The organism is Nocardioides sp. Kera G14, assembly GCF_020715565.1.
Classification (GTDB): Bacteria; Actinomycetota; Actinomycetes; order Propionibacteriales; family Nocardioidaceae; genus Nocardioides.
The window spans coordinates 1,865,984-1,921,687 of record NZ_CP085839.1 but is presented as its reverse complement, the minus strand read 5'-3'; the positions used below and the strand labels follow the sequence as shown (position 1 = coordinate 1,921,687).

Below are 55,704 nucleotides of genomic sequence, written 5' to 3'. Positions count from 1 at the left end.
CGCGGGTGAAGCGCAGCCCCACCTGGATGCCGATGAACGCGTAGGCCAGCCACTGCAGCACCGCCGGCACGGAGACCGCGTCGAACCAGTCGGTCGAGACGAGGATCGCGCCGACGACGATCGGTCCGAGCAGGATCGAGGTCGTGATCGGCACGAGCCGGGCGATCAGGAGTCCGAGGGCCAGCGTGAGGACGACGTACGCCAATGACTGGCCGAGATCGCTGGGATTGCTGGTGTCGAGGGAGCCGATGCCGTGATCGGGGTGGAAGACCAGCGCGGTGACGACGGGCATCGTGATGAGCACGATGAGGACACGGAGGTACTGGACGACCGTGACGACCCGGTCGTCCGCGCCGAGCTCCCGCGCGATCGCCACGACACCGGAGGCGCCGCCGGCGATCAGGGCGAAGGCGCCGGTGACCGGGGTGACGTCGGGCCGGAGGGCGAGGATGCGCCCCGCTCCCAGCGAGATGAGGACCGTGCCGAGGGTCACCGCGATGATCGCGACCGCGTCATTGCCCATCGCGCTGAGCGAACTCAGTGAGATCCCCGCCCCGATGATCACGCCGACCATGGCCTGGCTCAGTCGGAAGACGCGTGGCGGGAGGGTCAGCGGTACAGGCGACGTCAGCGCATGGACGATGCCCCCGACGAGCCCGCCGAAGAGGACCGGCGACGGCACATGGACCGCCGCCAGCGCCACGCTCGTCACGACCGTCACGGCCAGGATCAGCGCATAGCCGCGCACGTTCGCCGAGAGGGTCATCGTCCGCCAGTCTGGCATCACCAAAGGGTCACGGTGACCTTTGGGGCTGTGCGTGACCGTCTGAACGGTCACCGACGCCGCAAAGGATCACGGTGACCCTTTGGTGGCCGGATCAGCGGCGGTGCGCCGGGGCGTGGAAGTGCTTGTCCTGCTTGTGCCAGGTGCCCTTGAACGGCGCGCGCTTGTGCTGCGGCTTCGTCCGGTGCTGAGTCTTCGTGTCACCGACCGTGACGACCTCGGCTCGCTCTCCCGGCGCACCCTGCAGGTGCAGCACGAGTGCCTGCGCGCTGGTGGTGCCCGAGGCGAGGGTGAAGCCGATCGCAGAACCGCCGGCGTCGAGGTACAGCGGTGCATCGACGGCGAGTGACGGGTCGGCCACGTCGTAGTCGGCCGGGTCGGTGAGGTCCATCAGGGCGCCGTCGTACAGCGAGAAGGTGCCGGCCTGGTAGGTGATCGGCAGCGACTCGGTGTCGGCCGGAACGCCCAGTGCCGACAGGGATACGGGCAGCAGGAGGGTGTCGGAGTCGAAGACGTTCGTGTCGACCGAGCCGTCGTTGAGGTTGACCGGCATCAGCCCGACCAGGTCCCCGGTGTTGAGGTCGACGGTCCACGCGTAGAGCAGGTCGGTCGAGGGCATCGACTGTGCGTACACCTCGTAGTCGGGGGCGCCGTCACCGTCCACGTCGAAGTCCACGAACGGCACGATCGTCGAGTCGAGGGTCGGCCACTGGCCCCAGGAGTTGAGGCCGAACCACAGCAGCCCGTCGGCGTACCCGTCGTCGCCCTTCACCGAGCCGGCGCCGACGTAGCGCAGGTCACCGCCGCGCTCGGAGTCCATGATCCAGCAGCCGCCGAGCTGGTCCGCGGAGCACTGCGACAGCTTGCCGCTCGTGGCGCCGAGCTGCAGCACGCTGACCAGCGAGGTGTACGCCGACGTCCCCTCGCCCTGCAGGACGCCGGTGCCCTTGAGGAGCAGCGAGGAGCCCTTCTTGGACACGGTGGTGCTGGTGGCGGCCGTCGGCTTGGCGGCGGCGTAGACGGGGACGCGCAGCTCGGCACCCGTCGAGGTCGAGATCATCACGCGGCCGGACGCGTCGGCCACGAACTGGCGGGCCTCGTCGGTGCCGAAGTACGGGTTGGTCTGCGTCTCGGCCATGGTCGGGTCGATCGTGCGCCGCAGCGCGCCGGGAGTGACGGTGACCTTGATCGTCACGGTCGTGGTGCGACCTGCCTTGACGGTCACCTTGCCGGGACCGGAGAAGGTCACCCCTGGCTGGGTGGTGGCCGGTGCGTAACCGACGCTGGCCGTCACGTCATGGGTCCCCTTGTTGGCCAGAGTGAGCTCGCGGGTCGCGGTGTACTTCTTGGTCGTGATCGGGACGGCGAGGACACCGAAGGAGAGCGACACCGCGCCGGTGTCGTCGGCGGAGTAGGCGAGGAGGCTGTTGCCCACCGCCGCGGCAGCGTCGACGCGCCCGGAGCCGACGCGGGCGGGCCCGTAGACGGCACCGCTCTGGCCGGTGCCGGTGTAGAGGTCGTGGTCGGCGGTGTTCATCAGGTCGGCCTTGAGCTCCTCGGGTGACCAGCCCGGGTGGGCGGCCTGCACGAGCGCGGCGATGCCGGCGACATGGGGGGCGGCCTGCGAGGTGCCGGACAACGTGGTGGCGCCCGAGCCGGAGCCGACACCGGCCGAGACGATCGTGTCGCCGGGCGCGGTGAGGTCCGGCTTCACGACACCGACGGAGCCGTGACCACCGCGTGAGGAGAAGGTGCTGAGCGTGTCGACGAGCCCGGGCGTCGTCGAGGGCACGGTGCCGGCCAGGGCCGGGTCGAAAGTGACGGCGAGGGTGCCGGCCTCGAGGGCGGGACGCAGGCGCGCGGTCGCCGTCGCGGTGATCTGCACGATCGGCATCTCGGTCGAGCCCGCGATGCCGTAGTCGAAGGAGTCGACGCCGGAGGTGAAGATCGCGCCGACGGCGCCGGCGTCGTGGACCGCGTCACGCTCGGTGGACCCGCAGCGACGGGTCGCGTCGTCCTCGTCCCACTCCAGCCACACGATCTTGCCGGCGACCCGGGAGGCGTCGGCGGCCGAGAGCGGGTCGCAGCCGTCGGTGTTGCCGGCCGACAGGGCGACGACGGGCGCGCTGACAGGCGAGGCGGAGGCCCAGTCGTAGTTGACCGAGAACTGGCCGACGACCGTGCCGGCGACCGAGGCGGGCGCGTCGACGCGGAGACCGTCGGCGAGCGAGAAGGCGTCGACCGAGCTGGCGACCGCAAGCGCGCTGGGGGCGTTGGCGGGCGAGCCGCTGATGTCGGTGAGGTCGCCCGCGTTGCCGTTGGCGACGACCGGGAGGACGCCGTGGGCGGCGAGTGCCTCGATCACGGCGTTGTCGGGGTCGTCGGCGGGCACCTCGTCGGAGCCGGAGGAGAGGTTGACGATGTCGAGGTGGTCGGAGAAGTCACCGTCGCCGTTCGGGTCCAGCGCCCAGTCGAGCGCGGGGATCGTCATCGTCGTCGGGCCGGTGCAGCCGAAGATCTTGAGCGCGACGAGACTGGCTCCCGGCGCCATGCCGGGTCCGACCTTCATCGCGGCGAGCTTGTCCGCGTCGAGGTTCTTGTAGGAGCCGGTGAAGGTCGAGCCGTCGGCGTTGACGCCGTAGCCGGCCGCCGTACCGGCGACGTGAGTGCCGTGGCCGCTGCAGTCGAGCGGGTCCTCGTCGGGCTCCGGAACGGGCTGGAAGCCGTCGAGACTCGGATCCGGCTGGTAGTCGTCGCCCACGAAGTCGTGGCCGCCGACCACCTTTGCCGTCGGCGTGAACGACTGGTCCGAGGCGGCATGCGCGCGGTCGTACGCCGACGTGGTGCCCGCTCCACCGAAGTCGGCGTGGGTGTAGTCGATGCCCGAGTCGATGACGCCGATCGTGACGCCGGTGCCGGTGTTCCCCAGCGACTGCCAGGTGGCGAGTGCGTTGGTCAGCGTCGCCGAGCTGGCGTTGCTGAGCGTCTTCGGCACGATCGGGGTGACCTTGACGACCTGGGCCTGGGCGGCGAGGGCGGCGATGGCTGCCGGGTCTGCCGAGACGGCGACGCCCGGGACGGCGTTGCTGACCGTGTAGAGCGTGGTGAGCTTCGAGTCCTCGGCCTTGGCGGCCTTGACGACCGACGCAGCGTCGGTGCTGACCGCCTTGCGTCGCGCGGTCGCAGCGGCCTTCGAGCCCGCGTCGACCGCGCCGTCGCCGGCGAGCTGGACGAAGACGGTCTGGCGGCCGGTCCGGGACAGCGCGGCGGAGAGCTTGGTGGAGGGGATCGCCGGGCTGGCGGCGACGTACGGCGCGACCTGGGCCGGCGTGCCCTCACCGTCGCCGTCCGCCGAGGCGGCCGAGGCTGCTCCGATCGTCGAGCAGGCGAGTGCGGCGGCGGTCAGCGTGGTCAACGCGACCGCCGGCAGCGGTCGACCGAACAGGTGCGTCATGGCGAGGTGTCCTTCGGGATGGCCGCGCCGGGTGCACGACCACGGGTCCCTCCGTGGTCGGCCGGCGCGAGCTCAGACTATGGGTGCGTCCGGCACAGTGGAACCGGTCTGGACCATGAATGGGACCTAAGTCCTGACTGGAACAGGTGCTAGGTTCTGTCGCCATGCGCATCGCTCTGCTGTCCTATCGGAGCAAGCCGCATGTGGGGGGTCAGGGCATCTACGTCCGCCGTCTGAGTCGCGAACTGGTCGCTCTGGGCCACACCGTGGAGGTCTTCTCGGGGCAGCCCTACCCCGAGCTCGACCCGGGCGTCACGCTGACCAAGGTGCCGAGTCTCGACCTCTACGCGCCTGGTGACGAGTTCCGCAATCCGCACCCGCGCGAGTTCCGGGACCTGATCGATGTCCAGGAGTGGGCGCTGATGCGCTCGGGCGCGTTCCCGGAGCCGCTGACCTTCAGCAAGCGTGTCGTGAAGCTGCTCGCCGAGCGGGTCGAGGACTTCGACGTCGTCCTCGACAACCAGACCCTGACACCGCCGCTCCTGGAGATCGAGGCGCTGGGCCTGCCGCTGGCCGAGATCATCCACCACCCGATCACGATGGACCGCGCGATCGAGCTCCGGACGGCGCCGTGGATCCGCCGGAAGCCGCGCACGCGCTTCCACGTCGAGTTCCCCAAGCCGGGCGTGTGGCGCTGGTACAGCTTCCTGCGCTGGCAGCGCGAGGCCGCCCCGCAGGTGCGCCACATCCTCGTTCCGTCGGAGTCCTCGGCACGCGACGTCGTCCGTGAGTTCGGTGTCGACCCCGCCCGGGTCACCACGGTGCTGCTCGGCGTCGACGACCGCTTCCGGCCACCGACCCAGCCACGCGTCCCGGGCCGGATCCTCGCGATGGCCAGCGCCGACGCGCCGCTCAAGGGCATCTCGGTGCTGCTGGAGGCGTTCGCCAAGCTGTTGACCGAGCGCGAGCTCGAGCTGGTGCTCGTGACCAAGCCCAAGGAGGGCGGCGTCACGGAGAAGCTCATCGACCGCCTCGGCATCGCCGACCACGTCACCTTCGCCAGCGGTCTCACCGACGACGAGCTCGTCGACCTGATGGGTTCGGCGGAGCTGGCCTGCGTGCCGTCGCTGTATGAGGGCTTCTCCCTCCCGACGGCGGAGCTGATGGCGTGTGAGACCCCGCTGGTCGTCTCCCGCGCCGGCGCCATCCCGGAGGTCGTGGGCCCCGACGGCCTGGCCGCCGACGTGGTGGAGCCCGGCGACGTCGGCGCCCTCACCGAGGCCGTCGCCGCGCTGCTCGACGACCCCGAGCGCCGCGCACGGATGGGTGCCGCAGGGCGCCTCCGCGTCCAGGAGCTCTTCAGCTGGGCCGCCGCGGCCGAGAAGACCGCCGACGTACTGGAGAAGGTAATCGCCGACTATCGGGTTTCGAGGCTCGCTGCCGCTCGCACCTCAACCACCGAGGAGAACAAATGCTGACCGTTGACTTCGACCGACTCGGCCTGCGGCCGGGAGAGCGGATCCTCGACATGGGGGCCGGCGCCGGCCGGCACGCCTTCGAGGCCTATCGCCGCGGGGGAGACGTCGTCGCGTTCGACATGGACGCCGACGAGATGGCGAAGGTGCGCGAGTGGTTCGCCGCGATGAAGGAGGCCGGCGAGGTGCCCGAGGGCGCCGAGGCCGACGCCAAGGAGGGCGACGCCCTCGCACTGCCCTTCGCCGACGGTGAGTTCGACCGGATCATCTGCGCCGAGGTGCTCGAGCACATCCACCGTGACGTCGACGCGATCAAGGAGCTCATCCGGGTGCTGCGCCCCGGCGGCACGATGGCGATCTCCGTGCCGCGCTGGCTGCCCGAGGTGATCAACTGGCGGCTCTCCGACGACTATCACAACGCGCCCGGCGGCCACATCCGGATCTACACCGACCACGAGCTGATCGACAAGGTCACCAAGGGTGGCAGGTTCAACGACGGCGAGGCCGGCGACGCCATGGTCTTCACCGGCAAGGAGTACACCCACGGTCTGCACGCCCCGTACTGGTGGATCAAGTGCGCGGTCGGGGTCAACAACGACGAGCATCCGCTCGCCAAGGCGTATCACAAGCTGCTGGTCTGGGAGATCATGAAGCAGCCCAAGGTCCTGCAGGCGGCGGGCAAGGTGCTCGACCCGATCATCGGCAAGTCGATGGTCCTCTACTTCCGCAAGCCCGAATGACGCGGTCGGGCATTCCGTACGTCGACGGCATCCTCAGTTCGGACCAGGTACGGGAGACCGCAGCGTCGATCGCAGCGGTCCAGGACCCGCACGGTTTCCTCTCCGTCGGCGACGAGCACGCCGACATGTGGAACCACATCGAGGCCGCGATGGCCTGCCTGGTCGGCGGTGAGGTCGAGGCGGCCGAGCGGGCCTATCTCTTCATGCCGGCCTTCCAGCGTGCCGACGGCTCTTGGCCGAAGGAGATCCGCGACGGCGTCGTCGTCGACGACCGCGGCGAGGTCAACATGAGCGCCTACCTCGCCGTGGGTCTGTGGCACCACTGGCTCGTGCGCCGCGACCTCGACTTCGTCCGGACGCTGTGGCCGCACGTCCGGGCTGCGCTCGACTTCGTGGTCGACCTGCAGCAGCCCTTCGGGGGCATCCAGTGGACACCCGTCAACGACTTCTGCCTGATGACCGGCAACTCGTCGATCCACCACTCGCTCCGTGCGGGCGTGGCGCTCGCCGACCTGATGGACGAGCCGCAGCCCGACTGGGAGCTCGCAGGCGGCCGTCTGGGCCACGCCCTGCGCGAGCACCGTGACCTCTTCGCCGACAAGTCGACCTTCTCGATGGACTGGTACTACCCGATCCTCGGCGGGGCGGTCCGCGGCGAGCCTGCCTCGACGCTGCTCGCCTCACGCTGGAACGACTTCGTGGTCCCGGGCCTCGGGGTGCGGTGCGTCGACACCAACCCGTGGGTGACCGGTGCGGAGACGTGTGAGCTGGTGATGGCGCTCGACGGGCTCGGTGATCACGACCGCGCGCTGGTGCTGTTCGCCGACATGCAGCTGCTGCGGCACACGGACGGCTCCTACTGGACCGGCTGGGTCTACAACGACCGCGCCGACGGCACCGTCATTGGTGATGAGCCGCGCGACGTCTTCTGGCCCGTGGAGCGGCCGACGTACACCGCAGCCGCGGTCATCCTGGCCGCCGACGCGCTCGGTGAGCGCTTCGGCGGCTCGACGCCCGGCAGCGGTATCTACCGCGGCACCTCCCTGGCGCCCGACTTTCCCGAGCTGGCCCTGGAATGCGGCTGTCCCTCAGCCCGGGTCTAGCCCGCGTCTGAGGGCCAGATGGCGTGCTTGCGGCGACGCAGGGCACGCATCGAGCCGACAGCCTCGACCTCGTCGAAGTCGCCCGAGGCGAGTGCCGGCAGGTAGATCTGCTCGTACGGCGGACGGCCGCCGTCGGCCGGGTCGGGGAAGACGTCGTGAATGACGAGCAGGCCGCCGGGCATGACGAGTGGGACCCAGTTCTCGAAGTCCTCGCGGGCCGGCTCCTCGCCGTGGCCGCCGTCGATGAAGAGCAGTGACAGCGGAGTCCGCCAGAAGCGGGCGACGGTCGCCGAGCGCCCGACGATCGCGATGACCTCCTCCTCGAGACCGGCGTCGCGGATCGCCCGGCGGAAGAAGGGCAGTGTGTCCATCCGGCCGCTGTCGTCGATGAGCTCGGTGTCGTGGTGCTCCCAGCCGGACTGGTTCTCCTCCGAGCCGCGGTGGTGGTCCACCGTGAAGACGACCGCGTCCCCGCCGCCGGCCTCGCGGACCGAGCGCGCAGCCGCGCCGAGATAGATCGCCGACTTGCCGCCGTACGTGCCGATCTCTAGTGCGGGGCCGTGCGGAAGCTGCTCGAGGGCGAGGCGGTGGAGGAGGGCGCCCTCGTCGGCGGGCATGAAGCCCTTGGCCGCGTGCGCATGGTCGAGCATCAATGGGTCCACGTGACCGAAGACTACGCGGCTCGTTACTCCTGTGACTTGTGACACAAGGGTAGAACGTGTTCTACTTTTGTCAGTCTCAACGAGGTGAAGGTGACGATGGCGATGCGTGGAGGGGCCCTGGTCGAGGGGCTCGGTGGCATCGGCCTGATGACCGCCGAGGTCGCCAAGGCGAGCGTGACGACGCGCTTCCAGTTCCGGGAGTTCGTCGAGCAGGCATGGTTCATCATCAGCGTCACGCTGATGCCGTCGATCCTCGTCTCGATCCCGTTCGGCGCCGTGATCTCGCTGCAGGTCGGCAGCCTGACGGGGCAGCTCGGCGCACAGTCGTTCGCCGGTGCGACGGCCGTGCTGGCCGTCGTCCGCGAGGCCGCGCCGATCGCCGCGGCCCTGATCATCGCCGGCGCGGCGGGCTCGGCGATCTGCTCCGACCTGGGCTCGCGCAAGATCCGCGAGGAGATCGACGCGATGGAGGTGCTGGGCATCAATCCCGTCGTGCGTCTCGTGACGCCCCGGGTCCTGGCCTGCTTCTTCGTGGCGATCATGATCAACGGCATCGTGGTGGCTGCCGGTATCGGGGGCGGCTACTTCTTCACGGTGATCGTGCAGGGCGGCTCGGCCGGCTCCTTCCTCTCCAGCTTCACCGCGCTGGCCTCGCTCAACGACCTCTGGATCGGGATGGCGAAGGCCGGCATCTTCGGCTTCCTCGCCGCCGTCGTCGGCTCCTACAAGGGTCTCTCCGCCGGTGGCGGTCCGAGCGGTGTGGGTCGCGCGGTCAACGAGGCCGTGATCATCGCGTTCATGCTCCTCTTCGTCCTCAACTCCCTGATGACGGCGATCTACTTCCAGCTGGTTCCGCAGGACGGTCTCTGATGCCCATTCCCGGTACCGCCCGCCTCGAGGAGTACGGCGACCAGCTGGTCTTCTACACGAAGGCGCTGGCCTGGACTCCTCGAGCCATCCGGCACCACCGCCGCGAGATCTTCAACACCCTGGCCGAGGTCGCCTTCGGCGCCGGCGGCCTGACGATGATCGCCGGTACGGCCGGTGTGATCGCGTTCATGGCCTTCTTCGCCGGCACCGAGGTCGGCATCCAGGGCTACGCGTCGCTCTCGCAGATCGGCGTCGCGAAGTTCACCGCCTTCGTGTCGGCCTTCTTCAACACCCGCGAGGTCGCGCCCCTGATCTCCTCGATCGCACTGGCGGCGACGGTGGGATGCGGTTACACGGCACGGCTCGGCGCGATGCGGATCAGCGAGGAGATCGACGCCCTCGAGTCGATGGGCATCCCGTCCCTGCCCTTCCTCGTGACGACGCGGATGCTCGCGGGGTTCCTCGCGGTCATCCCGCTCTACGTGGTGGCGTTGACGGCGTCGTACCTCTCGCCCCGCCTGATCACGACGCTGATCTACCACCAGTCCGCGGGCACGTATGACCACTACTTCATCGCGTTCCTGCCACCGGCGGACATCCTGTGGTCGTTCTTCAAGCTCATCTTCCTCGCGGTCGCGATCATCCTGATCCACTGCTACTACGGCTACACCGCCTCGGGCGGTCCGGCGGGCGTCGGCGTCGCGGTGGGCAAGGCGATCCGCACCTCGATCGTGACCGTGGTGGTCGCCGACTTCTTCCTCAGCTTCGCGATCTGGGGTTCGACGACCACCGTCCGGATCACGGGATGACGGAGCGCAGGTAATCCCATGCTGATGGCAGTCAGCCGCGACACCCGCGCCGAGCACCGCAGGCTCCTGGTCGCGGGCATCGTGTACGTCGCCGCCCTGGCGCTGCTGATCGGGCTCGCGATCGCGGCCTATCAGAAGGCCTTCACCCCCGTGACGTGGGTGACGGTCAAGGCCGAGCGTGCCGGGCTGCAGCTGCCGAAGTTCGGCGACGTTCGGATGCACGGCGTGGTCGTCGGCCAGATCCGCGGTGTCAGCCAGGACGGCACGCAGGCGGTGATCAAGCTCGGCCTCACCCCGAAGATGGCCAAGGCCATCCCCGCCGACGCCACGGTGGCGATCAAGCCGACCACCCTCTTCGGCCAGAAGTACGTCGAGTTCGAGGATCCCGCCCAGGCAGGCGGTCCGGTGGGACTCGCCGACGGCACCGTGATCCCGGCCTCGCGGGTGCAGACGAGCGTGGAGCTCGAGTCGATCCTCGGCCGCCTCGACACCCTCCTGACCGCGTTGCGGCCGCAGGACCTCAATGCCACCCTGCATGCGCTGGCGACGGCGCTGTCGGGCAACGGCGAGAAGCTCGGGATGACGATCAAGGAGCTCGACGACTACCTGCAGGTCATGAACGTCCACCTGCCGACCCTCACCGATGACCTGACCCGCTTCGCCGACGTCGCCCACACCTACGCGCTCGCCGCCCCGGACCTCGTCGACATCCTCACCAACGCGACGACGACGGCGACGACGGTCTCGACGCAGAAGGACCAGATCAAGGGGCTCTTCGCCAGTGTCACCGGTGTGTCCGGCTCGGCGACGAAGCTGCTGGCCACGAACGCGCAGGGCATCGACGTCGAGGGCAAGCTCGCGGTCCCGCTGCTCAAGCTGCTCGAGACCTACTCGCCCGAGTACCCCTGCCTCCTCAAGGGGCTGGTGAACAACATCCCCGGACTCAACCAGACCTTCCGTGACGGCCGCGTGCGCCAGACGATGGACCTCGGCGCACAGCAGCGACCCGCCTACACGCCGCAGGACCGCCCGGAGTACGGCGAGATGGGCCACGGCCCCTGGTGCCTCGGCCTTCCATCGACACCGGTGATCGGCCGGCCGGCGCTCAAGGACGGCACCGAGGACGATTCGGCCCAGCACCTCAACCAGGGCCTGGTGCCGTGATGACCCAGACCGCCACCGCGCCCCGTTCCCCGGTCGTGCTGCCGTCCCCGAAGGGGCCACGGTTCAACAAGCGTGACCTCCGCACGATCTCGGCAGGGATCAAGCTCGGCATCTTCATCCTCGTCTCGGTCATCGTCACCGGCACGCTCGCCCTGATCATGGGGCACATCGGGGTCGGGGACCAGACCGAGTACAAGGCCGTCTTCAGCAACGCCAGCCAGCTCAAGGGCGGTGACGACGTCCGGGTCGCGGGCGTCTCCGTCGGCGAGGTGAAGGATGTCCGGATCTTCGGTGCCGACAAGGCGATCGTGACGTTCAAGGTCGAGTCCTCGGTGCCGATGACGACCGCCTCGGGTGCGCAGATCCGCTACCTCAATCTCGTGGGCGACCGCTATCTGGCGCTCACGCAGGGCACGCCCGGAGCGATGCGCCTGAAGGCCGGTCAGGAGATCCCGGAATCGCAGACGCAGCCGGCGATCAACCTGACCGAGCTCTTCAACGGCTTCCAGCCGCTCTTCCAGGCGCTCTCGCCCGACGACGTCAACAAACTCTCGAACAACCTGATCAAGGTCCTCCAGGGTGAGGGCGGCACGATCGAGAGCCTGCTCTCGCAGACCGCGTCTCTGACAAGCTCACTGGCCGACCGTGACCAACTGATCTCCAGTGTGATCAGCAACCTGACGACGACCCTGAAGACGGTCGACGCCCATCGCACCCAGTTGGCCGACCTCATCACCCAGCTCAGCAACTGGATGGGCGACCTCTCCGGTGACCGCGCGGCGATCGGCGACTCGATCAAGCAGATCGGCTCGCTCACCGATTCGCTCGCCGGGCTGCTGACCGACGCACGCCCGTGGACGAAGGCCGACATCGTCCAGCTCAAGCGCATCATGACGATCCTCAACAAGCCCGCGAACCAGGCAGTGATGGACGAGACCCTCAAGCGCCTGCCCAAGACCCTCAAGGCGCAGACCCGCATCGGCACCCACGGCAGTTGGTACAACTACTACCTCTGCGACTTCACGATGAAGCTCACGCTGCCGTCACTCGGCAAGGCGATCGACGACTCGCCGGTGATGAAGCAGCTCCAGACGCAGCTCGACAATCTCGCGATCTACAGCACGGCGACGAGGTGCAACCCCTGATGGCCGCCCACACCCCCCGCCAACTGCGCCGCGTCGGCGTGATCACGGCGCTCGTGCTCGCCGTGCTCCTCATCGCGGCCTTCAACCTCCAGCACCTGCCGGGCATGCGCGGGACGACGTACCACGCGGAGTTCTCCGACAGCTCGGGACTCCACGTCGGCGCACGGGTCGAGGTGGCGGGCATCCGGGTCGGCCGGGTGGACCACATCGCGATCGACGGAGCCCACGTGCGGGTGGACTTCGACGTCGACGGGCACCCGCTGGGCAAGGACACGACGGCGTCGATCGAGGTGCTCAACCTGCTCGGCGAGAAGTTCCTCAACCTCACCCCCAAGGGGAGCGGGCAGATCGAGGCCGGCGGCACCATCCCGCTCAAGCACACCTCCGCGAGCTACGACATCGTCTCCACCCTCAGCCAGCTCACCGACACGACCCAGAAGATCGACACCACCCAGCTCGCCGACTCACTCAACGTCCTCGGCGACACGCTCCAGCAGGCCACGCCCGAGATCCGCAGCAGCTTCGACGGGATCGCCCGGCTGTCGACGACCATCGCGAGCAAGAACGACGACCTCGCCAGCCTGCTCACGAACGCGAACGACGTCGTGAAGCTCATCAACGATCACAGTGAGGAACTGGTCAACCTCATGGGGCAGGGCAACCAGATCTTCACGACGCTCATCCAGCGCCGCGACGACATCCACAAGCTCCTCGTCACCGCGACGTCCCTGGCCACGCAGCTCAAGGGCTTGGTGAAGGACAACGAGAAGACGATCGGGCCCGCGCTCAAGGAGCTCGACACCGCGATCAGCTTCCTCAACGCGCGCAAGCAGGAGCTCTCCGACACCGTGAAGTACTACGGACCGTACGCCTCGATCCTGATCAACATCATCGGGTCGGGTCCGTGGTTCGACGCCTACGTGCCGAACCTCGGTGGCATGGCCACCGGCGAGTTCGTGCCCGGCCGCCGTCCCGGGATGGCGCCATGAGGCTCACGCGCTCCAAGCTCATCGCGGCCCTGGCGATCCCGATCGTCCTCATCGCCCTGCTCCTGCTGCCGATGGGCGGCGGTCACCGCACGGTCACCGCCCACTTCACCAACGCGATCAGCATCTATCCCGGCACCGACGTGACGATCATGGGTGTGGCCGTCGGGAAGGTGACGTCGGTCAAGCCGGAGGGCTCCACCGTCAAGGTGACGATGGAGTACGACGACCAGTACAAGCTCCCGAGCGACGTGAAGGCCGCACTCGTGACCCCGACGCTCGTCGCCGACCGCTTCGTCCAGCTCGTGCCGGCGTACGACGGCGGGCCGACGTTGAAGGACGACGGCGACATCCCGCTCGCCCGCTCGGTGACCCCCGTCGAGATGGACCAGATCTACTCCAGCCTGGGCGAGCTCACCGACGCGTTGGGACCCAACGGCGCCAACAAGGACGGCGCCCTCGGCGCGGTCCTCGCCGACAGCGCGAAGGCACTCAAGGGCAACGGCCAGGCGGGCCACGACATGATCGAGAACCTCTCGAAGGCGGCCCAGACCCTCGGCGACAACTCGGACAACCTCTTCCAGACCGTCGACGGCCTCGCGGCGCTGAGCGAGAAGCTCAAGCAGAACGACACGACCGTCTCGCAGTTCCTCACCAAGCTCTCGGGCGTCTCGACCCAGCTGGCCACGGAGAGCCCCGACCTCGCGAAGGCGCTCGACGCCATCGCCGATGCGGTCTCCGTCACCCGGAGCTTCGTCAAGGACAACAAGGGCGCCCTGATCACCGACGTCAAGAAGCTGAGCGACACGATCGAGATCCTGGCCAAGCAGAAGGACTCCCTCGGCACGACCGTCCAGCTCGCTCCGCTCGGCCTGGCGAACCTCGGTGACGGCTTCGACACCGGCACAGGCACGGAGGGGGCCCGCTTCCAGTTCGGGCCGCTCGCCTCCGACCTGCCGGGCGTGCTCTGCAACGTGGTCACGGCCGACAAGATCCCGAACGCCTCCGCGCTCTGCTCTCTGATCAAGGCGCTCGTCCCGGCGACGGTGACCAACGACATCGGCGCCGGCGTGATCGACGGCTTCGGGCTCCACGGCATCTCGGGCGTCACGCCGGGCAGCGGCAGCGGCGGAATCGGCGCCCTCACCGACCAGCTCTCCCAGCTCAGCTCGAAGGCGGCCAAGAAGTGAGGCGCCTCCTCGCGGCCGTCGTCGCCGTCGTCGCCCTCGCGCTCGTCGTGAGCGGATGCCAGAGCCTGCAGGCCTATGACCTGCCGCTTCCCGGCAAGCCGGTGAAGAAGTCCGACGGGTACCGCGTGACCGCCGAGTTCGCCGACGTCGTCGACGTCGTTCCCCGGACCCTCGTGATGGCGAACGACGTCGCGGTCGGACAGGTCGAGAGCGTCGAGCGGGACGGCTGGAACGCGAAGGTCGTGATGACCATCCGCAAGGACATCGTGCTGCCGGCCGATGCGCATGCCGACGTACGCCAGACCAGCCTGCTGGGGGAGAAGTACATCTCCCTCACGCCGCCGGCCGGGTCGACGGTCGACACGGCCGGGCGGCTCAAGGACGGTGCTGACATCCCGATCGACCGCTCCGGGCGCAACCCGGAGGTCGAGGAGGTGCTCGGCGCCCTCTCGTTCCTGCTCTCGCGCGGCGGTGTCGGCCAGCTCAAGACCATCAGCACCGAGCTCAACGCCATGATGGAGCAGCGCCAGGGCAACATGCGCGACGTGCTCGGCCAGCTCAACACGCTCGTCACCTCGCTCAACCAGCACCGCAGCTCCATCATCGACGCGATGACCCAGGTCGACCGGCTGACGAAGACGCTCAACGCCGAGACGCCCAAGATCGAGAAGGCGATCGACTCCTTCGGGCCTGCGCTCAAGGTGCTGCACGAGCAGCACCGTGATCTGATGACCATGCTCACCTCGCTCGACCAGCTCGGCACCGTGGCCACGCACGTGATCGACGCCAGCGGCGCCAACATCGTCTCCGCACTCAAGAGCCTCCAGCCCACGCTGAGCAAGCTCGCGGAGGCCGGAGACGCGTTGCCACGCGGCCTGATGATGGCGGCGAGCTATCCGTGGCCGAAGCAGGCCGAGGACCTCGCCCGCGGCGAGTACTCCAACGCGCTCTTCCACATGAACATCGACCTCGACCAGCTGCTCACGGGGCTGACGACCGGCAGCAACACCGGCCTGCCCCAGCTGCTGCAGCTGTGCTCGACGTACGCCCAGGGCTGCTCGCAGCTGCAGCCGCTCATCGGCCCCCTGTGCACCCTGCTGCAGCAGGACTTCGTCTGCTCCATGGTCGGCAAGGCCGACGCGTCGTCCGCCGCCGGTACCAAGTCGTCGAAGGGCACCGCGAAGTCCAAGAGCGGAACCAGCGCCGGGCTCCCGAATCTGCTCAACCAGATCCTCGGAGGCAGTAGGTCGACGGGCGGGTCGAGCGGCTCCTCCGGTGGGTTGCTCGGCGGGCTCCTCGGCGGCTTGGGAGGGACGAAGAAGTGACCCGCAGCGTCAAGATCCGTCTCCTGCTCTTCCTCACCCTCGCGGTGGTCGGGATCCTCTATGTCGGCGGAACCTACCTCGGCGTCGTCGACAAGGCGCTCGGCCGCGGGGTCGCGGTCTCCATGGACCTGCCGGCCTCGGGTGGCCTCTACGTGGGCAGCGAGGTGGACTACCGCGGGCTCAAGATCGGCAAGGTCTCCGCGATGGACCTGACGCCCGCCGGCGTAAGGGTGACGCTGGCCCTCCACTCCGACGCCCGCGTCCCGCGCGACGCGGAGGTGCAGGTGGCGGACCTGTCGGCAGTGGGGGAGCAGTATGTCAACTTCCTCCCCACGCACGACGCGGGGCCCTACCTCGCCGACGGCGACCGGATCGACCCCACCAACGCCACGCTCCCGCCGTCGACCGACAAGCTCCTCGAGTCGCTCGACAGCTTCACCACCTCGGTCAATCCCGACGACCTGCGGACCGTGGTCAGCGAGCTCGGCACGATGTTCCAGGGCAACGCCGAGAACCTGCGCCAGCTGGTCGACTCCGGTGACACCTTGATCGGTGCGGCGCTGGATCACGAGGACAGCACCCTCGACCTGCTCCAGTCCGGACAGCAGGTGCTGAAGACCCAGCAGGCGCACAGCGACGACATCCAGTCGTTCGCCCGCGGGCTCAAGCAGGTGACGGCGACGCTCAAGTCCTCCGACCCACAGTTGCGCGACATCATCCAGGGCGGGCCTGAGACGCTCAAGCAGGTCCAGTCGCTCGTCGACGGCCTGAACCCGGTGCTGCCCCAGTTCATCTCGAACCTCGTGACGGTCAACCAGGTGCTCACAGCCCGACTGCCGGCGCTGGAGCAGGTCCTCGTGACCTTCCCCCTCAGCGTCAAGAACGCGCTGATCGGCACCCCGGGCGACAACTACGCCCACATCAACCTGCAGTTCACCTACACCTCGCCGCCCTGCACCAAGGGCTACATGCCGGCGTCGCAGTGGGCGGATCCGACCGACCTCCGCCAGGACGTCGAGTCCTATCCGGCCAAGTGCACCGACCCGCGCGCGCAGCCGGGTTACACCGGCAGCGACCCGATCGTGCAGCGCGGCGTCAACCTCGCCCCGGCGGTGGACGACAGCGACCCGATCTACCACGTGAATCCCTACGCCTCGCTCAGCCGGAAGGCCACCGACGCCGATGGATCCGACGTGACCATCGCCCCCACCTCCGGCTCGGGCTCCGGGTCCAGCACCACGGGACCGCTCTCGATCCTCGGCAGCGATGCCTGGCAGTCGATGCTGATCGGCCCGGTGTCGCGTGGCCAGTGACACTCGCTGGGGCCGGATCGAGACCGTCCTCGCCGGCCTGATCGCGCTCGTGCTCGTCGGGGTCGTCGTCGTACTCGTGCTCGGGGCGCGCGCGCTCCCGTGGGACACGAAGGCCGAGGCGCACGTCGCCTCCGTCACCGCCGCCGAGAAGGCGGCGAAGGCCGGCGTGCTGGCCTTCCTCGACGTCGACTACAAGGACATGGACAGCAGGATCGCGAAGATGAAGGCGCTCTCGACCGGCACGTTCCTGGAGCAGTACGACGCCACCTCGGTCGACCTCAAGGCCGCCGCGCAGCAGGCCCAGTCGGTCTCCAAGGGCACCGTCGACCATGTCGCCGTCAACCGGATCACGGCGACCACCGCCGTCCTGCTCGTGACGGCACGCAACACCGTCTCCAACATCGACACCACGTCCGTCCAGGCGACGACGGAGTGCCCCACCGCGGGTGCGCGCTGCGACTCCTACCGGCTCGTCGTCACGTTGACCCGGACAGGCTCAGGGTGGCGGATCTCCGACCTGGCAGGTGTCTCATGACGCGTCCCCTACGGCTCTCGCTCCTGGTCGTCGTCCTGCTCCTCGCCCTCGCCGCCCTCGGGTACGTCGGCTGGCGGGCCGACCGCAGCGACGTGGCGCCAGGCGGTGAACTCACGGCGTCCGGCCAGCGGGCCTCGATCATGTCCGAGGCCGCCCGCCTGACGACGCGTGCGATGTCGTGGCGCGCCGCCTCCTCCGACGCGGACATCAAGGCCGCGAAGGCCGTGATGACCTCGCGCATGCAGCGCGCGTACGACGCGACCCTGCCCGCCGCCTCGACCCGCCCCGCCCAGGCGGCGCAGAAGGTCACGGTGACCGCAGTGATCGCACCGCTGACCGCCACCACGACACAGCCCACGACATGCACGCCCCAGGTCTGCTCCGTCGCCCTGGTCTCGGCCACCGCCGATCGCGCGAAGGCGCTGCTCTACGTCAACCAGACGGCCAGCGCCTCGGCGCAGAAGAAGTCGGTCGTCAGCCCGACGTGGGAGCTGGTGACGCTCGTCCGCCGCGACGGGCACTGGCTGCTGGACGAGATGGTGGCGCCGTAGCGCCGGCTGTGGCTAGACTTCCGCTCAAGTAGAACGTGTTCTAGTTCGTTGTTGCGTGATGGAGGAGATCCGGTGTCCAAGGTGAGGGTCGACTGGGACCTCTGTGAATCCAACGGAGTCTGTGAGGCGTTGGCGCCCGAGATGTTCGAGCTCGACGACGACGACATGCTCCAGGTGAGCGACCCGACCGTCACGGACGCGAACCGCTCGTCGGTCGAGCGCGCCGTCGCCTCCTGCCCGAAGTCGGCCCTGCGGATCGTGGAGTCGTGATGCCCGGTCTCGACGGCAAGGTCGCGATCGTCACGGGGTCGGGCCAGGGGCTCGGTCGCGCGGAGGCGGTGGCACTGGCGCGCGCAGGCGCGCGGGTGGTGCTCAATGACCTCACCGCGGAGGCCGCCGCAGACGCCCTGGCCGAGATCCAGGGTTTCGGTGGGTCTGCGGTCGTCGCGCCCGGTGACGTCTCCTCGGCCGAGACGGCGGACCTGATGCTGTCCACTGCTCTCGACTCCTTCGGCGGCCTCGACATCGTGGTCAACAACGCCGGCATCACCCGCGACAAGATGCTCTTCAACATGACCGACGAGGAGTTCGACCAGGTCGTCGACATCCACCTGCGTGGCCACTGGCTCCTCACCCGCCGCGCTGCGGGCTACTGGCGCGACCGGGCTAAGTCCACCGGTGCACCGGTCGACGCCGCCGTCGTCAACACGGCGTCGGAGGCGTTCCTCTTCGGTCCGCCGGGCCAGCCGAACTACGCCGCGGCGAAGGCCGGCATCGTCGCGCTGACCCTGTCGACCGCCCGCTCCCTCGGTCGGTCCGGCGTGCGGGCCAACGCGATCTGCCCCCGCGCCCGCACCGCGATGACCGCCGACGTCTTCGGCTCCGACGACTCCGGCCTCGAGGTCGACCCCTACTCGCCGGAGCATGTCGCACCGCTCGTCACCTACCTCGCCTCACCCTCGGCCAGTGCCGTCTCGGGCCAGGTCTTCGTCGTGTACGGCGGCATGGTCGCCCTCCTCGCCGCGCCGACCGTGGCCGCGCGCTGGGACGTGGACGGACCCGGGGTCTGGGATCCCGCCGACCTCGCTGATCAGGTGGGCGGCTTCTTCGCCGACCGCGACCCGTCGATCACGTTCGCCGCCGACGAGATCGGCCGACTCACCGCCCGCAGCGTTGCCACTGAAGGAGCCTCCGCATGACCTCGACCGGCCGACTCGCAGGGAAGGTCGCCATCGTCACCGGCGGCGCGCAGGGCCAGGGTGAGGCGATCAGCCGCGCCTTCGTGGCCGAGGGTGCCCGCGTGGTGATCGCCGACGTGGCCGACGAGCCGGGCACGCTGCTGGCCAAGGAGCTCGGGGACAACGCACGCTTCGTGCACCACGACGTCTCCTCGGAGTCCTCGTGGGCCGACGTCGTCGCGGCCACCGCCGAGGCGTTCGGGCCCGTGACCGTGCTCGCCAACAACGCCGGCATCCTGCGTTTCAACGAGATCGCGACCACCCCCGTCGAGGAGTACGAGCTGCTCTGGCGGGTCAACACGCTCGGCTGCTTCCTCGGCATCAAGTCGGTCATCTCGGCCATGACCGAGGCTGGTGGCGGCTCGATCATCAACGCCTCCTCGATCGAGGGCCTCGCCGGCATGCCGCTCGTCGCGGGCTACACCTCCACGAAGTTCGCGATCCGCGGCCTCTCGAAGGCCGCCGCGCTCGAGCTCGGCCCCAAGGGCATCCGCGTGAACTCCGTCCACCCCGGCATGATCGACACCGGCATGACCCGCGCCATGGGTGCCGACGACAGCGCCATGGAGTGGGGTGGCTCGAAGGTCGCCCTCAAGCGCGTCGGCGTCCCCGCCGACATCGCCCCGCTCTACGTCTACCTGGCGTCGGACGAGTCGAGCTACGTCACCGGCGCCGAGATCGCCATCGACGGCGGCGCTACCGCCACCCACGCCTACGGAGGGTGATCCGCCCTACGGCAGGATGAGTTTCACTGCCGTGTCGAGGTGGTTCTCGACCTCCTTGGCGGCCATCCGGCCGGTGACCCAGGAGACGAGGGCGGAGAGCCAGACGTCGGAGATGACGCGGATGATCGCGGCCTCCTCGGCGGTGGCGTCGCTGTGGTCGGGGGAGCCCGCCATGGCGCGGGAGATCACGGCGGTGAGCTGCATGCCGACGAGGTGGATCTCGTCGGTCACCGACGAGTCGGCGAACATGAAGGCCCGCACCATCGCCTCGGTCAGCTGCGGTTGGCGCTGCATGCTCTTCGTCATGCGCGACAGGATGTACATCACGCGCTCGTGGGCCGTGTCGCCCGGAGTCACGCGGGTCGACGTACGCGCCTCGGTGCCCTCGAACTCGCGGCCCAGCGCCGCGACGAGCAGGTGGATCTTGGAGGGGAAGTAGCGGTAGAGCGTGCCCAGTGCGACCTCGGCCCGCTCGGCCACCTCGCGCATCTGGACCGCGTCGAAGCCGCCTTCGGAGGCGAGGTCGATCGTGGCGTCCAGGATGCGCTTGCGTCGCTCGCGCTGCGCCGGCGAGCCGGCCTTCGCGCGCTCGGCATCGGCAACGGTGGTCACTGCTTCGGTGGTGGTCAACGCCCGCCCCTCCTCGAGATCGTGTGCGGTTCAGGCTAGTGCAGGTAGACGCGACGTTGTGTAACACGTTCTCTCTACGATGCGTGATGTCGCACACTAAGTGAAACACGTTCTAGTATCTGGTGTCATGCCCCTGGGACTCAGTGACGACCATCAGGCACTCGCGGAGAGTGTGCGCGAGTGGGCGCGCTCCCTCGGCCTTCCGGCGCTGATCCGTGCTGCCGAGTCGGAGAAGGCGCCGACGTACGGCGGGCTCTGGCCCGAGATCGTGAAGCAGGGGCTGCACCTCATCGCCGTCCCCGAGTCGCTCGGCGGCGGGGACGGGACGGTGCTCGACCTGGCCGTCGCGCTCGAGGCAGCAGCGGCCGAGATGGTGCCGGGCCCCCTCCTCGGCACCGCCGTGGCTGCAACGGCGCTCGGGGTCGTTGGCGCCGCGGCGCCCGTGCTGGACGAGGTGGCGTCCGGCGCAAGCCTCGGCCTCGCATCCCTGGGATCCCAGAGTCAGCATGTGACCCTCACCTCCCGGGGATCGCTGACGGGGGAGGCGCTGTCGTACGACGGCGCCGGTGCCACCTCGCACCTGGTCGGCGCGATCGATGAGCAGGGCGAGGAGTCGTGGTGGCTCGTTCCTGCCGCTGCCGTCGACGCAGAGCCGGTCGCCGGACTCGACCTCTCCCGCCGGGTGGCCCGTCTCCGCCTCGACGTGGGCGTCGATGAGGCGGAGGTCATGCGGCTTCCGGAGGTCACGAGTGGCGCCGTCCGGCGACTCCTCGTCACGCTGGCCGCGGCCGAGGCCGCCGGCCTCGCGTCGTGGTGTCTCTCGACCGCCGTCGCCTACGCCCAGGTGCGGGAGCAGTTCGGGAGGCCGATCGGGAGCTTCCAGGCGCTCAAGCACCTGATGGCCGAGATGGCCGAGACCGTCGAGGCGATCACCGCCTCGGCCTGGGACGTCGCGGCGTCCTTCGAGGGTGACGAGGCGCAGGCCCGGTTCGCGACCTCGGTGGCCGCGACGCATGTCTTCGACGGTGCCGTGTCGGTCGCGCAGTCCTGCATCCAGGTGCTCGGCGGCATCGGCTTCACGTTCGAGCACGACGCGCATCTCTATCTCCGTCGTGCGGCCTCGCTGCGTGCGCTCGTCGGCGACTCGGCCGAGGCCGCGGTGGCGCTTGCGGAGCAGGCCGCCGCCGGCGTACGTCGACAGCTGCGGGTCGACCTCGAGGGGCTCGACGACGTGCGGACCATGGTCTTCGACGTCGTCGCCGGAATCGTTGCAGCGGAGGACCGGCGCGCGGCCCTCGTGGAGACGGGTTACCTGATGCCGCACTGGCCGGCGCCGTACGGCATCGGCGCCTCGGCCGTCGAGCAGCTCGTCATCGACGAGGAGCTGGCGGCGGCCGGGGTCGAGCGCCCCGACCTCAAGATCGGAGGGTGGGCGGCGCCGACGATCCTCGCCCACGGCACGGACACCCAGCGCGAGCGGTTCCTCGGGCCGACGCTGCGCGGTGAGATCTCCTGGTGCCAGCTCTTCAGCGAGCCGGGCGCAGGTTCCGACCTCGCGTCGCTCGCAACCCGGGCGACCCGCGTGGAGGGTGGCTGGCAGCTGACCGGCCAGAAGGTCTGGACGTCCCTGGCGAAGGAGGCCGACTGGGCGATCTGCCTCGCCCGGACCAACCCGGAGGTGCCGAAGCACAAGGGCATCACCTACTTCCTCGTCGACATGACGTCGACCGGCATCGACATCCGTCCGCTGCGGGAGATGACGGGCGACACACTCTTCAACGAGGTCTTCCTGGACTCGCTCTTCGTGCCCGACGAGTGCGTGGTCGGCGAGGTCGACGGTGGCTGGACGCTGGCGCGCACGACGCTCTCCAACGAGCGGGTCGCGATGGCGTCGGCGCGCCTCGACGCCTCGGTCGAGCGCGCCGTCTCCCTGGCAGCGAACGGCCTCTCCGAGTCCGACCGGGTGCGCGTCGGACATGCCGTCGCGCTCGCGACGACGTGCGCCCAGCTCGGAGCCCGGTCGACCGTGCGCCGCCTGGCCGGTCAGGGGCCGGGAGCAGAGTCCAGCGTGGCGAAACTCCTCGGCGTCCGCTCACGACAGGACGCCTCCGAGCTCGTCGTCGAGCTGCAGGGGCGCGCGCTGCTCTCCGATCCCGAGGCGATGGCCGAGGACCTGCACGAGATGCTGCTCACCCGCTGTCTCTCGATCGCGGGCGGCACCACCCAGGTTCTGCGGAACGTGGTCGCCGAGCAGATCCTGAAGCTACCGCGCTAGGGACCTAGCGCAGATTCCCGGACGTCGCGGGGCGATTACCCGGATCTCGCGGGGCGGTCACCCGGATGTCGCGGTGCCACTCCAGCCAGCGCACGACCGCGTCGACGGCGTGGTGGGCGCGGATCGAGCCGAAGACGTCGAACGCGTGCTGGGCGCCGGGCAGCTCGGCGAAGGTGACCGTCCGCTGCGACACCTTCCGCAGGGCGGCGGCGAAGGCGCGGGCCTGCCGCACCGAGACCAGGCTGTCGTTGCGTCCGTGCAGCAGGAAGAAGTCCGGAGCCTCGGGGCTGATCCGGTGGATCGGCGAGGCGTCCTTGTAGTCGTCGGCCACGGCGGTCTCACCGAAGACCCGCAGCGCCAGGAACCGGTCGCGCATACCGACGGTGTAGGGGTCCTCGTCCTCACCGGCCATGTCGTAGACGCCGTAGAAGGGCACGCAGCCGGCCACCGGCACACCGCGCTCGGCCGAGGTGAGGGCGGCCAGCGATGACAGGTGGCCGCCTGCCGAACCGCCCGTCAGGACGAGGTGCGAGGCGTCGCCGCCGTACTCGCTGATGTGCTCCTTGACCCAGGCCAGCGCCGCGTGGACGTCGTCGATCTGCGCCGGCCAACGGTCGCGCGGTGCGAGCCGATAGTTGATCGCGACACAGACCCAGCCGCGGGCCGCCATCGCGTTCATCAGGAACCGGCCCTGCTCCTCCTTGTTGCCGATCGTCCACGCACCGCCGTGGATCTGGACGAGCACGGGAGCACCGGTCGGCACGTCGCCGGCGGGCACGTAGACGTCGAGGCGATTGCGCTTGCCGGCCGGGCCGTAGGAGACGTCCTTGATCCGACGGACTGCGACGTCCTTGAAGTTGAAGGGGCGCACCAGTCGGCGTGGGTCGGAGCGGCCCAGACTGACAGGCTCGCCGAGCGTCTCGGCGAGGGCGCGCTCGAGCACGCCGCGGGAGCGCTCGGCCTGCACGATGTTCCAGGCAAGTCCGGCGGCCGCCGCGCTGGCCAGTGCGAGCCCCGGAGCGCCGGCACGACGTCGTACGGCGGCCTGGGCCGTGTCGAGTAGAGCAGCCGTCAGGAGCTGGGGTGCGAGCTCCGACACCGGCCAGCCGGCCGCGAAGGTGGCGCTGCCGCCGCGCAGCGGGCGTACCGAGTTGGCGACGAGTGCGGCGAGGACGCCATGACGCAGGGTGAAGGCGAGAGACACGCCCGCCAGCGTAGGGCGCACACCGGTCGATTGCTGAAACTTGTTGCAGTTTCGCGCGTACGATGCGGCCGTGGATCGACTGACCGGGCTCGACGCCAGCTTCCTCTACCTCGAGTCACCCGAGCAGCTGATGCACGTCTGCGGGCTGCTGCTGGTCGACCCGGCGACGATGCCGGACGGATACGAGTTCGGCAGGCTGCGCGACGCGATCGGGCACCGGGTGCGCGACGTGCCGATGTTCACCCGGAAGGTGAAGCGGGTGCCGCTCGACCTCGACCACCCGATCTGGGTGGAGGACACCCACTTCGACATCGACCGGCACGTCCACCGGCTCGCCCTGCCGGCACCCGGCGGCGAGGAGGAGCTCAGTGAGCTCGTCGGGCACATCGCCGGCCTCGGCCTCGACCGGGCCCGCCCGCTGTGGCAGATGTGGGTGATCGAGGGGCTGGCCAGCGGCCAGGTGGCGGTGCTCTCCAAGATCCATCACGCGAGCGTCGACGGCGTCAACGGCGCGAGCGCGCTCTCCTTCCTGTGCTCCCTGGAGCCCGACGCGCCGCTGCTCGACCTGCTGCCGGAGATCCCTGCGACGGCTCGCGTCCCGGGGACGCGGGAGCTGCTCGTCCGCGGACTCGCGGCGACGGCCGGGAAGCCCCTGCAGTTGGCGCGGATGGTGCGGCCAACCGTCGGAATCCTGACCGGGGCGGCGCGACGCACACTCGTCGGGACCGCGATGGCGGCGCCGCTGACGGCGCCGCGCACCTCGTTCAACGGAACCATCACCGGGCACCGCTCGGTCGCCTTCGGCGACCTGTCGCTCGACGAGGTCAAGGCCGTGAAGAACGCCGTGGCCGGAGCGACGGTCAACGACGTCGTGCTCGCCGTCAGCGGTGGGGCGCTGCGTCGCTACCTGCTCGATCGCGGCGAGCTCCCTGCGACGTCGCTGATCGCGGCCGTGCCCGTCTCGGTGCACGCGACCTCGAAGCGCGAGGGCGGTCGCAACAAGATCTCCTCGCTCTTCACGCGACTCGGCACCGACATCGCCGACCCGCTCGAGCGGCTGCAGGAGCTGACCGAGGCCAACCGCAACGCCAAGGAGCACCACCACGCCATCCCTGCTGACACCTTGCAGGACTGGGCGGAGTTCGCGGCGCCGCGCACCTTCGGCCTCGCCGTGCGGACAGTCACGGCGATGCGTCTGGCCGACCGTGGCCCGGTGATCCAGAACCTCGTCATCTCCAACGTGCCCGGGCCGCCGGTGCCGCTCTACTTCATGGGGGCGCGGATCGACGCGCTCTACCCCTTCGGGCCGATCTTCCACGGTGCCGGTCTCAACATCACCGTGATGAGCAACAACGGCGAGCTCCACGTCGGCGTGATCGCGTGCCGCGAGTCGATGCCGAAGCCGTGGGAGCTCACCGAGGACTTCGGCAAGGAGCTCGCGGCGCTCGCTGAGGCGGTCGGGGTCAGCTGACCCGGTCGCGGCGGCGCGCGCTGACGGTGGCGAACGCCTCGAGCAGCGCCGGACCGAAGCGGTCGGCCTGCATCACGCAGCCGGCGTGACCCATGTCCGCCTCGTGGACGGTCGCGCCCGGGATGCGGGCGGCGAGGTCGCGTTGGCGCTCAGGCGGGATCACCCGATCCTTGGCGGTCAGGACGACGGCGGTCGGGACGTCGATCCGGCCGAGCCACGGCTTGGCGTTGTGGCGGCCCAAGGAGGCCACGGCCTGCGCGACGGCCCACGGACTCGTGCTGCGCCACTGGGCGAGTGCCCACTGGCCGGTGTCGGTGGGACCGACGTCGAGGGCGGAGGCCGTACGTCGGCCCGCAGCCCGTGCAGTGCGGCTCCGACTGAGGGTGCGCAGCGCACCCATGCCGAGCTCCAAGCCCTGCATGAACCCCATCTCCGGCCCGGTCACGCGGAAGTGCGGCGTCGTCGCACACAGGACGAGGCCGCCGATCAGGTCGGGATGCTGCCGCCAGGTCCGTTGTGCGATCACGCCGCCCATCGAATAGCCGGCGACGATCGGCTGCTCGAGGCCCAGCTCGGTGATCACCGCCGCGACGTCGTCGGCGCAGTCGTAGAGGCTGAACGCCTCCGACATGATCCCGCGACCGTGCCAGCGCTGGTCGAAGGTCACGACGCGGTAGTGCTCGCTCAGCGCCTCGAGGACCGGGAACCAGGTGAGCAGCCCGGTGCACCCGACCGCGTGCAGCAGCACCACCGCGGGAGCCTCGGGAGTCGGCCCCGGGATGTCGGTCAGCCAGGTGCGACCGCGGCGCGGAAGCTCGAGCCATCGGCCCTCGGGGATCGCCACCTGGGGAACCCGGGCACGGCGACGTACCCACTCGGCCAGAGGTGGACGTGGACTCACATCGGAAGCCTAGGGGAGTGACGACCGAAAGTAGAACACGTTACAGTTCGAGTGTGTTGGACGACGAGACCACGAGTGCGATCCGTTCGGTGGTGGCCGAGGCCTTCTCCCGCGGCTCCGCCGATCCCGAGGCCCGCCTGCGCGCCCTCGCCGAGGCAGGGCTGGGCGACCTCGATGACGAGCAGCGGTTGGTGGTGCTCGACGAAGCCGGACGTCGGGGCGTCGTGCTGCCGGCGGAGTCGACCGTCGAACGGCTCACGATCGGCGCCGGCCTCCTGGCGGGTGCACTCTCACTGACGGCCACCTACATCGGGGAGCGGTCCCAGTTCGGTCGCCGGCTCGCGGAGTTCCAGGCGGTCGCCCAGCAGATCGCCGACGTGTACGTCGTCTCCCGGCTCACCTCGCTGGCGGCCGCGCACCTCGCGTCCGGGACGGCCTCGGACGACGACGCCGCCATCGCCGCCTACTGGTTCTGCGACCGGGTCCCCGCGGCGCTCCAGACCTGCCACCACCTCCACGGCGGCATGGGCGTCGACGAGACGTACCCCCTCGGCGACTACTTCTCCGGCGCGCTCGACGTCGCCGCGGCGCTGGGGGGCGTGATCGGATCGCTCGGCGCGGTGCCGGTGCGGGAGTCGGCGAAGAACCCGGAGCTGGCCGAGGAGGTGCGATCGTTCAAGGCCGACTGCCGCGACTACTTCGCGGGGCTCGCCACCCGCGCCGACCGCGAGGAGTTGCTGGTCGACCGGCACGGCGCGGCGTATCACCGGATCATCAAGCAGATGGGCGCCGACGGGCAGCTCGGCGTCGGCTGGCCGATCGAGTACGGCGGACAGGGCCGCTCGGCCCTGGAGCAGACGATCTTCGCCAACGAGGCGGCCCGTGCCGACGTACACCTGCCTGCCGTGACGCTGCAGACCGTCGGCCCGACGTTGCAGGCCTTCGGCACGGACGAGCAGAAGGAGCTCTTCCTGCCGCGGATCCTCACCGGCGACGTGCACTTCGCGATCGGCTACTCCGAGCCGGAGGCGGGCACCGACCTCGCCTCCCTGCGTACGTCGGCACGGCTCGATCCGGCCACGGGCGACTGGATCATCAACGGCCAGAAGATGTGGACCACCGGCGGCCATGCGGCCGACTACATCTGGCTCGCGGCGCGCACCGACCCGGAGGCGCCCAAGCATCGCGGCATCTCGATCTTCATCGTCGACACCCGCGACCCCGGCTTCTCCTGGACGCCGATCCGCACCATCGACGGCTCGCACCACGTCAACGCGACCTACTTCAACGACGTGCGGGTCCCGGCATCGATGATGGTGGGTGCTCCCGGCGAGGGCTGGAAGCTGATCACGACGCAGCTCAACCACGAGCGGATCATGCTCGGCCCGGCCGGACGGCTGGAGGGCCTGCGCGACCTCGTCTTCGACTGGTGCGAGGCGCGGTCGCTCCTCGAGAAGCCCGGCGTGCACGACGTACTCGCCCGGGTGACGACGGCCTTCCGGCTCAACGAGCTGTTCAACTGGGAGATCGCGTCGCGACCGATCTCGGGCGGCTCCTCGGTGGCCGACGCGTCGGCCTGCAAGGTCTTCGCCTCGGTCGAGGTGCAGCGACTCGGTCTCGACCTCCTCGGCATCGTGCAGACGTACGGCGACGCCGCCGATCCCGAGACGGCGTGGCTGATCCGGCTCCTGACCGCCACCGCCAAGCGGAACCTCGTCCTCACCTTCGGCGGCGGCGTCAACGAGGTGCAGCGCGAGCTGATCGCCCAGTTCGGCCTCGGCCTGCCCAAGGTGCCGCGATGACCCACGACGCGGTCATGGAGCGCGCCGAGGAGATCAAGGCCTGGGGTGAGGCGGCCGAGCGGGTCGCGCGCGACGAGGTCAACCAGCCGCGGATCAACGACTGGCTCGAGGCGATGGACTTCCCTTCGGCGTCTCGGGCTCGGTTCCAGGGTGGCGAGGCGCCGCCGTCGATGGCCCAGGTCTGGACCATGTACGGCCTCGGCGGCCGTCCGGCCGACGACGACCCGCTCCACGCCATGATGGGCTTCCTGACCTCCGTGGGCTACACGGCCGTCCTCGGCACCAACTGCGAGCAGGACTACATCCGCTACCTGCGGGTCGGCGAGCGGGTCCGCGTGACCACCGCACTCGTCGACGTCGTCGGTCCCAAGACGACCGGCATGGGCGAGGGCTACTTCGTGACCTCGCGCAACACGTGGTGGGTCGACGCACCTGAGGGGAGCAGCGAGAAGGTGGCGACGATGCTCTTCCGGGTGCTCAAGTTCAGGCCCGCCCGATGACCGGTCCGGTGCGGCCGGTCGTCAACCGGGACAGCGAATTCTTCTGGGAGGGCGCCCGCAAGGGCGAGCTCCGCATCCAGTCCTGTGCCGCGTGCGGGGCGCTGCGGCACCCACCGGGGCCCTCCTGCCCGTCCTGCGGCGAGTTCTCACGTGACTACGTGATCGCTGCCGGCACCGGCACGGTCTTCTCGTACGTCGTGCACCATGCCCCGCAGCTTCCGGGAAAGGAGCTCCCGTTGACGATCGCGCTGATCGACCTGCCCGAAGGCGTCCGGATGGTGGGGGAGATGACGGGCGATGTGTCGGACCTCCGCATCGGTGACCCGGTCTCTGTCGAGTGGAACGTCATCGACGACGAGCTCACGCTTCCCATCTGGAGGCGAGTCCCGTGAAGACACTGGAGGTGGGCGACGTCCTGCCCGAGTGGTCGCTGCCGATCACTCCCACCTTGGTCGTGTCGACCGCGCTCGCGACGCGGGACTTCCAGGACGTGCACCACGACCGCGACCGTGCGGTGGGGGCCGGCTCGAAGGACATCTTCGTCAACATCCTCACCTCGACCGCGCTGTGTGAGCGGTTCGTGACCGAGTGGGTCGGGGCCGACGTACAGATCAAGGGCATCGCCATCCGTCTCGGAGCACCGGCGTATCCCTATGACACGTTGACGTTCTCCGGCTCCGTCGAGTCGATCGAGGACGGCGTCGCGACGATCGCCGTCACGGGTGCCGTCTCGCTCGGCTCGCATGTGACCGGTGCTGTGAAGGTGGCGATCGCATGAGCAGGACCCTCAGCGGCAAGGCCGCGATCGCCGGCATCGGGGCGACGGAGTTCTCCAAGGAGTCGGGGCGCTCCGAGCTCCAACTCTCGGTCGAGGCCGTGCGCGCAGCGCTCTCCGACGCGGGACTCTCGGTCGGCGACGTCGACGGGCTCGTCACGTTCACGATGGACAACTCCTCGGAGATCGCGGTGGCCCGTGAGCTCGGCATCCCTCACTTGAGCTTCTTCAGCCGGATCAACTACGGCGGCGGCGCTGCCTGCGCCACGATCCAGCAGGCCGCCATGGCGGTCGCGACCGGTGTCGCCGACGTGGTCGTCGCCTATCGCGGCTTCAACGAGCGCTCGGGCCAGCGCTTCGGCCAGGTCCAGTCGTGGGCCGCGACGCAGGTCAACACCAACGGGCTCGACAACGCCTGGACCTACCCCTTCGGGCTGAGTACGCCGGCCGCCACCGTCGCGATGCAGGCGCGGCGCTACATGCACGACTTCGGTGCGACCTCTGAGGACTTCGGACGCGTGGCGGTGGCCGATCGGCGCCACGCGGCGTCCAACCCCGCGGCCTTCTTCTACGGGAAGCCGATCACGCTCGAGGAGCACCAGGCCTCGCGCTGGATCGCGGAGCCGCTGCACCTCCTCGACTGCTGCCAGGAGTCGGACGGGGCCGTGGCTCTCGTGGTCACGACGCCCGAGCGCGCTCGCGACCTGCCGCACGTGCCCGCCCTCATCGTCGGTGCGGCGCAGGGATCGGGAGCCGACCAGTTCGTGATGACGTCGTACTACCGCGACGACATCGGGATCCCCGAGATGGCCGTCGTCGGTCGATCGCTCTGGTCGCAGTCCGGGCTCGTCCCTGACGATGTCGCGACCGCTGTGCTCTATGACCACTTCACGCCGTACGTGCTGATGCAGCTCGAGGAGCTCGGGTTCTGTGCGCGGGGTGAGGCACCGTCGTTCATCGCGGACGGGGCGATCGAGATCGGCGGCCGCCTCCCGATTAATACCCACGGCGGCCAGCTCGGCGAGGCCTACATCCACGGCATGAACGGCATCGCTGAAGCGGTCCGCCAGGTCCGCGGTACGTCGGTCAACCAAGTCGTCGCCGCTGCGTCCGGCTCGCCTGTGCTGGTCACCGCGGGGACTGGGGTCCCGACCTCGGGGCTGATCCTCTCGGCGTAGGGCCTGTTCTCGTCAGGCCTCGGCCAGGAACTCCCTCAGCGCATCGGCCACCTGCTCGGGTGCCTCCTCCGCCTGGTGGTGGCCCGAGTCGATCACACGATGGGTGATCGGCTGCTCGAGCCATGGCGCCCAGATCGCGGCGGGGTCACCCTGGATGTCCAGGTCGTCCTGCGCCGACTCGAGCAGCAGCGTCGGGCAGGCGATCCGGCGTCCTGCGTCGCGGTCGGCCTCATCGTGGTCCCGGTCGATCCCCAGGCCGGCGCGATAGTCCTCGCACATGGCGTGAACGACGTGAGGGTCGCGGAGGGCCGCCCAGACGTCGGCGTGGTTGCCGGCGCCCATGACCTCGGGCGGTGGTGTTCGGTACCAAGCATCGGGGTCGGCGTTGATGACACGTTCGGCGGGCTTGTCGACCTGGCCGAGGAACCACCAGTGCCACCACGCCTGCGCGAACCGGGCGTCGGTCCGCTCGAGGTGCTCGATGACGGGCAGTCCGTCCATGACGACGAGGTGAGTCACCCGTTCGGGATGGTCCATCGCTGTGCGGAACGCAACGAGGGCGCCTCGGTCGTGGCCGACGACAGCGAAACGGTCATGTCCCAGTAGGGACATCAGAGCGGTGACATCGGCCGCCATGGCGCGTTTGCTGGACTGCGCATGGTCAGGCGCATCGGGCGGCACGGTCGACTGTCCGTAGCCGCGAAGGTCGGGGCAGACGACCACGTGATCCGCGCTCAGCAGCGGTGCGACCGCATGCCACGTGGTGTGGGTGCGTGGGTGCCCATGCAACAGCACCACCGGAGTGCCCGCCCCGCCATGCCGCACCCGCAGGGTCACGTCATCGAGCTCCACACGCTCGAGGGAGAAACCGTCGAACATGCGCCGCGCTCACTCGCCCAGCAGTTGGACGGTCCGATCGTCGCGTTCGCCGGCGAAGAAGGTGTTGAGCACGCGCTGGAACGCTGCCTCTGACGGAGCGGCGACAGCGAAGAGCGTCATCGAGGACCGCAGCTTCATGTCGTCGGGCGAGCCCATGATCTCGTGGGCGCTCCGCTCGGGATGGGAGAGGACCGCGTCCGCAGCTTGGATCAGACGCGGTCCGAGCACCGGGTGGTCCAGGTACGCGCGTGCCTCCGCGAGCGATCGGATCGCAAACTTCTTCGCAGTCGGCGACGACCCCAGCCCGTCGACCTGGGGAAAGACGAACCACATCCAGTGGGTCGTCTTCTGTCCAGCGCGCAGCTCCTCCAAGGCACGCTCGTAGACACCGTTCGCCTGCGCCTCGACGAAGCGCTCCAGTTGGTAGACGTCCTCACTCATGCCTTCGACCATAGGTCGCAGGTCCATCTGTCCTCGGCTACTCGTCGCGGACGCGACCGCGGAGGGCCTTCGTGCGGCCGGCGAGCTTCTTAGCCTCGACACGACGCCGCTGGGAGGCGCGGCTCGGCCTGGTCGGGCGCCGCGGCGGCGGGGGTGGGGCGACTGCCTTGCGCAGGACGTCGATGAGGCGCTCACGGGCAGCGACACGGTTGCGGAGCTGGGATCGGTGTTCGGAAGCCACGATCGAGATCTGCCCCTGGCTCAGCGAGCCGGCCAGGTTACGGAGGATGCGGGAGCGCTGGGCAGGCGTGAACGCCACGCTCGTCTCTGGCGCGAAGAGCAGCTCGACGCGCGTGTCCGTGGTGTTGACCGACTGGCCGCCGGGGCCGGGGGAGCGGGAGAACCGCTCGACGAGCTCGGCCGCCGCGATCGTGGCGCCGTTCGGAAGCCCGGGTCCTGCGGGGATCTGGAGATCTCGACCCGGTTGGTTCATGACGTCGACGGTAGCGCCCTCAGGTCCGCCGACTGAACCGAATTGTTCCGTCGGGGAGGCGCTCGTGCAGGTAGTCGGCTGAGTGGATGCGCCTGTGGTCGGGGCGGCAGAGCAGGGCCATCCGATTGAGGTCCGTCTTGCCGCCCTTCGACCAGGGGTCGAGGTGGTGGACCTCGGCCCAGGAGGCGGGCTTGTCGCAGCCTTCGGCCTGACAGACCAAGGCTCCAGGTGAGGGAATCGCCTTATATCGTTGGGGTTTCGCCGTCGGCGCCGGAGCCGGTGGTCCCTTTGGATGCAGGGCTCAGGCGTGCTTGTCCTCCGGAGTCTCGTCGGGCTGGACCGACCACGCCGGCGGCTCGTCCTTGCCGGACTCCTCGTCCTTCTCGGCGTCCTCGGCGGTGGCCTGGACGAGGCCGGGAGCGTGGTGGACGGGCGCGTAGACGGTGTAGAGCTGCAGCGGCTCGTCGCCGATGTTGGTGACGTTGTGCCACGTGCCGGCGGGCACCATGATCGCCCAGCCGTCCTCGACCTCCTTCTCGAAGGAGAGGTCTTCCTTGGCAGGCCCCATCTGCACGCGGCCCTTGCCGCCGTCGATGCGCAGGAACTGGTCGGTCTCCGGGTGCGCTTCGAGGCCGATGTCGTCTCCCGGAGGGATCGACATCAGGGTGACCTGGAGGTACTTCCCGGACCAGGCGACAGTGCGGTAGGTCGTGTTGTCGAGCGTCTCCGTCTCGATGTCGAAGCTCTGCGGGTCAGGGCCGATGTCCTTGATCGTCATGCATTTCAGTGTGTATGGACGTTCAAGAATCTGGCTACTGTCGAAGGGTGACGCTGTTCGACGTTGAACTCCCGTTGGTTGCTGCCCCGATGGCAGGGGGAGGGACGACGTCGGAGCTGGTGCGGGCGGTCATGGGCGCCGGTGCCTTCGCGTTCGTCCCGGCGGGCTATCTGAGCGCCGACGAGTTCGACATCCGCCTGAAGGAGGCGCAGGTCGAGGGCCACCAGCCGGGCGTGAACCTCTTCGTGCCACGGCGTGCCCGGTTGGCGCCGGCGGCCTTCGATTCCTATCGGCAGGTGATCACCCCCGAGGCCGAGGCGCTCGGCGTCGAGCTCGACACCGAACCCCACTGGGACGCCGACGACTGGCACGCCAAGCTCGGTCTCCTCCTGAGCAACCCGGTGCCGTGGGTGTCGTTCACCTTCGGTCTCCCGACCGACGCGGAGATCGCCTCGCTCCATGACGTCGGCACCCGACTGGTGGCGACCGTGACCACCGTGCCGGAGGCCAAGCTCGCCGCGCGCACCGGCATGGACGCCCTCATCGTCCAGGGTCCCGAGGCGGGCGGACACAGCGCGACGTTCGACCCGCTCCGCGAGATCGAGGACGTGGACCTCGTCGACCTGATCGGCAAGGTGCGCGCTGCGGTCGACCTGCCGATCGCGGCCGCCGGGGGTGTGGACGGGCCCGATCGAGTGGCGGAGCTCATTGAGGCGGGCGCAGAGACGGTCACCGTCGGCACGCTGCTGCTCCGCTCCGACGAGTCCGGCGCCTCAGCGACGCACCGCGAGGCGCTCACCGACCCGCGTTTCCAGCACACCGTCCTGACCCGCGCCTTCACGGGACGGCCCGCCCGCGCCCTCTTCAACGGCTTCATCGACCGTCACGACTGGCAGGCCCCGACGGGCTACCCCGAGATCCACCACCTGACGCGCAGGATCCGCGCCGCCGCAGCTGAGAAGGGCGACGCCGATCGCCTCCACCTCTGGGCCGGCACCGGCTTCCGCGCCGCCCAGGCCAAGCCCGCGGCGGAGATCATCCAAGAGTTGTCGGCCGGAGTGCGCTGACGCGTGCGACTGCAAGGCGCCACCGGGAAGGCGGCCTTGGAGCGAAGCGGCCGCCGACCGGTGTGCAACGCAGCAGGCGCTCCGTCAGCGTGCGCCGGCGGCGTGCTTGCCGGCGCGGCGGCCGAAGTAGCTACCCTCGCCGAGCTGCATGCCCGAGCAGTACCCCTTGGCGTCCTGGGCGATGTTCACGGCACAGGCGCCGCCGGCGTACAGGCCCTCGATCACCGAGCCGTCAGCACGCTGCACCCGTCCGTCGAGGTCGACGCGCATGCCGCCCATGGTGAACCCGGCGTACATGGCCTTGCCGAGGCGCAGGTCGATGACACCCCACGGCGCCTTGTCCTGCGGGGCGATCCAGTCGTGGTACTTGTGAAACTCGGGGTCCTCGCCGGCCGCCGCGTGCTTGTTGTAGTCGTTGAGCGTCTGCTCGAGCGCATCGAACGGGACGCCGATCCCGTCGGCCATCTCCTCGACGGTGTCGTACCCGTCGAGGAACGGGGTGAGCGGCATCGACGGCATCTCGATGTGCTCGGAGTCCACGATCAGGTAGGCCTCGGAATCGTCCTGTTCGAGCACGAAGGCCGACATCCGGGAGTGGTAGGAGTCCTCGGGTGCGAAGCGCCGCCCGCGCTTGTTGACGATGATCCCGGTCATCAGGATCGACGGCGGGTAGAACGGCGCCGTCTGGAACCCCTTGTCCATCCCGCGCCACTCCGCGCCGACCGACTTCCCGAGCCGCAGGCCCAGGCCGTCGTCGTACGTCGACGCGAGCGGGAAGAGCTTCCCGGAGCCCAGCAGCGGGACGTGCTCGGCGACCATCTCCGCGTTGCCGACGAAACCGCCGGCCGTGATGATCACCGACCGGGCGCGGAGGTAACCGCGCTCGTCGAACCGACGCCACGCGACGCCGACGACGCGGCCGTCCTCCACGACGAGGTTCGAGGCACCCGTCTCGTAGCGGATCTCGGCGTTCGTCTGCTCCAACTGGTCGGCGAGTGCCTCGATCACCATGACGGCGCCGCCGGTATCGCCGGGCTTGGGCACCTTGTGTCCGCGCGGGGCCGGCTTGGCGACGTCGCGGAAGGGGTACACCTTCTCGTTGCCGGTGAACATGACGCCCTCGGTGCCGGGCTGGATGACGGCCTTGCCGGGGAAGAAGCTGCGCTCGAAGGTGATGCCCAGCGACTCCACCCAGTCGAAGTGCTCGACGGAGTCGGTGCAGTAGGCGTGGATCTTCGCCGCGGTCTCGGGGTCCACGTCGGTCCCGGTGGGCAGGCCGTCGGCAGCGATGGCGAGGAGGTACTTCTCCATCTCCTCGGCCGAGTCCTCGATCCCGCACGCCTGCTGCACGGCGGTGCCGCCGCCGAGGTAGAAGTGGCCGCCCGCCATCGCCGTCGTGCCGCCCGGTGTCGCGGCGCGCTCGAGCAGCACGACGCGTGCACCCGCGCGGGCCGCCTCGAGGGCAGCGCTGCCACCGGCGATGCCGAAGCCGACCACGAGGACGTCGACGCTCTCGACACTGGCCGGCCAGCCGGGAACGGTGGCGGCGTCGATCACCTCTGGAATCTCAGTACTCATGACTCAGCTTTCTGGACTTCGCAGTCGGCCAGGACGGGCGAGCCGTCCCGCTCCGGTGTCGCGGGGGCCGCGATGGCCGCGCGTACGACGACACGGTCCGTGTCGTCCCACATCTGGATCCGGATGGTCTCACCCGGGAACACGACGCCGGCGAAGCGCGCCGAGTATCCCGCGACGCGCGAGGCGTCGGAGTCGAGCAGTGCGTCGGTGACCTCGCGCAGCACGATGCCCCAGGAGCAGAGGCCGTGCAGGATCGGCGCCGGGAAGCCAGCCCCCGCTGCGAATCCGGGATCGGCGTGCAGCGGATTGCGGTCACCGGAGAGGCGGTAGAGCAGGGCCTGCGCGGGGGAGGTCGCGAAGTCGACCACGCGATCAGGTGCGCGCTCGGGCACCGGCACGGCGGTCGAGGGGCCGCGCTCGCCGCCCCAACCACCCTCGCCGCGGACGAAGATCGACGAGGTGGCGGTCCACATCTCCTCGCCCGTCTCGGAGACCGCCGTGGCCTCCTGCACGATGACGGCGGCCTTGCCCTTGTCCCACACCTCGCTGATCCGGGTGCGAAGCACTCCGGTGCCGCGGGGAGGGAGGGGTCGGCGCACGCGGATCGCCTGGGAGCCGTGCAGCACCTGGGCCAGGTCGATGTCGCAGCCGGGGAGGTCCAGCGTCGGCGGCTCGGTCGAGGCCAGCATCGGTGCGACGATCCCGAAGGAGGGCAGCACCTGGAGGTTGTCGGCGTCCGGGTAGTCGAGCGTGTAACGCAGCGCCGCCGCGTCGGTGAGATCGGACGGACGCTGTCCGGCCCCGATCCCGAGGTGGTAGAGCATCACGTCGTCGGGGCCCCACGCCAGCGGCTGGTCGGGGAGTTGGGCGCCGCGGGCCTTCTCTGCGTCGATCGGCATCAGGCGCTCGCAAGGTCTTCTGCAGCGAGGTACCCGAAGACCATGGCCGGGCCGATGGTCGCTCCGGGGCCGGCGTACGTCCGTCCCATCACCGCCGACGAGACGTTGCCGGCGGCCCAGAGGCCCTCGATCACCGACCCGTCGGGTCGCAGCACCCGCGCGTGGGCATCGGTGACGAGACCGCCCTTGGTGCCGAGGTCGCCGGGCAGGATCTTCACGGCGTAGAAGGGTGCCTTGTCCAGCGGCGCGAGCGAGCAGTTCGGCTTGACCGTCGGGTCGGAGTAGTAGTGGTCGTAGCCCGAGACACCGCGATGGAAGTCCTCGTCGTCGCCGGTCCGGGCGAAGCCGTTGAACCGCTCGACGGTCGCGGCGAGGTTCTCCGCCGGGACACCGATCCTCTCCGCCAGGCCCTCGATCGATTCCGACTTCACGACGAACTCCTCCTTGAACCAACGGCCGGGGATGGGCTGCTGGCCGGAGAGGCCGGCGAAGATGTAGCGGCTGCGGTAGGTCTGGTCGAAGATCATCCAGCTGGGCACGTGCTCGACCCCGCTGGCCTGGCCCTTCTGGATCTCGTGGACCGCCTCGACGTAGGGGAGTGCCTCGTTCATGAAGCGGCGGCCCTCGGCGTTGACGATGAACGAACCGGGCAGGTTGCGCTCCGAGAGCAGGAACCACGAGCGCCCGGGCAGCATGATCGTGGGTCCCCACCAGGCCTCGTCGAGCAGGTCGGTGGCGGCACCGGCGGCGATGCCGGCGAGGATGCCCGCGCCGGTGTTCGACGGTGCGCCGGTCGACCAGTCGACGTTCTGCGGGGCCGGCTGCCACTTGTCGCGCAGCTCCTGGTTGTGCTCGAAGCCGCCGCTGCCGAGGATCACGCCCTTGCGTGCGCGGAGCTCCTTCGGGCCGTCGGGCGTGCTGACCCGGATGCCGACGACGCGGCCGCCCTCGACGATCAGGTCGGTGAGCTCGTGCTCGTAGAGGACGGGGACCTGGGCGTCCATCAGGCCCTTGCGCAGGCTGATCGCCAGCGCGGCCCCCATCCCGAAGAGCCTCCGGCCGAGCAGCGTGGAGATGACCTTCCGGAGGCCGACCCGGACCATCGTGAGCGGGCCCTTGATCGTGCGGAAGCCGGTCGCCATCTTCCGGAAGTCCGCCTGGGTGACGACCATGTTCGCCGGGGCCTTGGCGTACGGCGGGTGGAGCCGCTTCAGTTCGTCGCCGATGATCCGCGCGTCGGTGGGGACGGGCTCCACGGAGCGGCCCTTGAGCCGTCCGCCGGGTGCCTCGGGGTGATAGTCGGCGTAGTCGGGGACCCACTTCAACCGGACCGGTGTCGCCGCTCGGAGGAATTCGAGCACCTCGGGGCCGCGGTCGACGTAGGTGTCGCGGCGCTCTCTCGGCACGACGTCGCCGACGATCGACTCGAGGTAGAGCTTGGCCGCGTCGGCGTCGCCCGGCTCGACCTGGCCGGCGGCCTTGAGCGCGTAGTTCCCGGGGATCCACACGCCGCCGCCGGAGCGGGAGGTGGAGCCGCCGAAGTACGACGACTTCTCGATCACCACGGTCTCGAGGCCGTGCTTGGTCTTCGCGGCGAGGGCGGCCGTCATGCCGGCACCGCCGGCGCCGACGACGATCACGTCGTAGGTGGATTCCACGAAAGAAGTTCTAGCACAAAAAGTAGAACGTGTTCTAGTGTTGAGCTATGACGGAGACATCAACGGTCCTCGACGGCGTGCGTGACCTGCTTCCAGCCTTCCGGGAGCGCGCCGACGAGACGGAGCGGCTACGGGCGGTGCCCGACTCGTCGGTCAAGGAGCTCGAGGAGACCGGCTTCTTCTCGCTGTTGCAGCCGAAGCGCTACGGCGGGCTCGAGGCCGACCCCGTGGACTTCTACACCGCGGTCCGTGCGATCGCGAGTGCGTGCGGGTCGACCGGGTGGATCTCGTCGGTGCTCGGCGTGCATCCGTGGCAGATCGCGCTCTTCGACGATGCGGCCCAGGAGGCGGTGTGGGGCAATGACCCGACGACGCGGGCCTCGTCGTCGTACGCCCCGACCGGGAAGGCCGTGCTGGCGGACGGTGGCTTCACGCTCTCCGGCCGCTGGTCCTTCTCCTCGGGGTGCGCGCATGCCCAGTGGGTGCTGCTCGGCGGGCTCGTCTACAACGCCGAGGGCCAGGTGGTCGACTTCCGCACCTTCCTGCTGCCGCGCGACCAGTACGAGATCGTCGACGTCTGGAACGTCGTCGGCCTCTCGGGCACCGGCTCCAACGACATCGTGGTCTCCGAGACGTTCGTGCCCGAGGCGTTCACGCTGTCGATGGGGGACACCGGTCGCTGCTACGGCCCGGGTCAGGCGGTCAACGACAGTGACCTCTACAAGCTGCCCTTCCACTCGCTCTTCACGACGACGATCTCGACGCCCATCATCGGCATGGCGACCGGCGCCTACGCCGAGCACGTCGAGATGCAGCAGAAGCGCGTGCGTGCCTCCTACATCGGCGAGAAGGCCTCACTCGACCCCTTCGCCGCCGTACGGATCGCCCGTGCCTCCTCGGAGATCGACGCCGCCTGGGCCCTGCTGATCTCCAACATCCGCGAGGAGCAGGCGCTGGTGGCGAAGGGGGAGAAGATCCCGATCCCGCTGCGGCTCAAGGTGCGGCGCGACCAGGTGCTCGGCACCCAGCGGGCGATCGACGCGATCGATGCGCTCTTCGAGGCCTCCGGTGGCCGCGCTCTCGCCACAGGGACCTATCTCCAGCGGGCCTGGCGTGACGCTCACGCCGGTCGGGTGCACGCCGCCAACGACCCCGAGCGCGCGCTGCAGATGTTCGGTGCCTCGGAGTTCGGGCACAAGGTCGACCCGGGGATGTACTGATGGACCAGGAGTCTGTGCGTCGCTCTGCGAAGGCGGGCGATCTGACACTCAACTACTACGAGGCGTCGCCTGAGGGCGGTGAATCACTCGTCGGCGGGGGCCTGCCGCTGGTGATGCTGCACGGCGGCGGTCCGGGTGCGAGCGCGTGGTCGAACTTCGGCCCCGCCCTGCCCCGCTTCGCCTCGTCGCTCCGCACCCTGCTGGTCGACCAGCCCGGTTTCGGCGGCTCGGACAAGCCGGCCGTCACAGCCAACTACTTCCGCTTCTCCGCCGACTACCTCGTCCGCTTCCTCGACGAGCTCGGCATCGAGCGGATCCACCTCCTCGGCAACTCCCTGGGAGGCGGTACGGCGACCCGGTTCGCCCTCGAGTACCCGGACCGTGTCGGCCGGCTGGTCCTCATGGGTCCGGGCGGACTCTCGCTCAACCTCTTCCATGCCGACCCGACCGAGGGCGTCCAACGCCTGATGGACTTCTCGATGAACCCGTCGCGCGAGGCGCTGCGGGCGTTCATCTCGACCATGGTCGTCAACCAGTCGCTCGTGACCGACGAGCTGGTGGAGGCACGCTTCGCCGACGCCACCGCGCCCGGCTCGCTGGAGGCCATGCGTTCGATGGGCGCCTCCTTCTACAACCCGGAGTGGGCCGAGGACGGCCAGCTGTGGCGTGAGGTGTCGGCGATCCGGCACCACACCCTTCTGACGTGGGGACGGGAGGACCGCGTCAATCCCCTGGACGGGGCCCTCGTGGCCCTCAAGCAGATCCGGAAGGCGCAGCTCCATGTCTTCCCCAACTGTGGCCACTGGGCGCAGATCGAGGCGGCTGAGGAGTTCGCCGAGCTGACGACCGCCTTCCTGGCCCGGCATCGCGAGCGCGAAAGGTCATGACCAGTGACGATTGATATCAAGTCCATGGGCTACCTGCGGGTGACCGCCACGGACCTGCCTGCCTGGTCACGGTTCGCCGAGAAGGTGCTGGGTCTGATGAAGGGCCGCGGCCCCTCGCCCGAGCACCTCTACTACCGGATCGACGAGGTCTCGGCGCGCCTCGTGATCGTGCCGGGAGCTGCGGACGAGGTGGAGTGCACCGGCTGGGAGCTCGCCGACCACGAGGCGCTGCAGGCCGCACGCGAACATCTCACGAAGGCCGGCGTCGACTTCTCCGAAGGCACCGCCGACGAGCTCGCCGAGCGCCGTGTGCAGGAGCTGATCCGCTTCTCCGACCCGTTCGAGAACGTCTTCGAGCTCTTCCACGGCATCAGCTACGAGCGATTCCCTGCGGTGACGCCGTACGGCTCGACCTTCGTGACCGGGGACCAGGGCATGGGCCACGTGGTGCTCCCGGTGACCGACGATGTCGAGGCGCTGCGGTTCTACCGCGACACGCTCGGCTTCCGACTGCGCGACTCGATGTCGATGCCCGGCGAGTTCGTCGGCAAGGAGCCGGGATCCAAAGTGTGGCTGCGGTTCCTCGGGGTCAACCCGCGTCACCACTCGCTCGCCTTCCTGCCGATGCCGCGTCCGTCGAAGTGTGTCCACGTCATGCTCGAGGTCACCGAGCTCGACGACGTCGGCCGTGCCCTGGAGCGGGTGCAGAAGAACGGCGTGCCGCTGGCCGCGACGCTGGGGCGTCACATGAACGACGAGATGGTCTCGTTCTACGTGAAGTCGCCCGGTGGCTTCGACATCGAGTTCGGCACCGACGGCCTCACGGTCGACGACGGGCGCTGGGTGGCGCGGGAGTCGACCGCCGTCTCCTACTGGGGTCACGAGTTCAGCGGCTGAGCTATGTTGCGAGACGTGGAGATCCCTGACGGCATGTCGCCCGATGCAGCGTCGACGTGGCCTCCCACGGGGCTGATCGAGGACTTCCTCGGCAACTTCGACTTCTCCCCGCTCGGGGACGGCGTGCATGCTCCGACGCCGGAGGAGGTCGAGGCCGCGCGGGAGTTCCGCGGCGTGCTGGGGCGGTTCGCCTCGGGTGTCACCATCGTGACCGCCGAGGGTCCCGACGGGCCGATCGGCATGACCCTGCAGTCCTTCACCTCGGTCTCCCTGGAGCCGCCGCTCGTCCTGATCGTGCCGGCCAAGACGTCCCACGCCTGGCCGTTGATCCGTCGTGCCGGCCACTTCACGGTCAACCTGCTCGCCGCCGGGCAGGAGGAGCTCTCCAACCAGTTCGCCCGCTCAGGCGGGGACAAGTTCGCCGGCGTCCCGTGGTCGCCCTCACCTCTTGGTGACCCGCACCTGGGTGGCGCACTGGCTTGGATCGACTGCCGCGTCCATGCCGTCCACGAGGCCGGCGACCACTTCGTCGTGCTCGGAGCCGTCGACGCGCTCACCGTCGGCGAGGCCGAGGAGCCGCTCGTCTTCTACCGCTCGGCCTACCGCTCGCTGGGCTGACGCACGAGCTGACGGAGTGCGTGGGCCCGCTTGAAGATCAGGTGGGCGTCGTGCTCCCAGGTGATCGCGATGCCTCCGTGGAGCTGGATCGTCTCCGCGGCGATATCGCTCAGGGCGTCGGTGCAGTAGATCGCCGCGTCGCCCGCGTCCATCAGGCCACGGGCCGCCGCCCAGCTGGCGCTGCGTGAGGTCTCGACGAGGACGAGCATGTCGGCCATCCGGTGCTTGAGCGCCTGGAAGGAGCCGATCGGTCGGCCGAACTGGGTGCGCTCCTTGGCATAGCCGACGGTCATGTCGAGGGCGCGTTGGGCGGCGCCGGTCGCGAGGGCCGCGATGCCGACAAGCTCGGCCTGTCGCGCGGCCTCGACCGCCGCCGTCGCGGACACGCCCTCGGCGATCACCCTGGCCGGAGCCTCGTCGAGCGTCACCGTCGCCAGGTGGAGGGTCTGGTCCAGCGTCGGGGCATGCTCGGCGCGTACGTCGGCAGGGTCGACCTGACAGACCATCGGCCCGGCCTCCGACTCGGTCGCGATGAGCAGGGCGGCCGCCCGGTCGGCGTACGGCAGGAGCGTGGTGCCGGTCAGCCGGCCGTCGACGCAGGAAACCCCTGATTCGGTGGCAGGAAAGGCCCCATTCGGCGGTGAGTGAGGGCCCGTTCGGTGGAGGGTGACGAGTTCGCCCGCGGCGAGGCGCGGAAGGAGGTCGGCGGCGACGTCGCCTCCCACAGCCGCCAGCGCGGAGGTGGCCACGAGGGACTCGAGCAGGGGCGAGGGCGCGAGCGAGTGGCCGAGCTGCTCGAGGACGAGACCGGCCTCGACGAGGGTGGCACCGACGCCGTCGTACTCCTCAGGGACGACCATCGCCGCAGCTCCGAGCTCGACGAGACGCTCCCAGAGGTCGAGGTCGTAGCCGGAGGGCGAGCCCAGTGCGGCGCGGACCGCCGCACTGTCGGACCGCTTCTCGAGCAGTGCCTGCACGGTCGACCGCAGCGCCTCCTGCTCCGGAGTGAGCTCCATGGCGGTCACGACGCGCTCGTGGGGCCGGCGCACAGGCTGTCGAGGACACGCTCGCGATGCCAGGCCGTCGTGCCCCAGGCGGACTGGAGTGCCTGGATCCGGAGCAGCCACAGCGACAGGTCGAGCTCGCGGGTATAGCCGACCGCGCCATGGACCTGCAGCGCCGTGCGAGCGGCGAGGAGGGAGGCATGGTTGGCGTAGGCCTTCGCGGCGCTCACGCTCCGGGATGCGGTGCGGCTGTCGTCATCAATGGCCAGGGCCGCCCCGAAGACCAGAGGCCGGGCGAAGTCCAGCGCGATCCGTACGTCGGCCAACTGGTGCTTCAGTGCCTGGAAGCTTCCGATCGGCCGGCCGAACTGCGACCGCTGTTTCGCATACGCGACCGCGTCGGTGAGGACTCGTTCGCCGGCTCCGAGCAGCTGGGCCGCACATGCGAGCGCTGCGACGTCGAGTGCGGCGTCGAGGTCCTCGGCGGTGACGATCGGGCCGTCATGCGCGTCGACGTCGAAGAGCCGGCGGGTGGTGTCGATACTGGCGTGCTGGTGACCGACGTTCGCGACATGCAGGCCGTCCACGGTCGTCGCATAGACCACGGACGCCACATCGGCGTCGAGCGCCCACGGCGTCACCGGGTCATGCGCGACGGTCGCGACCGTCCCCTCGGCGAGGGCCGCGGCCCGCTCGCCGTCGAGGAGGCACGCGAGGAAGGCGACCTCGAGGGAGGGGCCGACCGCGCCGTGGAAGCCGAGCGCCTCATGGGCGACGGCCAGGTCGACGTGGCTCCCGCCGACCCCCCCGTCCTCCTCGGTGACGAGGAGCCCGTTGAGGCCGAGGTCGGCAAGCTGCTTCCAGATCCCCAGGCCGGGCTGGGGATCGCCGTCTGCCCACGCCCGCGCAGCAGCCGGGGTGTCGGCGGCGCCGAGCAGGTCGTCGAGCGCCTCACGGAAGGCCCGCTGTTCGGAGGTCAGGGTGAAGCGCATCAGCCACGCACCTCTCTCGGCAGGCCGAGGATCCGCTCGGCGATGATGTTGTGCTGGACCTCGTTGGTGCCCGCGTAGATCGGGCCGGCGAGGGAGAAGAGGTAGCCGTCGCTCCACGCCGACTCCAGCTCCGCCGCCGGCCCCAGGAGGTCGAGGGCGGTCTGGTGGAGGTCGAGGTCGAGCGTGGACCAGAAGACCTTGTTGACGCTGCCGTTCGCGCCCACGTCACCACCGCTGGCAAGGGCCGTGACCGTGCCCCAGGTGTAGAGCCGGTAGGCCTCGGCTCGGATCCACGCGTCGGCGACCCGGTCGGCGAGCGCTCCGCCGCTGGTTGAGGTGCGAGCGTCAGCGAGCCTCGAAACCGAGGCGGACAGGTCGACGAGCCGGTCAGCCGCGGCGCAGAAGCGGCCGGGCGAGCGCAGCGACAGCCCGCGCTCGTTGCCGGCTGTCGACATGGCGACTCGCCAGCCGTCGCCGGGGGCACCGAGCACATCGGAGTCGGGGACGAAGACGTCGTCGAAGAAGAGCTCGGCGAAGCCGGCCTCGCCGTCGAGCTGGGCGATCGGGCGGACCGTCAGTCCGGGCGCGTCGAGGGGGTAGAGGAAGTACGTGAGTCCGTGGTGGCGCGTGGACGAGGGATCCGACCGGAAGAGCCCGAATCCCCAGTGGGCGTAGGCCGCACGGGACGACCAGGTCTTCTGTCCGTTGAGCACCCAGCCGCCACGCTCCTCGTCCCGTCGCGCGGTCGAGCGCAGCGACGCGAGGTCGGAGCCGGCCTCCGGCTCGGACCAGCCCTGCGCCCAGATCACCTCGCCGCGGGCCATGGCGGGCAGGAACCGGTCCTGCTGCTCCTGTGTGCCGTGGTCGAAGATGATCGGCGCGAGCAGGAAGATGCCGTTCTGTGAGACCCGGCCGGGTGCGCCGGCGCGGTAGTACTCCTCCTCGAAGAGCACCCACTCGACCAAGGACGCCCCGCGCCCGCCGTACTCCTCGGGCCACGACACCACGGAGAGGCGTTCGGCGGCGAGGAGCGCCTCCCACTCCTGGTGGGCGGCGAAGCCGGCGGCGGTGTCCATCGACGGCAGCGGCGTCGTCGGGACGTGGTCGGCGAGCCAGGCCCGGACCTCCTCGCGGAAGGCCTGCTCGGAGGGGGAGAGCTCAAGATCCATCTGCGGCCGCCTTGTTCTGTGCGGCCATCGACTTCGCGTCGAGTCCGCCGAGTGAGTCCGTCGAGACCTCCGCATTGTGGGCGTGGGCGACGTGGTGGAGTCCGAAGACCGAGTCCATGCCTGAGCGCATTCCCATCAGGTCCTCGGCCTGGTTGACCGCGCGCTTCGTCAGGGCCAGCCCGAACTGTGGCATCGCGGCGATCCGCTGCGCCATGGCCGACACGAAGTCCTCGAGCTCCTCGCGCGGTACGACGTGGTTGACCATGCCGAGCTCGTGCGCGCGTACGGCGCCGAACCGGTCGCCCGTGAAGAGCAGCTCCTTCGCGGCGCGGGGATTGGTCACCCATGGGTGGGCGAAGTACTCCACCCCGGGGATCCCCATCCGCACCACGGGATCGGAGAAGAACGCGTCCTCGCTCGCGACGATGAAGTCACACGACCAGGCCAGCATCAGTCCGCCGGCGATGCAGGCGCCGTGCACCATCGCGATGACGGGCTTGGGGATCTCCCGCCACCGCCGGCACATGCCGAGGTAGACCTCGGACTCACGGGCGAAGCGCAGGTCGGCGCCCTCGCGGTCGACGTGTGTCCACCACATCACGGCCTTGCGCTCGAACTCGACGTCGACGTCGCGTCCGGGGGTCCCGATGTCGTGCCCGGCGCTGAAGTGGTCGCCGTTGCCGGCGAGGACGATGACCTTCACCTCGGCGTCGTCGACGGCCCGGGTGAAGGCGGCGTCGAGGGCGTAGGTCATCGCGGAGTTCTGGGCGTTTCGGTACTCCGGGCGGTTGAGCCGCACCCACGCGACACCGTCGACGACCTCGTAGGTCACGACCTCGCTCATGCCTGCCTCAATTCGGTCTTGAGCACTTTTCCGGAGGGGTTGCGCGGCAGGGCTTCGACCAGCTCCACAAAGCGCGGCACCTTGAAGTTGGCGAGGTGCTCCTTGGCGTAGGCGACCAGATCGTCGGGTGACGCCGACCCGACGACGTACGCCTTGCCCACTTCGCCCATCCGCTCGTCAGGTACGCCGACGACGGCGACGTCACTCACGCCGGGCATGCGCATGAGGACCTGCTCGACCTCAGCGGGGTAGACGTTGAAGCCACCGCAGATGTACATGTCCTTGAGCCGGTCGGTGATCCGGAGGTTCCCGTCCGCGTCGAGGGTCGCGATGTCGCCGGTGTGGAGCCAGCCGTCGGCGTCGATGGCCTCGGCCGTGGCGGCCGGGTCGTCGAGGTAGCCGAGCATCACGAACTCGCCGCGGACCAACAGCTCGTCACCCGTGCCGAGCATGACCTCCATGCCCGGGATCGCCCGCCCGCAGGTGGAGGCGACGAGCTCGGCCGGGTCGCCGTCGCGGGCCATGGACACCACGACGGCCTCGGTCATGCCGAAGGCGGTGACGACGGTGTCGATGCCCAGGCCGCCCTCGTCGGGCGAGGCGCGCATCCGCTCGATGAGCACCACCGGGACGACGGCGGCACCGGTGACGGCCAGGCGGAGGGACGACAGGTCGTGCTTGTCGCGGCCCGGCGCGGTCAACAGGGACTGGTAGATCGTCGGCGCACCCGGAAGGACGGTGATCCGCTCGTCCTCGATCAGGGTCATCACCGCATCGACGTCGAAGGCCGCCACCGGGTAGAGCGTCGCGCCCGTGAGCAGCGCGGTGACGATGCCGACCTTGTAGCCGAACGAGTGGAAGAACGGGTTCACGACCAGGTAGCGGTCGGACTCCGTCACGCCGCCGAGCTCACCCCACACGCGCGCGACGCCGACCGTCTGACGGTGGGCGGTCATGGCGCCCTTCGGTCGGCCGGTGGTGCCGGAGGTGAAGAGGATGTCGGCGACGTCGTCCGGCGTCACGGCGTCGGCACGGTCGATCACGACGTCCACGGCGACGTGCGTCGCGTCGACGCTGCAGAGCGCGAGGTGGGTGTCGGACTCGTGGAGGGTGACGATCCTGGCGCTCACGCCGGCCGCCTCCAGGTCGGCCGCCTGGGTGCGGCCGAGGAAGCCGTCGTCGACGACCACCACGCGCGCGGCGGAGCGACTGACGAGATCGGCCGCCTCGTGCCCCGTGTAGCGGCTGTTGATCGGCACGAGCGTCCCGCCGGCGTACGAGATGCCGAGGCCGGCGACGACCCAGTCGACGCTGTTGGGCGCCCACAGCGCGATCCGGTCGCCGGGCTCGACGCCGAGGGCGACATAGCGGCGCGCAGCCTCGCGGACGCGGGCGAGAAGATCGGCGTACGTCGTGGTGATACCACCCTCGACGTACGCGGGCCTCGAGCCGAATCGCTGGGCGGCGGCCTCGAGTGCGGCCGGGATGGTGTGCGTCCCGTCGGTCGGCAGAGTCACAGGGGTCACGCTAGCGCGAAACTAGAACAAGTTCTACTATGCGGAGGTGACCGACACGAGCGATGAGAAGTTCCGTCTCGAGGTGCGCTCGTGGCTCGACGCCCATCTCGTGGGCGAGTTCGCGGCGCTGCGAGGCCTCGGCGGCCCGGGCCGCGACCACCAGGCGCACGAGGAGCGGCTCGCGTGGAACCGGCTTCTCGCCGAGCACGGGTGGACGGGCCTCGGGTGGCCGACGGAGTACGGCGGCCGTGGCCTGTCGATCGCCCAGCAGGTGATCTTCCACGAGGAGTACGCCCGGTCCGACGCGCCGGCGACGGTCAACCATCTCGGCGAGCAGTTGCTCGGTCCGACGCTGATCGCCTTCGGCACGCCGGAGCAGAAGGAGCGCTTCCTCCCCACGATCCTGTCGGTGGAGGAGCTGTGGTGCCAGGGCTACTCCGAGCCGGGCGCAGGATCCGACCTCGCGTCGGTCTCGACCCGGGCACGCCTCGACGGCGACGAGTGGGTGGTCGACGGGCAGAAGATCTGGACGTCGATGGCGCACCTGTCCGACTGGATCTTCGTGCTCGCCCGGACTGAGGCCGGCTCCTCGCGCCAGGCGGGACTCTCCTTCCTCCTCGTACCGCTCGACCAACCGGGCATCGAGGTGCGGCCGATCGAGCAGCTGACCGGCGGCTCGGAGTTCAACGAGGTCTTCTTCACCGGGGCGCGGACCTCCGCCGACCTCGTCGTGGGTGAGGTCGGGGACGGGTGGAAGGTCGCGATGGCGCTGCTCGGGTTCGAGCGCGGCGTCTCGACGCTCGGCCAACAGGTCGGCTTCCAGCGGGAGCTGGGCGATCTGGTCTCCGTCGCGACGGGGAACGGTGCCGCGGACGATCCGCTGGTCGCCTCCCGGCTCGAGCGGCTGAGGATCGAGCTCGAGGTGATGCGGGTCAACGCCCTGCGCTCGCTGGGTTCTCCGGCGGCCGGCGCGGAGTCGATCGCCAAGCTGGTCTGGGCCAACTGGCACCAGCGACTCGGCGAGCTCGCGATGGACGTCCTCGGGCCCTCGGGGCTCCTGCTCGAGCCCGACGCTGACCGTTGGCAGCGTCTCTTCCTCTTCTCCCGCGCCGACACGATCTACGGCGGCAGCGACGAGATCCAGAAGAACATCCTCGCCGAGCGTGTGCTCGGCCTCCCTCGCGAGCCGAAGGGCTCGCCATCTGCGCAGGAGGCGCGTGCATGACCTCACTCAAGACCGCCCCGACCTATGTGCCGGGCCACGGCCTGCTCGACGACAAGGTGGTCGTCGTGACCGCCGGCGCCGGAGCCGGCATCGGCGCCTCGGTCGTCCGACGCGCCCTCGAGGAGGGCGCGCGGCACGTCGTGATCGGCGACACCCACGAGCGCCGGCTCAAGGAGGCGGCCGAGTCCCTCGGGGCCGAGTTCGGCGAGGGCCGCGTCACCACGATGGTCAGCGACGTCACCGTCGAGGACGACGTCCAGGCGCTGCTGGAGGCAGCGACGACGTACGGCGGTGTGGACGTGATGGTCAACAACGCCGGCCTCGGCGGGACCGCGTCGGTGCTGGAGATGACCGACGAGCAGTGGTCGCGCGTGCTGGACATCTCGCTGACGGGCACCTTCCGCTGCGTCCGGGCCGCCGGTCAGCGGATGAAGGACTCCGGTCGCGGCGGCGTGATCGTCAACAACGCCTCCGTGATCGGCTGGCGGGCCCAGGAGGGGCAGGCGCACTACGCCGCCGCGAAGGCCGGCGTGATGGCGCTGACCCGGTGCGCCGCGATCGACCTGGCGCCGTACGGCGTCCGAGTCAATGCGGTGGCGCCGTCGCTGGCGATGCACGCCTTCCTCGCCAAGGTGACCTCGGACGAGCTGTTGGAGGAGCTGACCTCACGGGAGGCCTTCGGACGTGCGGCCGAGCCGTGGGAGGTCGCCAACGTGATGGTCTTCCTGGCCAGTGGATATTCGAGCTATCTCACGGGCGAGGTCGTGTCCGTGTCGAGTCAGCGTGCATGAGAAGGGCGTGAATCATGGGTGAGGCCTACATCGTCGACGCGGTCCGCACGCCGGTCGGGAAGCGCGGCGGTTCCCTCGCCGCCGTGCACTCGGCCGACCTGGGCGCGCACGTGCTGCGCGAGCTCATGGGCCGCGTCGACCTCGACCCGGTACTGGTCGACGACGTGATCCTGGGCTGCTGCGACACCATCGGCTCCCAGGCCGGCGACGTCGCCCGCACCGCGTGGCTCGTCGCCGGCCTGCCCGACGAGGTGCCTGGTGTCACGATCGACCGGCAGTGTGGATCGTCGCAGCAGGCGGTGCACTTCGCCGCCCAGGGGGTGATGTCAGGGACGCAGTCGCTCGTGGTGGCCGGCGGGGTGCAGAACATGAGCGCCATCCCGATCTCGGCGGCCATGATCGTCGGACAGCAGTTCGGGTTCTCGACGCCCTTCGCCGAGTCGCCCGGCTGGCTGGCTCGCTACGGCGACCAGGAGGTCTCCCAGTTCCGCTCGGCGGAGATGATCGCCGAGAAGTGGGGGATCCCGCGTGAGCGGATGGAGGAGTTCGCGCTGGCGTCACACCAGAGGGCGAGGATCGCGATCGACGAGGGGCGGTTCAAGGACCAGATCGCGCCCGTGACGCTGGCGGACGGCGGCGTCTTCGACACCGACGAGTGCGTCCGTGACACCTCGCTGGAGAAGATGGCCGGTCTCGAGCCGCTGGCGCCGGGCGGCCGGATCACCGCCGCCGTGGCGTCGCAGATCTGCGACGCCGCCTCGGCGTTGCTGATCGCGTCCGAGGAGGCGGTGTCGACGTACGGACTGAAGCCGCGGGCCCGGATCCATCACCTCTCGGTGCGCGGCGACGACCCGGTGTGGATGCTCACCGGCCCGATCCGGGCGACGCGGCATGCGCTGGAGAAGGCCGGGATGGGCGTCGAGGACATCGATCTCTTCGAGTGCAACGAGGCGTTCGCGAGTGTGGTGCTGGCGTGGTCGGATGAACTGGGGATCCCGCTCGACCGTGTGAACGTGAACGGCGGCGGGATCGCCCTCGGGCACCCGATCGGCGCCACCGGCACCCGCCTGATGACGACCCTGCTCAACGAGCTCGAGCGCACCGGCGGCCGCTACGGCCTCCAGACGATGTGCGAGGGCGGCGGCCAGGCCAACGTGACGATCATCGAAAGGGTCTGACCTCACCGCCGAAAGGGCGCTCACTCACCGCCCAAAGGGCGGCCCCGCACGCCCGAGAGGTGCCCTGCTCACAGCCAGCGCATGAACCGGCCGTGTCCGTGGGTGTGCGCCAGGGCCTGGCCGTCGAGGCCGAGGACGAACATCTGCTTCTCCTCGGGAATCACCGGCCCCGTCGCCGTGATCGACGGGATCACGCGCTTGCCCTCGTTGCTCACCCAGTGACACATGCCGTCGGCGACCAGTCCGCGGACGAGCGCCTCGAACCGCAGGCGGTCCTCAGGAGTGAGATAGGCGATGACCGCGGAGTGGAAGACGACCACAGTGCCGTACGACGACGCCTCCTCGACCAGCGCAGGCAACTCGGTCAGGAGGTCACCCCGGACGATTCGCGGCGGGCTGCTCCGCGCCACGTCGACGGCCGTGCGCAGCCGCTCGCGGCGGTCGTCATGCTCGGGCCAGACCAGGGTCTCCAGCCACGTCATGTCGTCCGTGTCGGTCACGTCGAGGGGGTTGAGGTCGATGCCGCCGCGCCAGGCGACGTCGGGCAGCTGGGTCGGCAGTGGGGCCTCACCCTTCACCCGGCACTCGAGTGCCGGCCCGTCGCCCAGCCGTACCGCGCCCGAGTCGGTCGTCCAGTCGTACGACCAGCGGTCCGGATAGAGGCAGAGGCCTGCCGAGGCGCCGACCTCGATCAACGCCAGCGGACCTTCGATCTGGGCGAAGGCGGGCAGCAGCGTCGCCAGTCGGCCGACCTCGTTGGTCTGCGTCGCATGCGTCAGGATCGTGCGCCGGATGGCCGCTCCGTCGGGGCCGAGCAGCGCCTCGCGGAGCGCCGTGTAGGGGCCGGGCGCGGGTACGCCGTGGAACCGTGCTGCCGCGAAGACCAGGTTCGGCTGGTGCTTGATGGCGGGCAGGTCCGCGAGCCAGGCGATGACCTCTGCGTCCTCGGCCAGCCGGCCGGCCCAGTCCGCGAACGTCGGTGAGTCGCCGTCGGCGTACGACGCGAAGTCCCGGTATTCGGCGGCGATGTCATCGAAGAGCAGCACGTCGCCATCATGCTCCCGTGCGAGCGCCTGCTCTCTCGAGGGTGACGGAGCGCCCTCTCGGCGGTGAGGGACTGCCTATTCGACGTATTCGAGGAGATCGCCGGGCTGGCACTCCAGCACCCGGCACATCGCCTCGAGGGTCGAGAAGCGGACCGCCTTGGCGCGGCCGTTCTTGAGCACGGCGACGTTGGCGGGGGTGAGGCCGACGCGTTCGGCGAACTCGCCGACGCTCATCTTGCGCTTCGCGAGCTCGACGTCGATGCGGACCACGATCGCCATCTCAGATCACCTCGTCGAGATCGGCACGGAGCGCGGTGGCGCGGCGGAGGAGCTCGCGCAGGACCAGCATCAGCAGGAGGGCGGCCGTGGCGATCAGGCCGAGGACGAAGCCGACCAGCATGACGCCCGGGGCATCGTCGCTCTCGGCGAGCCAGTAGAAGTAAGGCGCGGTGGCCGCGAGCAGGAGCCAGCCGGCCCCCACCGTCCGGACGATGCCGGTGACCCACGCGTCCGAGGCGGCGCTGAAGATCTCATCGCGCTGGACGAGGGTGAGCAGCTTCCACGTGCAGACGATCACCACGTCGACGCGGCCAGCAGCAGGATCACGATCGCGGCGAAGCCGAGCCCCGCGATGGTGCCCCACGTCGAGTAGTGGTGCGAGTGGTGGTCATGCCACGCGATCGCCGGCACCACCACGAGCAGGAGCGCGGCGATGGCCAGGAAGAGGAGCGCCAGGGCGAGCCGGAGGACCGGCATCAGGCGAAGGGGCAGCGGAGTCTTTGCACGCGACGTCATGTGATGACTGTCGCGCGTTATCTATCGAAAATCAACCGATACCGCGTGGGCTACAGCAGGGCGGTGCCGCCGACCTCCATCGCGGGCAGGCCGAGCTTGCGGTGGTCCCACGACCGCGTCCGGGCCACGTCGAAGCGCACGGCCACCCGCTTGTTGAGCATCTGCTCGACGAACGGACGCATCTCCTCGGTGTACGGCCCGGTGTAGCGCTCCCACACGCTCACGCCGACGGCGAAGAGGGCGTCGGGATCGTCGATCACCTCACACGTCCCCTCCAGCGAGACCCCGCGCAGCGTGTCGTAGGTGAGCCCGTCCTCGAGCAGCACCGTGGCGCGCGGATCGCGTCGAAGGTTGACCGCCTTCTGGGCCTTGGCCTTCGTCTCGAACCACAGCACGCCGTCGATCAGGCCGAACCACATCGCGATGGCATGCGGCTGCCCGGAAGGGCCGACGGTGACGAGCGTGGCGGTCCGCTTCGAGGCGATGAAGGCGGCGATCTCCTCGTCGGTCATCTCGACCTGGGAGCGTTGGTTGGTGCCCATGGGCGGGACGCTACTCGGTGGCAGGAGAGGCCGGATTCGACGGCAGGAAACCGGCAACTCGACGGAGTTGGTCGGCGGCCTGCGTCACCACCCGGTCGATGAGCTCCTCGCACGACGGCAGGTCCTCGAGCAGCCCGACCACCTGGCCGGACGCGAGCACGCCGGCGTTGGTGTCACCTTCGACCAGGCCCGCGCGCAGCATCATCGGGGTGTTGGCGGCGAGCGCCAGCTGGGCGAGCGACCGGCCCTGGGCGTGCTTCATCGCGCGGCCGTCGGCGACGAGCTCGCGCCACGTCATCCCCGACGCCTTCTTGAACTCCAGCGTCCGCCGGGCCGTCGGCACGGCGCGACGCACGAGCGAGGAGTCGAGCAGCGACTCGACGAGCGAGGTGCGCAGCATCCGGTGCGGCATGCCGTCGACCTTGTCGGTCACGACGGTGCCGTCGAGGCCGTAGCCCAGGTAGAGCTCCTTGACCGCCTGCGGCACCGCCGAGTCGGAGGTGAGCAGGAACCGCGTGCCCATGCCGATGCCGGCGGCGCCGTACGACAGGGCAGCGGCCAGGCCCCGGCCGTCGAAGAATCCGCCGGCGGCGATGACCGGGATGTCGACGGCATCGAGCACGGAGGGCAGGAGCAGCGTCGTCGGCACGGCACCGGTGTGGCCACCGCCCTCGCCGCCTTGGATCATCACCGCGTCGGCGCCCCAGCTCGCGACCTTCTTGGCGTGCTTCGGTGCGCCGATCGACGGGATCACGACGATGTCGTGCTCCTTGAGGCGGGCGATCAACTCCGGCTTCGGGGCGAGTGCGAAGGAGGCGACCTTCACACCGTGGTCGATCAGGAGCTGGCAGCGGTCGCCTGCGTCGCCGGCGTCCGCGCGGAGGTTGACCCCGAACGGCTGCGACGTGCGGGAGGAGACCTCGATGATCGCCTTCTCGAGCTCGTCGATCGTCATCGTGGCCGACGCGAGGATGCCGAGGCCGCCGGCATTGGCGGTCGCCGAGACCAGGCGCGGCCCCGCGACCCAGCCCATGCCGGTCTGGACGACGGGGTGCCGGATGCCGGCGAGCTCGGTGAGGGGAGTCCTCAGGACCTGCTCGATCATGAGGCCGCCTTCCCCGCGTCGACCGGCTCGGGGACCTCGCGCATCCGCAGCCCCTTGGGGTCGATGACGGTGTTGATGAGCAGGAGCTCCGTCGAGGTGGGCTCCCGCGTCGTCGGTACGTCGCCGGCGATTCCCAGGTCGAAGCCGGTCGCACTCACCACCTCATCGACATTCACGCCGGGATGCACCGACAGCAGGCGGACCGTGTCTCCGGGGCCACCGACGTCGAAGACGCCCAGGTTGCTGACGATCCGGTGGATGTCGTTGTACTTCGACGCCGCCACCCCCGCGGCGCGGGCACGCTGCGGCCCGACGCCGGAGACGATGTCGACCGCCTCGACGAAGACCTTGGGGGAGTGCCGCGGCACCCAGTAGGAGGTGCGGTTGTTGACGGTGTTGCCGGGAGCGCCACGCGAGCCGAGCAGCTGCCGGGTGGGCTGGGCGAAGTCACCGATCGCGCTGATGTTCTGGTTGCCCTGACGGTCGATCTGGGTCGCGCCCATCATCACGTGGCGCCTGCCGTGGTTGACGATCTCGAAGACACGGCGGAACGGGATCCACCCCTCGACCACGTCGGTCCCGCCCAGCGGCGGCGTGCCGCCGAGCCAGAGCGACTCGCCGTCGGAGATGACCAGGTCGGGGTTGGAGGTGAGCTTCGCGAGCCGCACGCCGACGGTCGGCAGCATCCCCATCGGCGACGCGAAGATCTCGCCGTCGTCCTTGAACGCGTCGGCGATCGCCGCGGCGCAGACGTCGGCCCTGGTACTGCGTTGGATCTCTGGGGCGCTCATGACGCACTCTCCTCGTGCCACGCGGCGACGGCCGCCTGGTAGGCGGCCTCGTCGCCGGACAGGAACCGTTCGTGGAAGGCCTGCCAGTCCTCGTCACTGCCCGACGCCGCGGCGGCGTAGGCCTTCTGGAAGCGCTCGTCGCGCTCGTAGTCGGGCGTGCAGGTCGTGAAGTGCGCGCCGTTCGGCGTCTCCACCACCCCGTCGACCAGGAGCCGGCTGATCAGCAGCCGCTGGACGGGAGCGTCGACCGTGAGTCCCGCCGTGTCGACGATCTGCTCGCAGGACACATAGGCGCGCGAGGCCGCCATGCAGAAGAGGTCGTCGAAGTAGGGGTCCGGCCCGAGATAGGTCGCATTGCCGTGCACGTCGGCCCGGTTCATGTGGACGAACGCGACGTCGAGCGTGAGGGCCGGCATGGCGACGAGCTCCTCGACGTCACCGCTCCCGTCGGCGTACGGCGACACCACGGTCTTCAGCCACGGCTG

At 69.7% G+C, this 55,704-nt stretch carries 58 protein-coding genes (2 of these 58 only partly in view); 31 read left to right on the top strand and 27 right to left on the bottom strand.

Features of this window, described 5'->3' with window-relative positions:
• Window positions 1–766: the 5' portion of an AbrB family transcriptional regulator gene (locus LH076_RS09490; RefSeq protein WP_227780446.1), read on the bottom strand. It extends 287 nt beyond the left edge of the window; 766 of the gene's 1,053 nt are visible here — the first part of the coding sequence; its start codon is at window positions 764–766; its stop codon lies off the left edge, out of view.
• 112 nt (window positions 767–878) lie between these two features.
• The gene (locus LH076_RS09485; protein WP_227780445.1) at window positions 879–4,238 is read right to left on the bottom strand and encodes a S8 family peptidase; all 3,360 of its coding nucleotides are present in this window, start codon (window positions 4,236–4,238) and stop codon (window positions 879–881) included.
• Window positions 4,239–4,402: 164 nt separating this feature from the next.
• Between LH076_RS09485 and LH076_RS09480 the strand changes: the two genes are divergently transcribed.
• From LH076_RS09480 to LH076_RS09470, 3 genes are read left to right on the top strand one after another with little or no spacing between them, the layout of a single operon-like run.
• A complete protein-coding gene (locus LH076_RS09480; protein WP_227780444.1) occupies window positions 4,403–5,716 on the top strand; it encodes a glycosyltransferase family 4 protein in 1,314 nt (437 codons plus the stop codon).
• Entirely contained in the window at window positions 5,710–6,453 is a 744-nt protein-coding gene (locus LH076_RS09475) for a class I SAM-dependent methyltransferase (protein ID WP_227780443.1), read from the top strand. Before LH076_RS09480 ends, LH076_RS09475 begins: the two co-directional genes overlap by 7 nt.
• Window positions 6,450–7,556, top strand: a complete 1,107-nt coding sequence (locus LH076_RS09470) for a prenyltransferase (protein ID WP_227780442.1) — start codon at window positions 6,450–6,452, stop codon at window positions 7,554–7,556. The genes LH076_RS09475 and LH076_RS09470 overlap by 4 nt, the downstream gene beginning before the upstream one ends.
• On the opposite strand, the gene LH076_RS09465 is transcribed toward LH076_RS09470, so the two are convergent.
• Window positions 7,553–8,218 (bottom strand): class I SAM-dependent methyltransferase, encoded by a 666-nt coding sequence (locus LH076_RS09465; RefSeq protein ID WP_227780441.1) that lies wholly within the window; start codon window positions 8,216–8,218, stop codon window positions 7,553–7,555. The two genes, LH076_RS09470 and LH076_RS09465, sit on opposite strands and share 4 nt — an antisense overlap.
• Window positions 8,219–8,320: 102 nt before the next feature.
• On the opposite strand from LH076_RS09465, the gene LH076_RS09460 reads away from it, so the two are divergent.
• The 13 genes from LH076_RS09460 (at window position 8,321) to LH076_RS09400 (ending at window position 20,069) form a co-directional block, all read left to right on the top strand.
• On the top strand, window positions 8,321–9,088 hold the full coding sequence (locus LH076_RS09460) for an MlaE family ABC transporter permease (protein ID WP_227783618.1): 768 nt from the start codon (window positions 8,321–8,323) through the stop codon (window positions 9,086–9,088).
• On the top strand, window positions 9,088–9,897 hold the full coding sequence (locus LH076_RS09455) for an ABC transporter permease (protein ID WP_227780440.1): 810 nt from the start codon (window positions 9,088–9,090) through the stop codon (window positions 9,895–9,897). The genes LH076_RS09460 and LH076_RS09455 overlap by 1 nt, the downstream gene beginning before the upstream one ends.
• A gap of 18 nt (window positions 9,898–9,915) precedes the next feature.
• On the top strand, window positions 9,916–11,061 hold the full coding sequence (locus tag LH076_RS09450) for an MCE family protein (protein ID WP_227780439.1): 1,146 nt from the start codon (window positions 9,916–9,918) through the stop codon (window positions 11,059–11,061).
• Window positions 11,061–12,206 (top strand): MlaD family protein, encoded by a 1,146-nt coding sequence (locus LH076_RS09445; RefSeq protein WP_227780438.1) that lies wholly within the window; start codon window positions 11,061–11,063, stop codon window positions 12,204–12,206. The genes LH076_RS09450 and LH076_RS09445 overlap by 1 nt, the downstream gene beginning before the upstream one ends.
• Window positions 12,206–13,195: an MCE family protein gene (locus LH076_RS09440; RefSeq protein WP_227780437.1), complete on the top strand. Its 990-nt coding sequence runs from the start codon at window positions 12,206–12,208 to the stop codon at window positions 13,193–13,195. The genes LH076_RS09445 and LH076_RS09440 overlap by 1 nt, the downstream gene beginning before the upstream one ends.
• Window positions 13,192–14,382 carry an MCE family protein gene (locus LH076_RS09435; protein ID WP_227780436.1) on the top strand — a complete coding sequence of 397 codons (1,191 nt, stop codon included), beginning with the start codon at window positions 13,192–13,194 and terminating at the stop codon, window positions 14,380–14,382. The genes LH076_RS09440 and LH076_RS09435 overlap by 4 nt, the downstream gene beginning before the upstream one ends.
• On the top strand, window positions 14,379–15,707 hold the full coding sequence (locus LH076_RS09430; protein ID WP_227780435.1) for an MCE family protein: 1,329 nt from the start codon (window positions 14,379–14,381) through the stop codon (window positions 15,705–15,707). Before LH076_RS09435 ends, LH076_RS09430 begins: the two co-directional genes overlap by 4 nt.
• Complete coding sequence (locus LH076_RS09425) at window positions 15,704–17,020, top strand: MCE family protein (RefSeq protein WP_227780434.1); 1,317 nt, start codon at window positions 15,704–15,706, stop codon at window positions 17,018–17,020. Before LH076_RS09430 ends, LH076_RS09425 begins: the two co-directional genes overlap by 4 nt.
• Window positions 17,010–17,555 (top strand): hypothetical protein, encoded by a 546-nt coding sequence (locus LH076_RS09420; protein WP_227780433.1) that lies wholly within the window; start codon window positions 17,010–17,012, stop codon window positions 17,553–17,555. Before LH076_RS09425 ends, LH076_RS09420 begins: the two co-directional genes overlap by 11 nt.
• Window positions 17,552–18,106, top strand: coding sequence for a hypothetical protein (locus LH076_RS09415; protein WP_227780432.1), 555 nt, complete (start codon window positions 17,552–17,554; stop codon window positions 18,104–18,106). Before LH076_RS09420 ends, LH076_RS09415 begins: the two co-directional genes overlap by 4 nt.
• Window positions 18,107–18,178: 72 nt before the next feature.
• Window positions 18,179–18,376 carry a ferredoxin gene (locus tag LH076_RS09410; RefSeq protein ID WP_227780431.1) on the top strand — a complete coding sequence of 66 codons (198 nt, stop codon included), beginning with the start codon at window positions 18,179–18,181 and terminating at the stop codon, window positions 18,374–18,376.
• Window positions 18,376–19,305, top strand: a complete 930-nt coding sequence (locus LH076_RS09405) for a 3-oxoacyl-ACP reductase (RefSeq protein WP_227780430.1) — start codon at window positions 18,376–18,378, stop codon at window positions 19,303–19,305. The genes LH076_RS09410 and LH076_RS09405 overlap by 1 nt, the downstream gene beginning before the upstream one ends.
• The gene (locus LH076_RS09400; protein ID WP_227780429.1) at window positions 19,302–20,069 is read left to right on the top strand and encodes a glucose 1-dehydrogenase; all 768 of its coding nucleotides are present in this window, start codon (window positions 19,302–19,304) and stop codon (window positions 20,067–20,069) included. Before LH076_RS09405 ends, LH076_RS09400 begins: the two co-directional genes overlap by 4 nt.
• Before the next feature lie 6 nt (window positions 20,070–20,075).
• Here the strand turns inward: LH076_RS09400 and LH076_RS09395 are convergent, their stop codons facing one another.
• Complete coding sequence (locus LH076_RS09395; protein WP_227780428.1) at window positions 20,076–20,699, bottom strand: TetR family transcriptional regulator; 624 nt, start codon at window positions 20,697–20,699, stop codon at window positions 20,076–20,078.
• Window positions 20,700–20,826: 127 nt separating this feature from the next.
• Between LH076_RS09395 and LH076_RS09390 the strand changes: the two genes are divergently transcribed.
• Complete coding sequence (locus LH076_RS09390) at window positions 20,827–22,974, top strand: acyl-CoA dehydrogenase (protein ID WP_227780427.1); 2,148 nt, start codon at window positions 20,827–20,829, stop codon at window positions 22,972–22,974.
• A gap of 4 nt (window positions 22,975–22,978) precedes the next feature.
• On the opposite strand, the gene LH076_RS09385 is transcribed toward LH076_RS09390, so the two are convergent.
• A complete protein-coding gene (locus LH076_RS09385; protein ID WP_227780426.1) occupies window positions 22,979–24,178 on the bottom strand; it encodes an alpha/beta hydrolase in 1,200 nt (399 codons plus the stop codon).
• A 70-nt stretch (window positions 24,179–24,248) separates the two neighbouring features.
• On the opposite strand from LH076_RS09385, the gene LH076_RS09380 reads away from it, so the two are divergent.
• The gene (locus LH076_RS09380; protein ID WP_227780425.1) at window positions 24,249–25,649 is read left to right on the top strand and encodes a WS/DGAT/MGAT family O-acyltransferase; all 1,401 of its coding nucleotides are present in this window, start codon (window positions 24,249–24,251) and stop codon (window positions 25,647–25,649) included.
• Here LH076_RS09380 and LH076_RS09375 read toward each other — a convergent pair.
• Window positions 25,642–26,550, bottom strand: coding sequence for an alpha/beta fold hydrolase (locus LH076_RS09375; protein ID WP_227780424.1), 909 nt, complete (start codon window positions 26,548–26,550; stop codon window positions 25,642–25,644). The two genes, LH076_RS09380 and LH076_RS09375, sit on opposite strands and share 8 nt — an antisense overlap.
• Before the next feature lie 53 nt (window positions 26,551–26,603).
• Here LH076_RS09375 and LH076_RS09370 point away from each other — a divergent pair, with 53 nt between their 5' ends.
• The 5 genes from LH076_RS09370 to LH076_RS09350 are packed head-to-tail and all read left to right on the top strand — an operon-like array spanning window position 26,604 to window position 30,805.
• Window positions 26,604–28,352 carry an acyl-CoA dehydrogenase family protein gene (locus LH076_RS09370; protein WP_227780423.1) on the top strand — a complete coding sequence of 583 codons (1,749 nt, stop codon included), beginning with the start codon at window positions 26,604–26,606 and terminating at the stop codon, window positions 28,350–28,352.
• Window positions 28,349–28,852, top strand: a complete 504-nt coding sequence (locus LH076_RS09365; protein ID WP_227780422.1) for an FAS1-like dehydratase domain-containing protein — start codon at window positions 28,349–28,351, stop codon at window positions 28,850–28,852. The genes LH076_RS09370 and LH076_RS09365 overlap by 4 nt, the downstream gene beginning before the upstream one ends.
• Entirely contained in the window at window positions 28,849–29,244 is a 396-nt protein-coding gene (locus LH076_RS09360; RefSeq protein WP_227780421.1) for a Zn-ribbon domain-containing OB-fold protein, read from the top strand. The genes LH076_RS09365 and LH076_RS09360 overlap by 4 nt, the downstream gene beginning before the upstream one ends.
• Window positions 29,241–29,630 (top strand): MaoC family dehydratase, encoded by a 390-nt coding sequence (locus LH076_RS09355; RefSeq protein ID WP_321573695.1) that lies wholly within the window; start codon window positions 29,241–29,243, stop codon window positions 29,628–29,630. The genes LH076_RS09360 and LH076_RS09355 overlap by 4 nt, the downstream gene beginning before the upstream one ends.
• Window positions 29,627–30,805, top strand: a complete 1,179-nt coding sequence (locus LH076_RS09350; protein WP_227780420.1) for a lipid-transfer protein — start codon at window positions 29,627–29,629, stop codon at window positions 30,803–30,805. The genes LH076_RS09355 and LH076_RS09350 overlap by 4 nt, the downstream gene beginning before the upstream one ends.
• Before the next feature lie 12 nt (window positions 30,806–30,817).
• Here LH076_RS09350 and LH076_RS09345 read toward each other — a convergent pair whose 3' ends face one another.
• The 5 genes from LH076_RS09345 to LH076_RS09325 all read right to left on the bottom strand — a co-directional run bounded on the left by LH076_RS09345 (window position 30,818) and on the right by LH076_RS09325 (window position 33,396).
• Window positions 30,818–31,684, bottom strand: coding sequence for an alpha/beta fold hydrolase (locus tag LH076_RS09345; protein ID WP_227780419.1), 867 nt, complete (start codon window positions 31,682–31,684; stop codon window positions 30,818–30,820).
• 9 nt (window positions 31,685–31,693) lie between these two features.
• Window positions 31,694–32,125 carry a DUF1810 domain-containing protein gene (locus tag LH076_RS09340; protein ID WP_227780418.1) on the bottom strand — a complete coding sequence of 144 codons (432 nt, stop codon included), beginning with the start codon at window positions 32,123–32,125 and terminating at the stop codon, window positions 31,694–31,696.
• Between the two features lie 37 nt (window positions 32,126–32,162).
• Window positions 32,163–32,618 carry an alternative ribosome rescue aminoacyl-tRNA hydrolase ArfB gene (gene arfB, locus LH076_RS09335; RefSeq protein WP_227780417.1) on the bottom strand — a complete coding sequence of 152 codons (456 nt, stop codon included), beginning with the start codon at window positions 32,616–32,618 and terminating at the stop codon, window positions 32,163–32,165.
• 19 nt (window positions 32,619–32,637) lie between these two features.
• On the bottom strand, window positions 32,638–32,838 hold the full coding sequence (locus LH076_RS09330; protein WP_227780416.1) for an HNH endonuclease signature motif containing protein: 201 nt from the start codon (window positions 32,836–32,838) through the stop codon (window positions 32,638–32,640).
• Between the two features lie 81 nt (window positions 32,839–32,919).
• Window positions 32,920–33,396 carry a cupin domain-containing protein gene (locus tag LH076_RS09325; protein ID WP_227780415.1) on the bottom strand — a complete coding sequence of 159 codons (477 nt, stop codon included), beginning with the start codon at window positions 33,394–33,396 and terminating at the stop codon, window positions 32,920–32,922.
• Window positions 33,397–33,443: 47 nt separating this feature from the next.
• Between LH076_RS09325 and LH076_RS09320 the strand changes: the two genes are divergently transcribed.
• Window positions 33,444–34,463 carry a nitronate monooxygenase gene (locus LH076_RS09320; protein ID WP_227780414.1) on the top strand — a complete coding sequence of 340 codons (1,020 nt, stop codon included), beginning with the start codon at window positions 33,444–33,446 and terminating at the stop codon, window positions 34,461–34,463.
• An 84-nt stretch (window positions 34,464–34,547) separates the two neighbouring features.
• Here LH076_RS09320 and LH076_RS09315 read toward each other — a convergent pair whose 3' ends face one another.
• From LH076_RS09315 to kstD, 3 genes are read right to left on the bottom strand one after another with little or no spacing between them, the layout of a single operon-like run.
• A complete protein-coding gene (locus tag LH076_RS09315) occupies window positions 34,548–36,041 on the bottom strand; it encodes an FAD-binding protein (protein WP_227780413.1) in 1,494 nt (497 codons plus the stop codon).
• Window positions 36,038–36,940, bottom strand: coding sequence for a MaoC/PaaZ C-terminal domain-containing protein (locus tag LH076_RS09310; RefSeq protein WP_227780412.1), 903 nt, complete (start codon window positions 36,938–36,940; stop codon window positions 36,038–36,040). Before LH076_RS09310 ends, LH076_RS09315 begins: the two co-directional genes overlap by 4 nt.
• Window positions 36,940–38,598 (bottom strand): 3-oxosteroid 1-dehydrogenase, encoded by a 1,659-nt coding sequence (gene kstD / locus LH076_RS09305; RefSeq protein WP_227780411.1) that lies wholly within the window; start codon window positions 38,596–38,598, stop codon window positions 36,940–36,942. Before kstD ends, LH076_RS09310 begins: the two co-directional genes overlap by 1 nt.
• A gap of 47 nt (window positions 38,599–38,645) precedes the next feature.
• Here kstD and hsaA point away from each other — a divergent pair, with 47 nt between their 5' ends.
• From hsaA to LH076_RS09285, 4 genes are read left to right on the top strand one after another with little or no spacing between them, the layout of a single operon-like run.
• Window positions 38,646–39,818 (top strand): 3-hydroxy-9,10-secoandrosta-1,3,5(10)-triene-9,17-dione monooxygenase oxygenase subunit, encoded by a 1,173-nt coding sequence (gene hsaA, locus LH076_RS09300; RefSeq protein ID WP_227780410.1) that lies wholly within the window; start codon window positions 38,646–38,648, stop codon window positions 39,816–39,818.
• A complete protein-coding gene (hsaD, locus tag LH076_RS09295) occupies window positions 39,818–40,705 on the top strand; it encodes a 4,5:9,10-diseco-3-hydroxy-5,9,17-trioxoandrosta-1(10),2-diene-4-oate hydrolase (RefSeq protein WP_227780409.1) in 888 nt (295 codons plus the stop codon). The genes hsaA and hsaD overlap by 1 nt, the downstream gene beginning before the upstream one ends.
• Before the next feature lie 3 nt (window positions 40,706–40,708).
• A complete protein-coding gene (gene hsaC / locus LH076_RS09290; protein WP_321573694.1) occupies window positions 40,709–41,602 on the top strand; it encodes an iron-dependent extradiol dioxygenase HsaC in 894 nt (297 codons plus the stop codon).
• Between the two features lie 15 nt (window positions 41,603–41,617).
• Complete coding sequence (locus LH076_RS09285) at window positions 41,618–42,220, top strand: flavin reductase family protein (RefSeq protein WP_227780408.1); 603 nt, start codon at window positions 41,618–41,620, stop codon at window positions 42,218–42,220.
• On the opposite strand, the gene LH076_RS09280 is transcribed toward LH076_RS09285, so the two are convergent.
• Genes LH076_RS09280 through LH076_RS09260 form a run of 5 tightly spaced genes read right to left on the bottom strand, consistent with a single transcriptional unit; the run spans window position 42,202 to window position 47,746 of the window.
• A complete protein-coding gene (locus LH076_RS09280; protein ID WP_227783615.1) occupies window positions 42,202–43,236 on the bottom strand; it encodes an acyl-CoA dehydrogenase family protein in 1,035 nt (344 codons plus the stop codon). The two genes, LH076_RS09285 and LH076_RS09280, sit on opposite strands and share 19 nt — an antisense overlap.
• Before the next feature lie 5 nt (window positions 43,237–43,241).
• Window positions 43,242–44,216 (bottom strand): acyl-CoA dehydrogenase family protein, encoded by a 975-nt coding sequence (locus LH076_RS09275; RefSeq protein WP_227780407.1) that lies wholly within the window; start codon window positions 44,214–44,216, stop codon window positions 43,242–43,244.
• Window positions 44,216–45,385, bottom strand: coding sequence for an acyl-CoA dehydrogenase family protein (locus LH076_RS09270; protein WP_227780406.1), 1,170 nt, complete (start codon window positions 45,383–45,385; stop codon window positions 44,216–44,218). The genes LH076_RS09275 and LH076_RS09270 overlap by 1 nt, the downstream gene beginning before the upstream one ends.
• Complete coding sequence (locus LH076_RS09265; RefSeq protein WP_227780405.1) at window positions 45,375–46,229, bottom strand: enoyl-CoA hydratase; 855 nt, start codon at window positions 46,227–46,229, stop codon at window positions 45,375–45,377. Before LH076_RS09265 ends, LH076_RS09270 begins: the two co-directional genes overlap by 11 nt.
• Window positions 46,226–47,746, bottom strand: coding sequence for a FadD3 family acyl-CoA ligase (locus LH076_RS09260; RefSeq protein WP_265333810.1), 1,521 nt, complete (start codon window positions 47,744–47,746; stop codon window positions 46,226–46,228). Before LH076_RS09260 ends, LH076_RS09265 begins: the two co-directional genes overlap by 4 nt.
• Window positions 47,747–47,792: 46 nt before the next feature.
• Here LH076_RS09260 and LH076_RS09255 point away from each other — a divergent pair, with 46 nt between their 5' ends.
• From LH076_RS09255 to LH076_RS09245, 3 genes are read left to right on the top strand one after another with little or no spacing between them, the layout of a single operon-like run.
• Entirely contained in the window at window positions 47,793–48,971 is a 1,179-nt protein-coding gene (locus LH076_RS09255) for an acyl-CoA dehydrogenase family protein (RefSeq protein ID WP_227780404.1), read from the top strand.
• Window positions 48,968–49,762, top strand: a complete 795-nt coding sequence (locus LH076_RS09250) for an SDR family oxidoreductase (RefSeq protein WP_227780403.1) — start codon at window positions 48,968–48,970, stop codon at window positions 49,760–49,762. Before LH076_RS09255 ends, LH076_RS09250 begins: the two co-directional genes overlap by 4 nt.
• 14 nt (window positions 49,763–49,776) lie before the next feature.
• Entirely contained in the window at window positions 49,777–50,940 is a 1,164-nt protein-coding gene (locus LH076_RS09245) for an acetyl-CoA C-acetyltransferase (protein ID WP_227780402.1), read from the top strand.
• A gap of 68 nt (window positions 50,941–51,008) precedes the next feature.
• Here the strand turns inward: LH076_RS09245 and LH076_RS09240 are convergent, their stop codons facing one another.
• From LH076_RS09240 to LH076_RS09205, 8 genes are all read right to left on the bottom strand, one after another.
• Entirely contained in the window at window positions 51,009–51,986 is a 978-nt protein-coding gene (locus tag LH076_RS09240; RefSeq protein ID WP_227780401.1) for a DUF2332 domain-containing protein, read from the bottom strand.
• Between the two features lie 75 nt (window positions 51,987–52,061).
• Window positions 52,062–52,265 carry a helix-turn-helix domain-containing protein gene (locus LH076_RS09235; protein WP_227780400.1) on the bottom strand — a complete coding sequence of 68 codons (204 nt, stop codon included), beginning with the start codon at window positions 52,263–52,265 and terminating at the stop codon, window positions 52,062–52,064.
• Window position 52,266: 1 nt separating this feature from the next.
• Window positions 52,267–52,566 (bottom strand): DUF2975 domain-containing protein, encoded by a 300-nt coding sequence (locus LH076_RS09230; protein WP_227780399.1) that lies wholly within the window; start codon window positions 52,564–52,566, stop codon window positions 52,267–52,269.
• Complete coding sequence (locus LH076_RS09225) at window positions 52,560–52,781, bottom strand: hypothetical protein (protein WP_227780398.1); 222 nt, start codon at window positions 52,779–52,781, stop codon at window positions 52,560–52,562. Before LH076_RS09225 ends, LH076_RS09230 begins: the two co-directional genes overlap by 7 nt.
• A gap of 50 nt (window positions 52,782–52,831) precedes the next feature.
• Complete coding sequence (locus LH076_RS09220) at window positions 52,832–53,323, bottom strand: pyridoxamine 5'-phosphate oxidase family protein (RefSeq protein WP_227780397.1); 492 nt, start codon at window positions 53,321–53,323, stop codon at window positions 52,832–52,834.
• Window positions 53,324–53,333: 10 nt separating this feature from the next.
• Window positions 53,334–54,428, bottom strand: a complete 1,095-nt coding sequence (locus tag LH076_RS09215) for an NAD(P)H-dependent flavin oxidoreductase (protein WP_227780396.1) — start codon at window positions 54,426–54,428, stop codon at window positions 53,334–53,336.
• Entirely contained in the window at window positions 54,425–55,219 is a 795-nt protein-coding gene (locus tag LH076_RS09210) for a CoA-transferase subunit beta (RefSeq protein ID WP_227780395.1), read from the bottom strand. Before LH076_RS09210 ends, LH076_RS09215 begins: the two co-directional genes overlap by 4 nt.
• Window positions 55,216–55,704 carry the 3' portion of a CoA transferase subunit A gene (locus LH076_RS09205; RefSeq protein ID WP_227780394.1) on the bottom strand. The gene runs 408 nt beyond the window's last position, so the window shows 489 of its 897 coding nt (coding positions 409–897); the start codon falls outside the window, past its right edge; it ends in the stop codon at window positions 55,216–55,218. The genes LH076_RS09210 and LH076_RS09205 overlap by 4 nt, the downstream gene beginning before the upstream one ends.

Bases quoted from the DNA above. Each gene is read 5' to 3' on its own strand.
- LH076_RS09345 (WP_227780419.1), bottom strand. From the start codon at position 31,684: ATGTTCGACGGTTTCTCCCTCGAGCGTGTGGAGCTCGATGACGTGACC.
- LH076_RS09340 (WP_227780418.1), bottom strand. From the start codon at position 32,125: ATGAGTGAGGACGTCTACCAACTGGAGCGCTTCGTCGAGGCGCAGGCG.
- LH076_RS09455 (WP_227780440.1), top strand. From the start codon at position 9,088: ATGCCCATTCCCGGTACCGCCCGCCTCGAGGAGTACGGCGACCAGCTG.
- LH076_RS09265 (WP_227780405.1), bottom strand. From the start codon at position 46,229: ATGAGCGAGGTCGTGACCTACGAGGTCGTCGACGGTGTCGCGTGGGTG.
- LH076_RS09310 (WP_227780412.1), bottom strand. From the start codon at position 36,940: ATGCCGATCGACGCAGAGAAGGCCCGCGGCGCCCAACTCCCCGACCAG.
- LH076_RS09480 (WP_227780444.1), top strand. From the start codon at position 4,403: ATGCGCATCGCTCTGCTGTCCTATCGGAGCAAGCCGCATGTGGGGGGT.
- LH076_RS09275 (WP_227780407.1), bottom strand. From the start codon at position 44,216: ATGCGCTTCACCCTGACCTCCGAACAGCGGGCCTTCCGTGAGGCGCTC.
- LH076_RS09225 (WP_227780398.1), bottom strand. From the start codon at position 52,781: ATGACGTCGCGTGCAAAGACTCCGCTGCCCCTTCGCCTGATGCCGGTC.
- LH076_RS09475 (WP_227780443.1), top strand. From the start codon at position 5,710: ATGCTGACCGTTGACTTCGACCGACTCGGCCTGCGGCCGGGAGAGCGG.
- LH076_RS09445 (WP_227780438.1), top strand. From the start codon at position 11,061: ATGACCCAGACCGCCACCGCGCCCCGTTCCCCGGTCGTGCTGCCGTCC.
- LH076_RS09435 (WP_227780436.1), top strand. From the start codon at position 13,192: ATGAGGCTCACGCGCTCCAAGCTCATCGCGGCCCTGGCGATCCCGATC.
- arfB (WP_227780417.1), bottom strand. From the start codon at position 32,618: ATGAACCAACCGGGTCGAGATCTCCAGATCCCCGCAGGACCCGGGCTT.
- LH076_RS09270 (WP_227780406.1), bottom strand. From the start codon at position 45,385: ATGGATCTTGAGCTCTCCCCCTCCGAGCAGGCCTTCCGCGAGGAGGTC.
- LH076_RS09215 (WP_227780396.1), bottom strand. From the start codon at position 54,428: ATGATCGAGCAGGTCCTGAGGACTCCCCTCACCGAGCTCGCCGGCATC.
- LH076_RS09325 (WP_227780415.1), bottom strand. From the start codon at position 33,396: ATGACGATCAAGGACATCGGCCCTGACCCGCAGAGCTTCGACATCGAG.
- LH076_RS09450 (WP_227780439.1), top strand. From the start codon at position 9,916: ATGCTGATGGCAGTCAGCCGCGACACCCGCGCCGAGCACCGCAGGCTC.
- LH076_RS09350 (WP_227780420.1), top strand. From the start codon at position 29,627: ATGAGCAGGACCCTCAGCGGCAAGGCCGCGATCGCCGGCATCGGGGCG.
- LH076_RS09250 (WP_227780403.1), top strand. From the start codon at position 48,968: ATGACCTCACTCAAGACCGCCCCGACCTATGTGCCGGGCCACGGCCTG.
- LH076_RS09485 (WP_227780445.1), bottom strand. From the start codon at position 4,238: ATGACGCACCTGTTCGGTCGACCGCTGCCGGCGGTCGCGTTGACCACG.
- LH076_RS09390 (WP_227780427.1), top strand. From the start codon at position 20,827: ATGCCCCTGGGACTCAGTGACGACCATCAGGCACTCGCGGAGAGTGTG.
- LH076_RS09360 (WP_227780421.1), top strand. From the start codon at position 28,849: ATGACCGGTCCGGTGCGGCCGGTCGTCAACCGGGACAGCGAATTCTTC.
- LH076_RS09365 (WP_227780422.1), top strand. From the start codon at position 28,349: ATGACCCACGACGCGGTCATGGAGCGCGCCGAGGAGATCAAGGCCTGG.
- LH076_RS09280 (WP_227783615.1), bottom strand. From the start codon at position 43,236: ATGGAGCTCACTCCGGAGCAGGAGGCGCTGCGGTCGACCGTGCAGGCA.
- LH076_RS09400 (WP_227780429.1), top strand. From the start codon at position 19,302: ATGACCTCGACCGGCCGACTCGCAGGGAAGGTCGCCATCGTCACCGGC.
- LH076_RS09440 (WP_227780437.1), top strand. From the start codon at position 12,206: ATGGCCGCCCACACCCCCCGCCAACTGCGCCGCGTCGGCGTGATCACG.
- LH076_RS09415 (WP_227780432.1), top strand. From the start codon at position 17,552: ATGACGCGTCCCCTACGGCTCTCGCTCCTGGTCGTCGTCCTGCTCCTC.
- LH076_RS09315 (WP_227780413.1), bottom strand. From the start codon at position 36,041: ATGAGTACTGAGATTCCAGAGGTGATCGACGCCGCCACCGTTCCCGGC.
- hsaD (WP_227780409.1), top strand. From the start codon at position 39,818: ATGGACCAGGAGTCTGTGCGTCGCTCTGCGAAGGCGGGCGATCTGACA.
- hsaA (WP_227780410.1), top strand. From the start codon at position 38,646: ATGACGGAGACATCAACGGTCCTCGACGGCGTGCGTGACCTGCTTCCA.
- LH076_RS09405 (WP_227780430.1), top strand. From the start codon at position 18,376: ATGCCCGGTCTCGACGGCAAGGTCGCGATCGTCACGGGGTCGGGCCAG.
- LH076_RS09235 (WP_227780400.1), bottom strand. From the start codon at position 52,265: ATGGCGATCGTGGTCCGCATCGACGTCGAGCTCGCGAAGCGCAAGATG.
- LH076_RS09470 (WP_227780442.1), top strand. From the start codon at position 6,450: ATGACGCGGTCGGGCATTCCGTACGTCGACGGCATCCTCAGTTCGGAC.
- LH076_RS09245 (WP_227780402.1), top strand. From the start codon at position 49,777: ATGGGTGAGGCCTACATCGTCGACGCGGTCCGCACGCCGGTCGGGAAG.
- LH076_RS09460 (WP_227783618.1), top strand. From the start codon at position 8,321: ATGCGTGGAGGGGCCCTGGTCGAGGGGCTCGGTGGCATCGGCCTGATG.
- LH076_RS09220 (WP_227780397.1), bottom strand. From the start codon at position 53,323: ATGGGCACCAACCAACGCTCCCAGGTCGAGATGACCGACGAGGAGATC.
- LH076_RS09210 (WP_227780395.1), bottom strand. From the start codon at position 55,219: ATGAGCGCCCCAGAGATCCAACGCAGTACCAGGGCCGACGTCTGCGCC.